The sequence below is a fragment of the Viridibacillus arenosi genome (genome assembly GCF_001955655.1).
Taxonomy (GTDB): domain Bacteria; phylum Bacillota; class Bacilli; order Bacillales_A; family Planococcaceae; genus Viridibacillus; species Viridibacillus arenosi.
In genome coordinates, this window is record NZ_MSPW01000001.1 from 749728 (window position 1) to 797644 (window position 47917).

A 47917-nucleotide genomic window follows, 5' to 3' on the forward strand; every position below is an offset into this window, starting at 1 on the left:
CTTCGAAACATCATTTTCTTTGTCTGCTAAAGCCAATAAATAATCTAAGGCGTCTTTCCCATTCTCGAAGAATTCTATATTCATATAACCTGCTTCATGCATAGTATCGTGCAATAATTTGCGTAGTAAAGGTGAATCCTCCGCTATAACAATTTTCTTCTCTGAACGATTACGATCACCTAGTTTTTTTACAGACTCTACACTAATACCCGAATCAGGGTTAATATCTACCATAATTTTCTCAAAGTCCAATAGTAGCAGCATTAAATCATCTTGTTTAATCACTCCGATGACTTGCGAACCACCACCCTGGTACATATCAGTAGGCTTTTCTATTTGATTCCATGAAATACGATGAATCATAGTTACATTATCAACATGGAAGACAACGCGTTGTCGATTAAATTCTGCAACAATATATTTTTGTTGCTCATTAAAAACACCAGATAATCCTAAAACTTTTTTCATATCTACAACTGGTAATACTTCTCCACGTAATTGAATTATTCCTTCAACATGTGGATGAGCATGAGGTATAAATGTAACTGGAATTGGTTGTATAATTTCTTTTACTTTAATAACATTAATACCAAATTTATTGGAACCTACTTCAAACTCAACAATTTCAAGTTCATTTGTTCCACTTTCTAGTAAAATACCCTGACTTTCTGCCATTAGGTAAGCCTCCTTGAGTCACACTTTTCTTTATTTCAATTGTAACATACAAGGGCCATTACTCCTATACGGATTTAGTGACATTCGGGCGAACTCTTATGTGAATGATCAGGCCAATTATAGTTAACACAATCAAAGTTGACAAAGCTATACGGCTAGCAAGAGTTCCATAGTCCTTTAGTAACAACGTCACCGTTCCATAAATAGCAGGACCTATAATTGATGATACCTTCCCAGAAAAAGCGAATAATCCAAAGAACTGCCCTTGTTTTTCTTTTGGGCTAAGTTCGATAATATATGTTCGAGATGTTACCCACATGGACCCTAGAGAAACGCCAAACATACTTCCCGCAATCCAGAACATCCATTGCTTTAATGCAAATACCGCGATCACAAGGGATACAATCATTAACAATGCTACATAAGTTATCGCTCTCTTAGCACCAACATTTTTAGTAATGTATCCAAATACTAGTGAACCAACAATAGTGGATACAGTAGATACTAAGTAGAGAATGATAAATTGCCCGGAGGAAAAACCTACAATTGCAGTTGCATAGACAGCCATCATCGCAATGGTGGTTGCAATTGCATCATTTAAAAAGAAATAAGCAATCATAAAAGTGAAAATAGCTTTATAAGCACGCATCTCTTTAAATGTTTTTATTATTTCTTTATAGCCAGATAAGAAAGAATTAACTTTCCGTTGTTCCTTAGGAATTGGTTTATCTTTGTTAATAAAAAATAATGGTAATGAAAAAATCAAATATAATACCGCTGTAGGAATGAATGCACGATGGAAATCTCCATCACTTACAAATGGATAAACTAGCAAGCCAACAATCGTACCAAAATAACCAACCGCTACTCCATACCCAGATATAAGAGGCATCTCTTCTTTCGTTCCTAAATCTGGCATCATTGCATCATAAAATACTAAGCTAGAATTAAAGAAGAACTTTGCTATAACAAAACTTACAACAACTAAAAATAGACTCATAGGTACTCCACCAAATGTAATTTCTGTCTGCCAGTAACTAAATATCCCCATCATAAAAGTGAAGATTATGGAAATCGATGAAAACCATACGATAAACCTTTTTTTGAGCCCAGTATTATCAATCCATACTCCAAAAAGCGGTGAGAATATTACTAAGAAAAGGCTCGCTATAGCATTTGCATAGGAGATAAAAGTACTGGCAACTTGTTGCTTTACTTCATTTGTTCCAAGTATTTCATCCATATAAAACGGGAAAAATACCGTATTAATATTGGATGAAAAAATAGTATTCGCAAAATCATAAAATGCCCAAGACAATATAGGTAACGATAAATATATTCCCCATGGACCTCTTAATATGGATTTCTGAGACCCTACATTCATCATATCAACCCCCATCTTTATAACTATTCCATATTGAAAGAAGAATGTCCTGTATTTCAAAATAAATTTACAAAAACCTTACATTCAATTGTCGAGTTTCCTACCCAAATAATCGAACAATGTCATATTTTAATTATTTCTTCATATATATGTTGATAGAATTATTGATATTAATAATTAAAAACCGCTACTGTGAAAAATTCACAGAGCGGTTTTTGGACCAGTGTTATTTATAATAGTGAATCAATGCTTGTGTACCATTATCCTCATAACCTTTACTAGCTATTTCATCATACATTTTCTTTGCAAGTGAGAGACCAGGTAAATCTAATTGCATTAGCTCTGCCTCTTGTAAAGCAATCTTCATATCTTTTATAAAATGCTTTATATAAAATCCAGGAGCTAAATCCTCCTTCACTATACGAGGTGCTAAATTACTTAATGACCACGAACCAGCTGCTCCTGAAGAAATAGAAACCAAGACATCTTCAATATCAAGACCTGCCTTTTTACCATAAGTAATTGCTTCACATACACCAATCATATTTGTTGCAATCGCTATTTGATTGCACATTTTTGTATGTTGACCTGCACCGGCCTTTCCTTGATAAATAATATTCGTTCCAATCAGATTAAATAGCGGTGTAATTTTATTAAATACTTCGCGTTCTCCACCCACCATAATCGAAAGCGTTCCATTTTGTGCACCGATATCACCGCCTGAAACAGGAGCGTCTAAAGCCTCCATATGTAGTGATTTCGCATGATCAGCAATTTTTTTCGCTAAAGTTGGCTGGGAAGTCGTCATATCAACGACGATTAAACCTGCTTGTCCATTTCTAAATATTCCACTTTCATCGAAATATACTTCTTCAACATCTTGCGGGTAACCAACCATCGTGAAAACAATATTTGATTGACTAGCTACTTCCCCAGCCGTCTGAAACCAATTTGCTCCTAATTCAACAAGTGGTAAAGCTTTTTCCTTTGTTCTTGTATAAACATTTACAATATGTCCTGCATGCAAAAAGCGCTTAATAATGCTAGAACCCATTACCCCTGTACCTACAAATCCAATATTCCATTGTTCAGCCATCAAAATTTCCTCCATTATTTATATATATACTTTTTATTGTATCAGATAATTTTCCGAATTGTATGTCTTCTATTATATACTCACAAAAAAAAGACAGATGCATTAGCACCTGCCAAAGAAAGGGGGAAATGAGATTGTTGCTGTGTTCATAATTATTATTTCCTTTTAGCATAATTTTAAACCTATTCTTTTAAATAATTAGAAAATTCACTGAAAATAAAAAAGAGCACTAGGAATTTTCCCTAATGCTTAACATTTTCCATTGTAAAATTATAATCATTCATCTTGTCGACATTCTGAAGTTGATAAATATTTAATAAATGATCTAGCTTTTTACTCAAGCGGATGGTTTCGATATTTGAAAAACCATGTTCAATTCCAGAACGGATCATCATTTCTCTTGTAGATTCTAATTTTTTTAAGATGGAATCAGACATTTACCATCCTCCTCTCAAGCTAAATTCTGTTCATTATTATACTATTATTCCCACTTTTTCGGAGAAGAAACTTTCGACATTTTTCGACAAGCTAGCTCCTCGCGACTTCCATGTATTGATAAATAACTTGACCGCCTTGTTTTGCCACACCACGGAAATGTTTGAAGTCTTCTCTCTTCACTAGAACTTCTCTAAAGGCATAAAATTCATTTTTATCAACCGTGATATCTTTTCTAGTACCATTTTTTAATTCGTCCAACATATCATTATATGAATTCACTACATAATCTTCCTTTTTCTTTGAAATTTTCTTTTTTTTAAAAATAATAATAGAAAATACTTTACCTCAGACGTATTTTCGTGCAAACTGTAAAGTATTAGTAGGTGAAGGAGCTGAATTTCTATGAAAATCGCTGAAATCGGAAATATCATTGAATTTAACGACGGTCTACAAGGCATTGTTGAGAAAGTAAATGAAAACTCTGTTATCGTCAACCTTACTTATATGGAAAATTTCAACAGCCTAGAAGTTGAAGAAAAAACAGTGGTCAATCACAAACGTTATAAAATATTATACAGTAACGAAGTTTAAAAAATTGTTCAATGCCCCCTATGAATACATATGTAACATATACGACATACTTATAGCAATTACTATTCGTTAACAGTATACTTTACTAGACATTGGGCATCTAAAACAATACAATGGTTGTATTTGAGTCTGCGCCGTCCCTCAGAATCTGAAGGACGGCGTCTCTTTTGTACAAATGCTAAAAATATGTTAAAAAAGAGTAAAGACCTTCTTATATATCAAGTTGGAGGTGATTATTAATATGAAGAAGCACACGAATATTTTAGTGCTTATTCTTTCATTGGTATTCATATACGTTCTGCTATACTTTAGTTTCGATCAAAAAGCTGTATTTTGGTATCTATATACTTTTACAATGCTAATTGGTATGGCTTTTGCATTTGCATTTGGAAAAATTGAAGACAAAATCAAAACGTGGGAATACTTACTATTTGGAATAGGTTTTGGAACGATTATATATGGCCTATTTGCATTAGGTTACCGTTTACTACCTTTCCTATCAGAAGAACTTCTGACAACTGTACATCAATTTATCAAAACATTCGGTCCTAGTACTTTATGGCACTATATACTACTCATTTTGATTATTGCTACCGCGGAAGAATTATTCTGGCGTGGTTATGTACAACAACAACTAAAACAGTATATGAAGATGCCTTATGCTGTTATTCTAGCAGCAAGTTTATTTGCGATGTCGCTTGCAGTAAGTGGCTTCTGGTTAGGTGTATTAGCTGCTTTCATAACTGGCATTATTTTTGGTTTCTTATATGAATGGAAAAAAAGCATGCCGATTATCATTGTCGCTCATCTTGTCATGATAACACTATTATTCCTATTATTTCCACTATATTGATTTTTAAACTATCAAAAAACCAATCGATCCAAAATCGATTGGTTTTTTTCTAATTTCTTTTAATAAGATAAATCTTTTATAGATAGACCCATTTTTTTTAATAATGCAATTGCTTGATCTTTTTCTTCAGGCGAAAGGGCATTTGTAAGCTCGTATAATTGTTCCTCATGTCTTGGGAACAATTCATCCATAAAAGCTTCTCCTTCAGGCGTAATTTCAGCATAGGTGATACGACGATCTGATGGACAAGATATACGATTTAAGAAACCTCTTTTTTCCAATTTATCAATTACATATGTAATTGAACCACTTGCTAAAAGAATTTTATTTCCTATTTTCTGTAATGGTTGTCGTCCCTTGTGGAAAAGTAGCTCCAAAACCGCAAATTCTGTTGGGTTAAGTCCATTATCTTGAAAAAATTGATTTGTGCATTCATTTATTGCTTTATTTGCTCTCGATAAAACAATAAATAGTTTTAACGATTGTTTTATTTCCTCTGATGTCATTTCAATTCATCCTTCATATCCATTATCTTGATTTAAAGCTATTATATCGATAATGTTGAAGCTTTGTCAAAATAGACTAATGAAAAACCCATACACCTTTAGCTTGTGTATAGGCTTTCTACTTTTGGTTCATACTGAGGAATTGAAGGGTCTACTCCTAAAGGTAATGTAATTTCAAAGCTTGTCCCTTTTCGTAATTCACTAAACACTTCAATATTACCACCGTGCTCTTCAATTGTTTTCAACACAAATGGCAGGCCTAGACCTGTCCCACTTCTTTTCGTAGAATAAAATGGCATGAAAATCTTTTGCATTTCCAAGTCGCTCATACCTGAACCACAGTCTTTAATCGTCAGCTTCATTTGTCCCATAAAGTCAAAAGTTTGAGTAATCGTTATATCGCCACCATCTGGCATTACTTCTATAGCATTTTTAATAAGATTTATAAGTACTTGTTTGATTTTAAAATCATCCGCATATATATATCCCGGCTCAAAATCTGGTTTATTATATACAATATTAACGTTTTTCATTAAAGCATTTGGTAACATTAACTCAAGAACTTTAGTTACAATTCCACTTAAAGATAGCATACTCTTTGTCCATTCTTTCGGTTTAGACAATACTAAAAACTCATTGAGAATCGCTTCCATTCTCTCAAGTTCACTATCAATAACTGATAAATAGCGTCGATTTTCTTCAGTCGCACTTATTTTCAATAATTCAGTAAAACCTTTTAAAGATGTCATCGGATTCCGTATTTCATGTGCGATACTTGCAGCAAGCTCCCCTAGAATGTTTAGGGAATCTTGATGTTCTACTTGTTGTTTTAAATGCATCATTTCTGTATCATCACGAATAATGGTCATGTGAAGTTCTGATGTAGTATCGTAGGTGCTTACAATATTAAGATACCTAGTATATTCATTTGCAAACTGAATATTAAAAGTATGTTCTGCTTTACCTGTCGTCAATAACTTCTTAAAGAAATGTTGAATTTCATTTGTTTTCCCATGGAATATCTCCATTAAAGCAGTTGTTTTATTGCCTAGAAGTGCCTTCCTTGACACTTGTAATAATTCTTCAGCCTGATTGTTAACTTCAACAATAGTACCATTTTTATCAGTTAATATAATGCCATTTGTAGAATAATTAAACACATGATTAAATTTCTTCTCACTATCATTTAATAGACTAAAAGTCGGCAATTCTACAGTAGATCGCTCAAATCGCACCATCATGACATTAAATTTAATATAATGGAAGCCTGTAATTTTAACTCCTTCAATTATATTTTGATTTATATTTAAATTAAGTACGCATGCTGCATGCTTTTCATTGATTAAATCATGAATAAAATGTTGCCAATCTGCTTTAAAAGACTCTTCTACAATAGTTTCTAAATCTACGCTCAGGTCAATTGCTAACATTTCCTTTGCAGGATTATTAATTCTAATCAATTTGCAATTAGTATCTAAAATTGTAAGCGGGTCTTTTATTTCCTTAAATAAATAGTCAAACGTTGGATTAGTACTACTCGTCATACGCTGTTTCACCGTACCTTTCGTTTACTTCTATAACCCTATGCATCCTATTAGAATAGTATGCAGATATAATCGAAAATAAAAAGGTCACAATAGAGACACAAACGTTTTTATATAATATTCAGATTATTCCACAAAAAATAATATATAGGAATAGGTATTTATACTTATATTGCGGAAATTTCACAATATTGTTACAATCAATAACAGTTACACATATGTTACTTTCTCATTAATAACAGCCTACAATAAGCCGTTTTCCAAAGGAGTTCACTAATATGAACATAGTACTAGCAACATTAAATGCAAAATATATCCATACAAATATTGCATTGCGCTATTTAAAATCATTTGCTACACCCGAATTCGACCCAATTATCTCTGAATACACTATTAAAGACCCTTCTTTTAATATTGTTTCTGATATTTATCAAAAAAAACCTGATATCGTGGGTTTTAGTTGCTACATATGGAATATCGAAGAAACTATTCGCGTCATTAGAATGTTAAAAAAAGTAAGTCCTAATACAAAAATCATTCTTGGTGGTCCTGAAGTATCTTATGATGTGCATGATTGGCTACGTCGACTTAATGACGTGGATTATATCATTATGGGTGAGGGCGAATATTCTTTTAAACAGCTCCTTTTCCACTTAAATGGAGAGCTACCGCTTGAAGAAGTCCCAGGAATTTGTTATTTAAAAGATAGTAAAGTTATCATTCACCCTCAGCCTAAAAAAGTCGATTTACGCGAAATGCCAAGTCCTTATCGCTTAGAAGAGGACATTCCTGATATCCCAAAACGAATTTCATATATTGAAACAAGCCGTGGATGTCCATTTAGCTGTCAATTCTGCCTATCATCCATTGAAGTTGGAGTCCGATACTTTAACCGTGAAAAGATAAAAGAAGATATTCGTTATTTAATGGAACATGGTGCTAAAACGGTTAAATTCGTCGACCGAACATTCAATATTAGCCGTAGCTATGCAATGGAAATGTTCCAATTTTTAATCGATGAGCATAAACCAGGTGTAGTTTTTCAATTTGAAATTACAGCTGACATTATGCGACCTGAAGTCATTCAATTTTTGAATGATAACGCACCTAAGGGGTTATTCCGCTTTGAGATAGGTGTCCAATCAACAAATGACTTAACGAATGAACTTGTTAAACGAAGACAAAATTTCGAAAAACTATCTCGTACAGTTACTATGGTTAAAGATGGTGGAAAGATTGATCAGCATTTGGACTTAATAGCTGGGTTACCTGAAGAAGATTATGCTAGTTTCCGTCAAACTTTTAATGATGTATTTGCAATGCGTCCCGAAGAGTTACAACTAGGTTTCTTAAAACTACTACGAGGTACAGGTTTACGATTGCAAGCGAAGGAATATGGTTATGAATATGTCGATATGGCACCTTATGAAATTTTCGCTAACAACTTATTAACATTTGATGATATTTTGCGTATTAAACAAGCAGAAGATGTATTAGAAAAATATTGGAATGATCATCGCATGGATCGTACCGTAGAATATCTAGTAACAGAAGTATTTGAATCGCCATTTGACTTCTTCCAAGAATTCGGTACATATTGGGAAGAACGTGCATGGTCTAGAATAGGTCATCAGCTTGAGGATTTATTTAACCGTTTACTTCAATTTTTACATGACCGTGGTGGCGTAAATTTAGAATTAGTAACAAACTTAATGCAACTTGATTACTTAACAGTCCAACAGTTCCAACCTCGTAAAATTTGGTGGGATAAACGCGTTTCAAGTGAAGAATCCAAAAAGCTTCTCCAACAGTTGCGTGAAAACCCTACAATCGCTGGCGAAGAATTTGCTTCATTCCAATTAAATGAAAAGGAATTATATAAACATACTTTACTCGTTCCTTTCTCGCTTGATTATGAAGCATTAGAAAAAGGGCAGCTTGCAGCACAAAGTGGATATTTATTAACCTATTTCAGAAAAGATAATAAACCTTACTTCACAACTATTTCAGATACTTTCATTTCTTAATAACAAAGCAGAGCAAATACCATTTAAATTGGCTTTGCTCTGCTTTGTTTGTCTTTCGATAAAAATGTTAACTTTATCAATCAGAAAAATCGTCTGCGTTTTAACTTAATGTTAGAGCGTAGACGACTTTCAGCTAATTATCCAATAATTACTCGTTCTTTTGGATAATGGTATTTCGTTTTCTTCGCCTTTCCTCCAAGAGAATATAAGAAGGATATAAGGCCAACTCGACCAATGAACATGAGTAACATCATGATTACTTTTCCAATTGATGATAAATGTTCTGTCAATCCAAGTGACATGCCACAAGTTCCGAATGCGGACGTAATTTCGAATACAATTTGAGTTAAGGTAGCTTCTGGCTCCGTGATTAATAAGATCATCGTTGCAACAAGTACCATTGCTACAGCTAAAATGATAACAACATATGAGCGGTACACATCAACAATATGGATTTCACGATTAAAAATCTGGATATCTTCCTTACCTCTTGCAAAATTAATTAAAAATAAAATTGCTATCGCAAATGTAGTTGTCCGTATCCCACCACCAACTGAACTTGGTGAAGCTCCAATGAACATTAAGAAGCTTAAAAAAACATCTGTCGCTTCACTGAATTTCGTGACGTCTATTGTCGTTAATCCACCTGAACGGGCTGAAATAGAATGGAACATCGCTGAGAAAAATGCTTCATGCCAGCTCATCCCTTTAAACGCATGAAACGACTCAATAACAAGTATTACGAAAGTACCGAATATAAATAAGATTGCATAAGTAACTGTCGTTATTTTAGTAAATAATGAGAAACGGAAATTTCTATTTTTATTTTCTAAAAACGCTTTAAGTTCAATCAATACAGGGAAACCAATTGCCCCTAAAGTAATTAATAACATATTAATTACTTGTACAAAATAATCACCGTGGAAAGGTACTAATGACATACCAGTTAAATCAAAACCACCATTTGTCGTTGCAGAAATAGCCCCGAAAACACCATGTAATAATGCTTCTTTGAAATTGTCGAAATATTGCACGAAATAAAGCGTTAATATGGTAGCACCTATCAGTTCAATCGTTATTAATATTTTCACGATTTCTTTTATTAAATACACGACACCTGATATTTTCGTTTGGTTATGATCGACCATTATTAGTTGACGTTCACGCATCCCAATCTTCTTCCCGACAAGTAACCAAATAAAGGTACCTAAAGACATAATCCCAATTGCACCTAATTGTAAAATAAGCAGTAACATAACAATACCAAAAACTGAATACGTTTCAGATATATTCGTTACTGTCAAACCGGTTACACTAACTGCACTAACTGCAGTAAATAACGAATCAAGTAACGAAACTTCTACACCTGGTTTATGTACACCCGGTAACCTTAAAAGTACAAAAGAAATAGCAATGGCTATAAAATAATATGAAACAATCGCTTGGAATGGTGTTGCACGCCGATTGATATCTTTAGTAAACCCCATATAAATCGAATCCTTTCAATCTTGAAAACAAGATACTCCCTATTGTATGAAAAAGTAAGAGAAAAGGAAAGTACCTAAAAATATTCTCTCTATAACTTTTCTATCTTCTCTATTCTGCCCTTTTTATCCAAAGAAAAAACCCTATTACCATAATATTGGCGAATAGGGTTACGGCTAAATTATTCTGTTGCATCTGCCTTTTTCTTATTGCGGACACCTACAAGGTAGCCACCTAATGCTAGTACAAGAAGTACAATCCAGAATGTCATTTTCCAAGGAGTTGAATGAGGGAAATGCTCATCTAAAATCGCTACTTTTGGATGTGCTAATGTTAATACTAATAATTTCACTCCGACCCATCCAACGATTAAAAACGCCGCTGTTTCTAAAGATGGATAAGATTGGAGTATCTTAACAAACCATTGTGCTGCAAAACGCATAATAACTAAGCCAATAATACCACCTAAGAACATTACAGCGAACTGACCACCATTAATACCACCAACGTGTAATTCACCTAGTTCAGGTAGTGTTACAGCTAAAGCTACTGCGGCAAGCATTGAATCAATAGCAAAAGCTAAATCTGCTAACTCTACTTTAAATACTGTCATCCAGAAGCCAGAACCTGGTTTTTCTTCGACCTCTTCATCCTGACTCTTTTTCTTCCAATGATCATATAAATGTTTGAAACAGATAAATAGTAAATACGCTGCTCCCAACGCCTGAATTTGCCAAAAGTTCACTAGGAATGTAATCATAAATAGCGCAGCAAATCGTAATACAAACGCACCAAGTAAGCCGTAAAATAACGCTTTTTTCTGTTGAACAGGTGGTAAGTGTTTGACCATAACAGCCATAACAACCGCATTATCTGCCGCTAATAAACCTTCTAATACTATTAGGACTAATAGTACCCATGCATATTCCAATAATATAGCATCCATCCAATTTCCTCCTTTTTCAAACAAAAATAAAAGACCCATGCCTAATAAAAGGCAAAGGTCTCGCTTAGCAATTTTAAAAATTCATTTGCTCTCATAACCGATGGCGGTTAAACCATGTAATGACGACTATGAGGTAGGTTTCCCTATAGCTACTCCCCTTTGACAAAATGTCAAAAGTAATTAAGTTTGTTTGTGACTCTATTATAACTGATTGAATTAAAGAAGTAAACTTTTTTTCGGCAAAAACTACTTTTTTACATTGAGATAGTTATTAGCTTTACTTAATTTGAATCTGAAAGACTTTGTTATTTTTATGTTCATTATAGAACTCTACCATCACAGGCATCGATTGAATGAAATCCTTACATTGAACAGCAGTACCCGCTAAAAGTTGCTCAGCTATCCTCGTATCAAATGATGCATTCCACGTTAAATAGTCTAGAGTCTCATACTCAACCCCCAGCGCCTTACGCACGGCTAGTATACTCATTGATTTTCTAGCGAGACTTAATGGAATACGACCTTTTGGCTTCTGACCAGTCATAGTAAGTACCATAGCACGATATATTTCTTGGACAGGATGCGGGTTTGGATCAGTCATATGCACCGTCTGTCCGATAGCTTCGTAAAGAGTACTCAAATAAACAACACCATTCGTTATATAATCTATAGGAACCACATTTAATCTGGCATTCGATTGACCAATATATGGAATAATCGGGAAACACTTTAATCGATCAATCATATTCAGAAAGAAATATGGACCGTCAAATTTAACTGTTTCTCCAGTTTGTGAATGTCCTCTCACGATACCAGGTCGAATAATTGTTACTGGTACAGTTGCCTTTAATTCTTCTACTAAAGTTTCTGCTTCGAATTTCGTTTCTTCATAGTAATTTTTAAAGCTAGTTGGGCGAATTAATTCTGTTTCTCTTAAAATTCCTTCACGGGTCCCCGCAACATATGCCGTACTAAAATACATATAACGTTGTATATTTTTAATTCGACTAACAAATTCATTTACCATTGAAGTGCCTTGAACATTTACTTTCCAAGCAACTTCTTTTGGTACCACTAAATCATAAATAGCAGCTAAATGCCAAACGACATCCACCTTATTCGTTAATTCTTCCAGTTGATCATTATTAATATCTAAATTTGGTAATGTAATGTCACCTATTATAATAGTTATTTGTTTATCCGGATACTCTTTTAATATGCACTCCGCTTCAGCTTCAGCACGGTGCTTCTCCGTTATTAATACCACCGCATACACTTTATCGTACAATTCTTGTTTAAAGGCTGTACGAACAATTTGACTAGCAATAAAACCAGGGAATCCTGTAAAAAAAACTGTAGCCATCCCATCCACCCCTTAATTATTATGCTTTTCTCTTTTTATGCAAAAAACGTGTTTCACGATCAAATAAACTGTAAACAATCGGGACAATATAAAGAGTTAAAAATGTAGAACTTACTAATCCACCGATTACGGCAATCCCCATTGGTTGATTCATTTCAGTTCCTTCACCTAAACCGATGGCTAAAGGTATTAATCCTAGAACAGTCGTTGAAGCAGTCATTAATATTGGTCTTAAACGATCTCTAGTAGAAGTAATAATGGCTTCATAAGATGGTACTCCAGCAGCTTTTCGCTGATTAATATAATCCACAAGTACAATACCATTATTCACTACAATTCCTACTAAAATAAGAATACCAATAATGGCAGTTACCCCGATCGGTGTATTCGTTAACACTAATGCAAGTGCCACACCAATAATCATTAATGGTACGGTGAACATAATGACAAAAGGATACTTAAACGATTCAAACTGAGCCGCCATTACGATGTAGACAAGTATCACTGCTAATACAATTGCTAACAGCATATCGTTAATTGATTCATCAAACAATTCACGATCTCCACTAAATTTAATCGATGTACTACCTGGAAGATGGAGCTCTTCAATTACTTTATCAATTTTTTCTCCTGCTCCAGTTAATGTTTGTGTTGACTTATACTTTAAAATAAATGCAACGGATGGCAGTTGGTCCGTACGTCTGATGGATACTGGCCCTTTTTTTACTTTCACTTCTGCTACATCCTGTAATTCAACAAAGTCGCCTGTAGCACTTCGCAATTGCAACTTTTTTAATTGCTCTATACTTTTTTTATATGCATCACCGTAGTTCACAACAACCGATTGTACATTATCTTCTTTTGTCAAAATTTGAGTTGCTGTGACGCCTTTTGTCATTTGTTGTACGGTTTGTGCAATTTGGGCGGGCACAAAACCTAATTGTGCGGCCTTCTGTTGTTTCACATTTACTTGTATTTCTTCAACTGTATTATTAAGATCATTTTCAACTTCGGTAATATCTGATATTCCCTCTATTTTCTTCTGAATATCCACCACTGCCTGATTAAGGCGCTTATGATTTGTGTCAGATACTCTAAATGTTAATGTATTAGGAGCAGAGCCAGATGCCGATTGCATATTAAAACTAACATCTGCCCTATTTCCTACTTCCTGTTGCACATCTTTTTGTAGATCATCTACAAATTCAAATACAGAGCGCTTCCGTTTATCAAGTGTTACTAATTTAACAGAAAGTTCCGCTTCATTCGATTTAGAATTCCCCCTCGATTGTGTTTGTTGATTCCCTCCGATGAGGCTAACGTAAACTGCAACGTCTTTTTCTTTTTTCAATCGCTCCTCTATTAATTGAACTACTTCTTCAGTTTTCGAAAGCGCGGAGCCATTTTGAAGTTTCACAGAAATTGAAAAGAACCCTTCATCAGTCGATGGCAAAAACTCCATGCCAGTACGGGTTAATCCAAAAATCGAAAGTACAAGTAAAAATAGAGTTACAGCAAGCACTAAGAATCTATGTCTTATCGCCCACTCAACAGAATTTTTAAATGCAGTATATCGTTTGGAATTGCTGCGCTTTTCTTCCGTATCTCCTGGCTTTATCTTCAACATATGGCCAGCGATCATCGGCACAACTGTGAGTGCAACGACTAAAGACGCAAATAAACTGAAAGAAATAGTCAAAGCAAATTCAGTGAAAATCTGACCAATTAATCCTGTTATAAAAATAACTGGTACAAACACGGCTACTGTCGTTAGGGTAGATGCAATAATTGCTATAGCTACTTCTTTCGTTCCTTCAGAAGCTGCTTGCTTTGATGATTTCCCCATCCCTAGATGGCGCTCAATATTCTCAATTACGACAATCGCGTTATCAACAAGCATGCCTATCCCTAAAGCAAGTGCTCCAAGTGTTAATATATTTAACGAAAAGTTGGCGAAATACATAAGAACGAATGTCACAATGACAGAATACGGAATTGCAACAGCTATGATAATAGGGCTACGAATGCCTCTTAAAAAGACAAATAGAACTAACATAGCAAAAATCCCCCCATAAATGAGCGATGAACCAATATTATCAATTGCTAACTTTACATAATCCCCCTGATCAAATAAAATATCAGCCTTAACTCCTTCATACTGCTTTTGGGTTAATAAAGTATTTAATGAAGTTTGGAAATTCTGTGAAACTTCCGCTGTATTAGCTCCCGATTCTTGTAAGACAGACATTAAGACAGCTGGATGCTCATTTGCCCTAGTAATCGTTGCAGTTGGTTGCTCAGCCACTTTTACACTTGCAATGTCTTGTAATTTTATTTCATCACCATTTAAAGGGTCCGTTTTTACAATAAGTGTTTTTATATCGTTTACTGAACTTAAAGTACTTAATACCCTCACTGTCAGTTGCTGTCCTTGACCCGTTTCAATCGGATCTCCAGGTAGTGAAACATTGTTACCTTGAATTATTTGTACAATATCTGCCTGGGTTAAACCATTGTTTGCAAGCCTGTCCTTATCTAATGTTATACGCATTTCTTCAATAAGAGTCCCTGAAATATTCACACTTGCAACGCCTTCAGTTCGTAGTATTTCTTTCTCTAGTTTTTCTGCTAAAATGCGGATATCTTGATTGTCACCAGTTGCTTGCAATGTCAGTTGAATAACTGGAAATTGAGCTGGATCAAACTTTAAAAATTGCGGACGATTAGCTTCAGACGGGATAGGCGTTTGATCTATACGCTGTAACACATCCGTTTGTATTTTATTAATATCTGCCGACCAATTGAATTCAAGCATCATAAAATTTGCACCCTCTTGAGAAGTCGATTGGATCGATTTAATTCCAGGCAGGGTTGATAATGTACTTTCTAAAGGTTTTGTTACCTTTTCATTTACTTCAGCTGGACTAGCTCCTGAATAATTTGTAACGACAACACCAATTGGCGGATTTAACTCAGGAATTAGAGTAACTGGGATTTTGAAAAAAGACACTGCGCCTAGAATAATCACGAGCAACATCGTAACTATCGTAAAAACTGGCCTCTTGATGGAAAAATCACTAATCTTCATTACGCTCCCTCCTTTTTACTCATTCTTTTAATCATATTGAATTATTACTTTAACTACAATTCTTTTCTGAAAATAATGATTTTTCTAAACTTTTATTAGCCTTGTATCATACATACTATTGACATGTTTAGTGTGAGTTAAATCTAATTGTGAAACTTTTAAAATTTATAGCGAAATAGACTATGAAGAAAAATCTATTTCATCATTACTATTTCTCAAACAAAACATAAAAAAAGCCGTCCTATCTAAGTAGGACGACTGCATGTAAAAATTATAATAAGCTATAAAGATCAATATTTTCGTTTTTATCTTGGAACCAGCGCATTGCGAATTCATTTTCGAATAGGAAGACAAGATTTTCATAACGATCGTGTACGAGCATGCTACGAGGACCTGTCATAGATTCTTTAACGTCAGCTTCATTTTGAATCCAGCGTGCTATTTTCGAGCCCATTGGTTCCATTCGAACATCTACGTTATATTCTGCTTTCATACGGTGTTCGAATACTTCAAATTGGAGTTGACCAACTGCTCCAAGTATTACTTCTTCTGTATGCAAAGTTTTGTAGTATTGGATAGCACCTTCTTGTACTAGTTGCAAGATACCCTTATGGAAGTGTTTTGATTTCATAACATTTTTCGCCGTTACTTTCATAAACAATTCAGGTGTAAATTGTGGTAGTCTTTCGAATTGGAATGTTTTTTTACCGCCAACAACGGTATCACCAATTTGATAGTTACCTGTATCATAAAGACCAATAATATCTCCAGCCACAGCTTTATCAACTGTTTCACGATCATCAGCTAAGAACTGAGTCGATTGTGTTACTTTAAATGATTTATTTGTACGTGATAAAGTCATGTTCATCCCACGTTCAAATTCTCCCGATACAATACGTACAAAGGCGATACGGTCACGGTGAGCAGGGTTCATATTTGCTTGAATTTTAAATACAAAACCTGAGAAATCTTTGTCTAAAGGATCGATGATTTGCTCATCTTCTGTTAGACGAGGTTGTGGTGTTGGAGCAAAATTCAAATATGTTTCTAAGAATGTTTGTACACCGAAGTTTGTTAAAGCTGAACCAAAGAATACAGGTGTTAACTCTCCTCTTGTTACACGTTCTGCTGAGAAGTCATTACCAGCTTCATTTAGAAGCATTATGTCTTCCATTGCCTGTGTGTAGTAAGATGTTTTCTTCATTTCATGTTCAACAGCTAACTCACCATCTTCATCAATTGGTAAGAATCGCTCATCTTCTTCTGTGCGGAATTGCTCAATTCGTTTGTTGTAGCGATCATAAATTCCTAAAAACTCTTTACCCATACCAATTGGCCAGTTCATAGCATAAGACTCAATACCAAGAACTTCTTCAAGTTCTTCCATCAATTCAAGTGGTTCTTTACCTTGGCGATCTAATTTATTGATAAATGTGAAGATAGGAATACCGCGCATACGACAAACTTTGAATAGTTTTAACGTTTGTGCCTCAATACCTTTTGCTGCATCCACAACCATTACAGCGCTATCTACTGCCATTAACGTACGGTACGTATCTTCCGAGAAATCCGAGTGCCCTGGTGTATCCAATATGTTGACACGGCGACCATCATAATCAAATTGCATAACTGAAGATGTTACTGAAATTCCACGTTGCTTTTCAATTTCCATCCAGTCAGAAGTTGCAAATTTACCTGTTTTTTTCGCTTTAACTGTACCTGCATCGCGAATTGCACCACCGAAGTACAAAAGCTTTTCTGTTATCGTTGTTTTACCAGCATCCGGGTGAGAGATGATGGCAAACGTACGACGAGATAATATATCTTGTTCAAGATTAGAACTCATTTTCCAGTCTCCTTCTATCCATTATGTTTCATCTTAAAACTAAAAATGTTAAGCCATACTGAACCGAATACAGTTGTCAATATAAGTTTTTCATTGACAAACTCTATTCGGTGAGCGTGACGTACAATTTATTTTTTTCTATTATTGTAGTCCATTCTCCATGCGCTTATCCTGTTATACATTCTTAACCCTACTATTATAACAAAAAAGAGCATACATAGTTAGCATGCTCTTATCTAGATTGTGTTATTTTTTGACGATTAGTGATTGTCCTACATAAATCAAATCCGATTTTAAATAGTTCCAGTTTTTTAAACTTGCTACTGATACACCGTATACTTTTCCAATTACAGATAATGAATCACCATATTGAACTATATATTTAGAGACTTTATTAGTAGACTGTGTATTTTCTTTTTCCTTTGTTACTTTTTGTTTAATAATTAGTTTTTGCCCGATTAATATTGTGTCAGATTTTAAATTATTCCAATTTTTTATATCCGAGATAGATACATTGTATACTTTGCTAATGGCAGATAAAGTATTACCCTTTTGCACTGTATAATACATGTTGGTGGAGGTCGCTTTGTTATTTGTTGACGTATTGTCACTATTAGTTGATTTGTCATTAGTAGCATTCGCCTTTTTGCTAACGATTATTTTCTGTCCTATATAAATCGTGTCGGATTTTAAATTATTCCAACTTTTCAACTTTGCTACTGTTGTATTGTATTTGATCGCGATGGCAGATAAAGTATTGCCTTTTTGTATTGTATAATATTTTGTTGTAGCTAGTTGATTACTTGAGTTTGTATTTCCCCCTTGAATTACATTTTCAACTTTTCCACTTTTGTTTACTATTAACTTTTGTCCTATATAAATTGTATCGGATTTTAAATTATTCCAACTTTTCAATTTCGCTACTGTTGTATTGTATTTGATCGCGATGGCAGATAAGGTATTACCTTTTTGTACTGTGTAATATTTATTTGTTGTTGTAGATTGATTATTTGAGTTTGTATTCTCTCCTAAACCTGCATTTTCTAATGTTTCACCTTTGCCAATTTTTAATTTTTGTCCTACATAAATCATATCGGATTTTAAATTATTCCACTTTTTTAGGTTTGCTACTGTTGTACTATATTTTTTTGCTATAGCAGATAGCGTGTTGCCTTTTTGTACTGTATAAAAGACCTCGTTTCCTAGTGAGCTATTAGAATCATTGTTATCTATTGGTTCATCTTTTGAAGAATCTTCTACAGATGTCGTAGTATCATAAGCTGTTAAATTATATGTTGAAATTAAGTTATTTAGTTTACTAGCATAAAGCGTGTCAGTAGCATATGTACCTGTTAAAGCACGAGTCGCATCTTGATAAGAATTCGTATTACTTTTCCATACTTTCATGTAACGAAAAGCATCCCAGGATACGCCGTTTCTAATTAAATTAACATAATCTTGCAACGACTGGGTGTGAGATGGATATTTTTTAAAGTTAGCCGAAATTTGATAGTAATTTCCTTTTCCATCATCTTCTAACGTTAGCATCTCTACAAAAGCTCCCTGATAATTACCTTTCATGCCAAATAAATTATAATTTGGCGCTGCACCTAAAGCACTTGTCCCATATGAGCTCTCAAGAACAGCTTGTGCAAGCATAACTGAAGCATATAAGTCATTTGTCTTTGCTAAAGTCCGAGCTATCGGTGCAATCGTTTGTATAAATGTTGATATATTACCACTACTATATGGTACAACTGTTTTTACAACAGTTTGTGGTGGTAAGATTCCTTCTACTTCATTTGTAACAGCATTTTGTTTTGTATTATTTGGTTCAGCATGTACTTTGTCAATTGTTTTATCTAAGGTATTTGATGTATCCATATCTTGTTCAGTTATGCCTATATCTTCTGAACTTTCAATTACAGGCGCTTCAGGTTCTTCAATAACAGGAGCTAATGGCTGATCATTTTTTGTAATTTTTTCGACTTTGGTATTTGTTTGCACTATTAGTCCTTTATCAGCATTTAAATCTGCCTTTGCAACTCCAGGCAAGGCTGATGTTCCAATCACTGCAGTCATTCCGACTACTAATAAACTTTTTGTTTTAATTTTTGTATCCATAATCAACGGTGCTATAAGATATTATCTTTTATACACCTTTCTCTCCCCCATCCCATCAATAATCATTTATACCCAAAATAAAATAAAAACATAAACCTTTTATATCCAACACCTACTATATTAATCGTTATAAAAAACTAGTTAACAACATATCATTATACCTACTTTTTGTTACGAGAAGATTAAAAAAACACTACAAATGTAATAAATAAATACATTTGTAGTGTTTTTATATTATAGTAAGCATTATTTAGTTGATGACTGGAATTTTTCACGCGCTGCTTCAAGCGCAATCTCTGCGTCACTATGGGGATATTTTGTATTCTCAATAATCTGATAATCTTCGTGACCTTTACCAGCGAAAATAATTATATCCCCTGCTTCAGCCACTTCTACAGCTTTTCTCACCGCTTCTGCACGATCACCGATACAAGCGTAGTGATTGTGTGCCATACCTTTTTCAAGGTCCGCTAAAATACTGTCATATTCTTCATATCGTGGATCATCTGTCGTTAAAATCACATAATCCGAAAGTGAAGCCATTTTCGCCATATCAGGTCGTTTAGATTTATCACGATTACCACCTGTACCAATGACAAAAATCATTTTATTTTTTTTATAAGGCATTGCTGCACTAATTGCTTTTTCAATAGCATCTGGAGTATGTGCGTAATCGACGAAAATTGAGATAGGTAAATCACCTGTTGGGATTCCTTGCATACGACCTTTTACAGATTCGATTGCTTCAACTTGTTCAATTATATCTTCAAGGACATAACCTCTAGCATATAAAGCGGCAGTAGCTGCTAGCACATTATAAATATTGAATTCTCCAAGTAAATGCATTTTAATAGGGAAAGTTCCTTCTGGGGTTTCCATATCAAAATAAGTCATGTGATTATGATATTGACAGTTAGCAGCTTTAAAAATGGCGTCATTTTTTATACCGTAAGTCCATATTGGATATGGTGTTAATTCTTGATATCTTTCTGACCATGGATCATCAGCATTTAAGACAGCATCCTTATCTTTTTCAAGGTCTTGTCCAAGTTGGGAGAAAAGCATACCTTTCGCATTTCCGTAGTTCTCCATCGTACCGTGGAAATCTAGGTGATCATGCGTTAGATTTGTGAAAATAGCGACATCAAAATCGACACCTGCTAAACGTCCCTCTACTAGTCCGTGTGAAGAAACTTCCATAATCATGCCTCGACAACCTTCAGCTGCTGCACGGAAAATCATTTGCTGTGTACTAAGGGCGTCACTTGTAGTGTTTGCAGATTCATACATGACACCATTCAGATTAAATCCGATTGTACCAGATAAAGCTGTTTTAATACCTAACCCATGAAGAATATCTCGAATTATAGATGTAACACTCGTTTTGCCATTTGTTCCCGTTACCCCAAACATTGTCATGTCTTTAGATGGATAATCGAAGAACTTCGCTGCAAGTAAACCCAGTGCACGACTAGTATTATTTACGATTACTTGTGCTACATCACCTTCAAGCTCTAACTTGTGGTCTGCCACAATAATAATAGCACCATTTTCAACAGCTTTTTGTGCATAGTCATGACCATCTACTGTGTAACCTTTAATGCAGACGAACACACTTTTCGGTTGTACACCACGAGAATCAATCGCAATATCTTTAATATTCTCTGGTAGTTGACCTATTACTTTTTTTATTGGTAAACATTGTAGTAATTCGGTGGCTTGCATTATTCTGCCTCCTGTTCATCAATCATTGGAGATTTGATGTATGCTAATAATAAATTTGTTGTATGTCTAAGTGAATCGATATGTGTACGTTCATAAGCATGAGATGCTTCAATTCCAGGTCCAAATAATGCATGTCGCACATCAGCACCTGCTCTAATCGCAGCTGAAGCATCTGAACCGTAGTATGGATAAATATCTAATTTATAATCTATGTGATTGTCTTTAGCAAGTGCTACAAGCTGTCTAGTTAATGCGTAATGATATGGACCACTTGAATCTTTTGCACAGATAGAAACAGTATATTCATCAGATGCTTGTCCATCACCGATAGCTCCCATATCTACAGCAATATATTCAACCGTTTGAAGAGGAATGTTAGAGTTTCCTCCATAACCTATTTCTTCATTATTAGAAATATAGAAATGCGTTGTATATGGTAATTCAATTTTTTCTGTAGTTATTTTTTCTAGTAATTTTAATAATAAAGTTGTGCTCGCTTTGTCATCTAAATGACGTGATTTTATAAACCCACTCTCAGTAAATTCAAAACGTGGATCAAAAGATACGAAATCCCCTACTTCAATGCCTTTAGTGCGAATCTCGCTAGAACTAAATACTTTTTCATCGAGGCGAACTTCGATGTGCTCTTCATTACGAGGTAGTTTCCCTGCTTCACGATAAACATGTACTGTCGTTTCATGCATTAGAATCGTACCTCTTATTTTATCACCTTTAGCTGTATGAATTGTACAATATTCACCTTCTACAGCATTCCAGTTGAATCCTCCTACCATAGACAATTTCAAACGTCCATTTTCTTTCACTTCTTTTACCATAGCACCTAAAGTATCTGTGTGAGCTGTTAAGAGGCGATGTCTAGAATCATCTTTACCTAATATAGTTGCAATTATTGCACCTTTATTTGTTTTTTTATAAGATATACCCAGCTTTTCTAGTAGGCTAGACATATATTTCATAATGTCCTCTGTAAAGCCAGATGGACTAGCAATATTCACTAATTCCTTCAGTAATTCAACCGTTTCTCGTTCTTTAAAATCGCTTGTCAAATTGAAAGCCTCCCTTATTCTTTTCATCATATCAAAATATGACATTTTACGACAACGCTAAATCATGTATGATGGTATTATAACCAAATTCGAGGTGTCTTTATGAAGCACTCTACTATTTTACGTAAAAGAAATCAATTTGTACTGTTTTTATTTACAACTGGGATCATTATTCATGCCATTATTAGTAGCATCCATTTGATAAATTATGATGTACCTTTCCCCCTTACGGCAAGCATTTATTGTGCCATTTTACTTATTTGTTCGGCACTGCAGATAAATGAATATGTAATGAAGATATTATTAATTATCGGATTGAATGGTTCCATCATATTATTAATAATGCAAACTAATTATATTTATTTCTTAGTATTTCTTATTCTACTACTTTTTCTACTAGCTATATATCAATCACTTTGGATTAATTTATCGATGTTTATCGTTACTATCATTCAGCTTGTTTTTCTAATAGAATATCGCTACACAATTTTCCGTAATTCTATAACTGATACAGATATTGCTCTTTTTACTATAATCTTATTTACTGTCGCTATTATCGGTTTTATGCAAACAGTTTATATCAATAATTCTTGGAAAAATATGGAGAATCATTCAGACTCCTTAGAGAAGGCATTCTTATCAAAGGAAGCTTATTTAAATTTATTTTTTGAAAATGCAAAAGACAGTATAGCTGTTTTTGATTTAGAGAATAAAATCATTACGGTTAATCCCGCATTCGAGAAACTCTATGGATGGAAAAAGAGAGAATGTATTGGAAAAGCTGTTCCTTTAGTAGCTCCAGAGTATATAAACTTAGCAAAAGAACGATGCAATCACTTATTGAGTGGTGGGAGCTTCGATATGCTTGAATCAAAAGATATGAGAAAAGACGGCACTTATTTCGATGCACAAATGACGTTATCTCCTATTTATGATTATAATGGCAAAATTATAGCTACATCAGTTATTACGCGTGATATTTCATATAAAAAAGAAGCTGAAAAACTAATCATTCAATCGGAAAAGTTAAAGGCGATAGGAGAAATAGCTGCAGGTGTCGCACACGAAGTACGAAATCCACTAACTGTTATTTCTGGTTTTGTCCAAATGATGAAAAACGATAAAAATTCACCATATGCATTTTATATAAATTTAATTGATGAAGAAATTGATCGCATTAACTTAATTATAAGTGAGTTTTTAGTTCTTTCAAAACCTCATGCTATGCAACCAAAAGTATTCCAAATCGATAAAATCATCTCAGATATTCTGACTTTACATTTGCCTGAATTACAATTAAAAAACATTGAACTCATTCAGAATTGGAACACCAATAATATGATGATCAAAGGTGACGCCAACCAAATTAAACAAGTTTTTATTAATATTATAAAAAATGCAGTAGAAGCGATTGAAAAAGAAGGTAACATTAGCGTTACTATTGAAAAAACAGCCAAACAATTTTGTAGTATCTGTTTTACTGACGATGGGGGTGGCATGGAAAAAGAAGTTGTTGAACATATTTTCAAACCCTTTTATACGACAAAAGCAGAGGGTACTGGTCTTGGAATGATGATTACAGAGAAAATTATTCAAGAACACGAAGGTCAAATTACAATTGATAGTGAATACGGTAAAGGTACTAGTATTACGATTAAGCTACCTTGCGTTGACGTTTAATTTACATAAAACAGCATTTCTATTGGTTATAAGCCTTTAGAAATGCTTTTTCTTTTATCAATTAATTCCACTAATAGAACAAACAGAATACAGTCACGCTGAGTTTTAATAATCTCAATCTTTACAGAAAAGATAAGAACACCTATCAGTCAGTAAAATCGACTAATAGACGCTCTTTGCCACTCTTATCTTAAAATGGTTTTTACTAATTTCACCTTCTGTTTATACGGTGGGAATAATAAATTATTTGCCAGCTTCGTTGACTTTTTCAAAATAGATTTTGGATGTGTAAAGCATTCAAAGCTTGCCTTACCATGATAAGCATTAACGCCTGAATTGCCTACTCCACCAAATGGTAAATAAACACTTGCTACATGAGTTACTGTATCATTCACACAACCACCACCAAACGGTAATTCATCGAGGAAATATTGAATCGCTTTCTCTGTTTCCGAGAAAAAGTATGCCGCTAATGGTTTTGGATATTGTCTAATTTGTTGAATAGCTACTCGCAAATCATCGTAAACGATAATCGGTAAAATCGGCCCAAATAATTCATCTTCCATAGAAGAGCTATTCCACGTAATATTTTGTAGAACAGTCGGCTCAATATATAAATCATCACGATCATAGTTACCACCAAATAATACTTGGCTCTGCTCACGCTCTATTATACTCTGCAAGCGATCAAATTGACGCTCATTAATAATACGGCCATAATCTGGACTGTCTTGCGCATCTTTGCCGTAAAATTTTTGAAGAGTCTTTTTCAGTATACGAATAAAAGGTACTTTTACTGACTCATGCACTAATACATAGTCCGGTGCGACACATGTTTGACCAGCATTTGTAAATTTCCCCCATGCAATACGCTTCACAGCCACTTCTAAATTCGCTGTTTGATCAACAATTGCAGGACTTTTCCCACCTAGTTCAAGCGTATGTGGCGTTAAGCGTTCTGCTGCTGCTTTCGCAATGATTTTCCCAACAGCTACACTTCCAGTAAAGAAAATATAATCAAACGAAGCATGTATCAAAGCAGTTGTTTCTTCCTTTTCTCCTTCCACAATACGCACATAATTTTCTTGGAACGTTTCTTGTATTATTTTTTTTATAATTTCAGCAGTATGTACAGATGCTTCAGAAGGTTTTACAATTGCTGTATTACCACCAATAATTGCCCCGATTAAAGGTTCCATTACTAACTGGAATGGATAATTAAATGGTCCAATAATAAGTACAGTCCCATATGGTTCTCGAACGATAAAACTTTTCCCTGGTTGGAAATGCAGTGGCGTTGGCACAGATACTGGCTGTAACCATTCTTCTAAATACTTTTGCATATAGCTTATACTATCTAGTACAATCCCTACTTCAGTGGAGTAAGCTTCGAATTCACTTTTTCTTAAATCTTTGTGCAGTGCTTGTAAAATTTCTTTTTCATGACTGACAATTGCAACTTTTAACTTTTTTAATTGTTCTTTACGGAATGCCAAGCTTTTTGTAGCACCTGAAAAGAAAAATTTCCGTTGTGCTGAAATCATCGTTTCTACATCTTGGGTATTAAAATTAGCCATTAATAAACCTCCAATTTATCGAAATATTTATCTAATTTTGTTCATAAGCTTGCATAAATACATTGTGATTTATCCATAATAAAAGTGTTACATAATTTCATAAGAAAAAGAGCCTTATCTGACTCAAATTGTACCATTTTCAAGAAGGTTGCTGTCAAATGTTGAAGACTTCTAAAAGGGGGAATGTTACATGTTGAAAACAGAAACATGGTGGGAATCAATTTTCACAGGGCCATTAGCACATGGCATACATCCGCAAAAACAAGAGGAATTAGAGGACGAATCTTTTTTATTTTTCCAGTATAATGATACAGCCTCGGAAGAAAATGATCAGCCATCTTGAATGAAGTGTAGCAAAGTGAGCTGTCTGAATTAAAAGGACAGCTCCTACTTTATAGATATATTTCTTAAACAACTATTTAAATAAAGGTCTTAATAACAATCTAGCTACTACAACAACGTATGTATAATAATAGCCTACCCAAACTGTAATTGGTATAGACATCTATTTGTCAAATTTTAATTCTTTTCATTAGATTCAATTAATATCCGTTTACTACCTCGCCATGTCCTTCACATAGTAGAAAATTATTTGCCACTACTTCACTAATTTCATCTCATATTCAACTATCCACCACCTACAATTACCATGAATCTCGCCTTAAAATATCGTTCTTTTACACTTCTCCTACTCTACTTATAAAATCACATGTCATTTTAATCTTATTACACTAAACTCCCAGCTCCTTATTTCCCTATTTTAAACCAAAAACCTATAGACATTTTCAAATTTATCGCTAGAACCTTTTCAAAAGGGGTATGCAATTATAAAGAGATATTATTCTCACTCTTTTTCTTTTTAACATAGGAGGACGGACATGAAAAATATATGGGAAATTTATAAGCGGGATATTAAAAGTATTTTCTCTAACTGGGTAGCCGCAGTAATATTAGGCGGGCTTATTATTTTGCCTTCATTATATGCATGGTTGAACATTGCAGCTTCATGGGATCCTTATGCGAAAACTTCTCAAATTCCCGTCGGCATTGTAAATGAAGATGGTGGTGCAAAGATACAAAGTCAACATATTGATGCTGGAGAAGAGCTCGTTGCTACGTTACATAAAAATAATGATATGGACTGGCAATTTACAAATCGTAAAACAGCAATGGAAAAAGTTCGAAACGGTGATTTTTTTGCGGTAATCATCATTCCAGAGAATTTCTCTAAAGAGCTCGCTACAGTTGTATCAGATAAGCCACGAAAAGCGGAAATAGAATATTATGTAAATGAAAAAATCAACTCAATTGCTCCAAAGATTACAAGTAAAGGTGCAAGTGTACTTGCTGAAGAAATGAGTAGTAAATTTATTGGCACAGTAAACGGTACAATCTTTGAGATGTTCAATCGAATTGGAATAGAAATGCAAAACAATTTGCCAGATATCGAAAAATTTAAAAATTATGTTTTTACATTAGAAAAAGATTTGCCGGGCATTCATACAGAATTGAAGAAAGCACAAAAAGATGCTAATTCTGCAAGTACTATGATTGGCGATGCTCAAAATGAATTTCCACAAGTAAAAAAACTAACAGAAGATGGACTAAATACAATTGAGAACACATTAACCTTCTTGACACAAGCTGAAGGTCGCCTTAATGATATGAATCCAAAAATTAAAGAAGATTTACAAACTGTCCAAAAAATTTCTACTGATGCAAATACATTGTTAAAACAACTACAAAATACTAAGATTGATTTTACTGAGGTAAATAATGCAAAAGAAACGTTAGACAATCAGGTTACGTCTGCCATTGATAAAGTATCTAAAGTTGAACAAGCATTGGCAGATCTAAAGCAATTCAACGATGAAAATAACATTCAAGACCAATCACAACTACTCACGTCGGCAATTGAACGTACAAAAAATTTAAAGGCTTTATTAGTAGAAGCACAAACAAATGCCCGCAATATTAACGACGTACTTGCTGGTAAAGAACAAGATGTTGCTGATGCAGTCAACTCAATACAAACTATTGCACAAAACACTTCTGTCGAGCTCGACAGCTTCATCAAAGAATATACTCAATCTATTGAACCAACTGTTTTTAAAGCTATTAATGATGCCCAAAACACGTTATCTACTGCAAAGAATAAGCTAACTATAATCCAAACTCAATTACCCGAAGTTGTGCGTATCATTAATAATACCGATGGCTATATCTCAGAGGCGAAATCTGGCCTCAATACAGCTCTCGGACAATATCCTTATGTGAATACCAAGGTTAAAGAACTTGCTAATAAAATCCGGGACTTCGAAAAAGAAACGGATTTAAATAGCGTCATTCAATTACTTATCAACGATCCAAATGCGGAGAAATCATTTTTTGAGCAGCCTATTAAGCTAAACGAAAATGCCCTCTTCCCAATCAAAAATTACGGAACAGGTATGACACCTTTCTACACTGTTTTATCCATTTGGGTTGGTTGCCTACTTTTAATTTCACTACTTTCAGTAGGAGCGAAAAATGAAGAAGATTTTACCACCCGCCAAATATACTTCGGAAAACTACTCACATTTTGGACCATTGGCATACTCCAAACACTTATCATTACTATGGGTGACCTTTTCATTCTTAAAGTGTCTGCACATAACCCTGTATGGTTCGTCCTATTTTGCCTATTCATCAGTCTCGTATTTATGAGCATTGTCTACACTTTAGTATCGGTTTTCGGAGATGTTGGAAAAGCACTCGCAATCGTTCTTCTTGTACTTCAGCTAGCAGGCTCAGGCGGTACTTATCCCGTTGTTTTACTACCGAAGTTCTTCCAGGTGATTAACCCATACTTACCTTTCACATACGCTATAGGAATGGCTCGAGAAGCTATAGGCGGAATCATTTGGAATAAAATATTAGTGGATGTCATAGTACTTGGCATAGTTCTCATAATAGTTCTGTTATTCGGCGCCATTCTCAAAAAACGTTTAAATGTCATTACATCGCGTATGCTACTTAAATCCAGAAAATCTGGGTTATTTCACTAAAAAGAGGCTAGTTAGGTTATGTTGACCAAACTAGCCTCTTCTATTTTATTGATGAAAACAATGATTGACTTTTACTGTTTGGCATCTTATGATATTAAGTAATTATTACATAAATTTACGAATTAGAATTTCTCCCGATTCCTTAGCTCAGCTGGGAGAGCGCCACCTTGACAGGGTGGAGGTCGCTGGTTCGAACCCAGTAGGAATCATCTTCTGAATAAGCCCTCAAACGTTGATATATCAATGTTTGAGGGCTTATTCTTTTCACAATAATTCCACAACACACCTCAACATTTCTAATTTGTCCGCAGTTTGTCCACAGGATTATTCCTCACCATTTATCGTTACTATCAATGGCATTGTGTAAAATATCTGCAATACCGTCATCGGAATTTGGTAATAAATGTGCATAAAAATCTAATGTAATTTTAGGATTTCCATGACCCAATCGACTAGAGATTATTACAATATCTACACCTTCAGAAATAAGAATAGATGCTTGTGTGTGCCTAATATCATGGAATCGAATATCTGATACGCCTGCTCTTTTTATAATTTGCTTCATTACACGAATAACATTTCGCGAATCTTAAAGGTTTCAGTATTTGTACAAATCATCAAGTCATAATCTTTGTACATTTCCCCCACTAGTTCTTTCCAGTCATCTTAAATTTTCTCTTGAATACTTAATTCATTTAGAACAAAGTCTGGAATAGGAATTTGCCGTATGGCATTCTTCGTTTTAGGAGCTGTATACATATAACCTTCTTCAGGAATAGAAACTAACGACCGATTAACGTGGATAGTTTTTTTATTGAAATCAATGTCGCTCCATGTTAAACCTAAAATTTCTCCTCGCCTCAAATCACTACAACATAAATGCTAAAAATACCATCTTGTTCAACTAACCTACCCCTTTAGTTGAATAAGAAAAAAGAGCGGTCTGAACAGCTCAACAATCTTCTACTAAAGCACCTGTTAGTTCATTAAGGGGTATATAGTATTATTCAACCTCTTTACACGCCCAAGCATCAATTTCAACTTTAAAAGCAGGTTCAGCTAAAGGAAATACATAAACCATTGTTGTACACGGAAGGTGTTCACCAAGAAAATCACTTATAATTTTCTTCTTTGAATAGCTTCTAAGTCACCAACTAAATAAAATACTAACTTCGTTAAATCATTAACTTTCATTTCATTACCTCACTGTCCATACAACTTTTTTAAAGCGACATATCATAAGTAATAGGTAAAATGAAAGGAGGTTGATAGACATGACATGTAAAAACTTCAATCACAGCTGCCCTGATAGACCACAAGAGGAAACATTAACTTTCTCAAATTGTACTCCAGTTTCAGGTTCAAATCCCCCTACTAGTCTGAACACAATTTTACACGTAGATGATGAGATTACAGCTGTAGTTGCTTTTTCCCTTGAAAATACTGGGGATAATGACATCCATTTAACAGTAACATTCAGTGATGGCGACCCTGCTTTCACTAATACAGTTGAAGTTGGTTCTTCGTTAGCAGGCGTTTTTGCTAATGTTAGAGAAATCACAATTCATAGTGATGGATCACCGATAACTGGCATTTTCAAATACCAAATCACTTATACTTTCGACGTATAAGTAAAGAAAAATGCCCGACTGTTGGACTACCGTCCTTCAGCCGGGTTTTCTTAATTAAAAGTCAACTTTTTTGCCGCTACTATATCTTTATATCTTTTTCATCGAAAAAAATGAACGTATTTTTTCAATATTAATTATTCTATACTTTCTTCGCCTAACTAGCCCCGTTAGTTGAAGAAGAAAAAAAGAGCGGTCTGAACAGCTCAACAATCTTCCACTGATAATTTAATATCAGCTTGAATGCTGTCTAATTCTATTTTACAAATTTCACACTCGACAAGGTGTTCTTCTACCATTCTTTTGCTATCATCACTGCATACGTTGTCATAATACAATGGAAGCAAATCTTTAACTATTTCACATGATACTTTACTCCATTCTAGTCCTCCTTCAGCAAGTCTTGAATTTTACGTTTTGCTCGGTGAAATGTGACTCTCGCCCAACTTTCTATTCTCTCGAAAAGTTCACTAATTTGTTTAAAGGAAAGTTCTCCAAATACTTTATACGTGCTTCCATATAAAAAAACACATCTACTCAATGGATAGATCAATAGCGTGGAAGTTATAAATAAAGTAAACTATTTATAAAGTAAAATTTATACAATTAGGGAGAGAGAAACTGATGGTGAACCTTGGAGAACGTGTCGAGCAAACGAAACGTGATTTACGAATGGAGACTCTAAAGAAAATATTAGTAGAATTTGATCAAAAAATTATGGGGCATACAGAAGAAAATCGCCAGTCAAAGTATGAGAAAATGAAACAAAGTCCGTTTGTTTTTTTCCGTGGCAGTGCATATTTATTTTATTATGATGTAACAAATCATTGGTTTCCATATCATACGTTAGAGAGCAGGCCTACATGGATTCAAGGGGATTTGCATTTTGAGAATTTTGGTGCATTTCACAATGAAGAAGGGAAGCTAGTATTTGATATTAATGATTTTGATGAAGGTTACTTAGGTTCTTATTTATATGATTTATTGCGCATGTCTGTTAGTGTCGTGCTTGTTTGTCGTCAATTAGGTTATGAAGTAAACAAGCAGATTGACGTGGTAGAAGCATACCTGCAAACGTATCATAAACAAATGTCGCGATTTCAGACCCGCAAAGATTTACCAAATACTTTTTTTGTGACAAAGAAAAAAGCAAACGGAGCGATTCACAAGTTATTAAAAAAGCTAGAAAAAAGAAGTGAGGCACATTTATTAGGTAAGGTTACTTCCAATTTTCAATCAGAGCGACAGTTTGTGGAATCAGATGAGATTCAACGATTAAGCGATGCGGCGAGAGCAGAGATTGAAAAAGTTTGGCCTCAATATTTAGAAACCGTAGAAAAGATGAATGATGAAACGAAGTACCGTATTAAAGATATTGCGATTAAGCATGGATCAGGAACAGCCTCCATCGGATTAGATCGTTTTTATATTTTAATAGAAGGTGGACAACAAAAAGAGGATTTAGATGATGTAATCTTAGAGATGAAAGAGGTTAGGGTACCAATTCCTGCTTATTTTATGCCGTATAATAAAGAGTTTTGGGAAACTTTTTCATATCAAGGGCAACGCGTGATTATGACACAACGAGCAATGCATCATCAAGCGGATCCTCATTTAGGAAATGTGACGATAGATAACCGTGATTTTTACATACGCGAACGTTCTCCGTACAAAAAGAAATTAAAACTAGAAATGATGAAAAGTCATGAGGACATGATAGAGACCGTTGAACAAATGGGACGAATAACAGCAAAAGTCCATGCTCGGGCAGATGCGGATATTAATGAAGGTATCCTACCTTATCATAGTGAAGACGAGATATTAAAAGCAATTGGTGATGATGTTGACGGATTTGTTCATTACCTTTCACACTGGGCCATTTCATACGCGAACCAAGTAGAGCAGGATTATAAATTCTTTATGGAGTATAAGAAATAATTGGGTTAATCACCAAAAGTAGTGGTGACAAAATTAAAAAGCTAATGGTTAAAAAATACCATAACAATTAAAGATTTAATTTCTTCTTCAACTAACCTGCCCCTTTAGTTGAAGAAGAAAAAAGAGCTGTCTGAACAGCTCAACTATCTTCTACCAAAGCACCCGTTAGTTCAATAAGACTCTTATTATAGTTTCGTAACTAATACCCTATGGAAGAAAAAATATGCTAACTCGCTCCTGTTGAAGTCTAATGCTATAGGTAACTGTAGGATACAGTAGAACAAAAGGAATTGCAGATATGAAAATCAATCATAAACACAAGCCCTATTCTTATTAAACTAAAGCACCCCGTTCGCATTTTAAGGAATTTTCAAATGAAATATCTGTTTTATAGGTCAATATCAATGTAAGTTATAATATTTTTTGCATAATAAAAAATGATGTTTTTCATGTATTCCTAGTATATCAATACATTGTATTAAATTTGGATAATGAGCTATTGGATCGGGGTAACGTATATGTCCAGCAATGTTATCACTAATATTAGAAAGTATTTTTTCTAAATGCCTAGTTTCGCTATCTAACTCGTTTACTATCCAATCAAATGGAATTTTCTCTTTAATACCTTTTGGTGGCACTAAAACAAAAGGTGCTTTCATAGGTTTATTGTGTTTTTCTTTATATTCAGTGAATATATCTTCACTATGAAATTTGTATGACTTTCCTCTACTTATTGTAGCAATGGGCTTTGAAATCGGTAAATACGGTTTGTTTAACTGTCTAAATAGTCTAACCATTAAGTATAAATGATAATATGTTTCTCCAAAAGACCACTTGTCTTCTTGAGGACGTTCCCATTCTTTATTTTTAAAATTTTTTAGCTCATTAGCAAATTCTTCTCGTTGCTCATAAATGACGGTGAAATAATTTTTCATGTACCTACTTTCCATAACGTCTCCTCTAAATATAATCTAAAGTTTATTTATCATACCTCATTTAGAGTATAGCACAATGAAATCCCATTATTTAACTATCTATCATACACATTATTAGCTAGTTAGTTGAATAAGTAAATTCCTCTTTTGGTTACAGAGTAGGTTCGTACTTTTAAGTTAGTCCTCGTCTATCATGTAGGCGTTATTCCAAAGCCAATCTCGGAAAAATTCCTCTACTGCTTTTTTCATTGCTTTATCGTTCATATTCTTATCAATACCTAATTCTTGTAAAGTGACCTCCTCTTTATCATATTTTATAGTAACTGAAGAAGTAACTGTTTTACTCATTTATTAATCATCATGTTCCCAACAAATTTTAGTTCTAATATTACTAAAAACCTCCTGGATTGCACCTCGTATTGAACTATACTGCTGTGTTAGATCAATAAAGAAAAAAGAGCTGCATATGCAACTCAATAATCTTTAATTAACGCACCCCGTAAGTTGAAGATGAAACTATTTTTCATTTATTAATCCCCCTTTTGACTGATAAATTTTCATGACTTTCCTTGTTCAGTTCCTGGATAATACTCCACTTCACAGTAGTAGTTACCTTCTGCTACTCCTTGATAATCCTTAAGAAACATAATGCTATTTTTTCCAAAGTTAGCTTCCGTATGTCCTCCTCTTGTAATATCGAATATGACGATTTTACAATCCCCTTTATATTGTTTTGCCTTTTCAGCTAAAACGTAAGGCAGATCGAACAAAAAATAAACAAGGACCCTGATAGGAACTCTGATTTTCTTTTTCAATTTATAAAAATACCAAAAATCACACACTTAAACAAAAGAAGCACATCATTTTTGATTACTCTTTTTCAAAATAGAGGTTTCTTTTGTTGAATTCAAGTGGACTTTGTTTTTAAAATCGTTTTAATTTTCTTTCTTTTCAAATGATAATAGTTGCGTGACGTTTCACGTATGTATATAATGTGAATATAGTATATATACATTATACAGGGATGAGGGTAATTATGTGTAAATCGTTCTTAAATGACCTTTAAAGAAGGAGTAACAACCGACACACTAACACTCTAAGAGAGGAGACGTGTTCAAATGATAGGCATAGAAAAAACTCATAATATTAATCTGGCAAAACGCTGGATGATCACCATTGGTATATTTTTAATTGTTCAATTGATCTTTATCGCCGTTGATGGTACTTTCCTGGAGCCAAACATAAACGATAGTGGTACCTTATTTGCCAGGTTAGCAAGATGGATTTTGGACTTGAAGCTCTTTACTAAATGGATTGCCCCTTATTCCTTTCCATTTTTTAATATGTTCATGACAATTCACGTTATTGCTATACTGATTCAAGCAGTATATGACATTATTTCAAGTATGTTTTCAAAAAAATAAAGAAGAGGGATTAACATGCAAATTATTATTTCCAACAGTTCAAAGGAGCCGATTTATGAACAAATTACGAATCAAATTAAGTCGTCTATTTTAGCAGGTGAACTACAGGAGGGTTCAGCAATACCTTCCATGCGTAACCTCGCAAAGGATTTACAAATTAGTGTTATAACGACGAAACGTGCCTATGAGGAATTGGAGAAGGCGGGCTTTATCTATTCCATTGTCGGGAAAGGTTCTTTTGTCGCAGAGCAAAATTTAGAGGTTATAAGAGAGAAGAAGCTAAAGGTCATTGAGGAGCAGTTGAGTGCGGTCATAACAAATAGTAGAGAAATTGGCCTGTCACTTGATGAGTTAAAGCAATTATTGAAGATTTTATACGAGGAGTGAAGTGAATGGAAAATGTGGTTGAATTAAAAAATGTAACGAAGCAATTTAAAGAATTTTCCGTTAATAATATTAATTTACAAGTGAAGCAAGGCTTTGTAACTGGATTCATTGGAGCAAATGGAGCTGGTAAGTCGACAACGATAAAGATGATGATGAATCTATTAAAGCCGGATACCGGAGAAATTAAGCTTTTCGGGTTGGACTACAAGACGCATGAGAAGGCTATCAAAGAAAGAATTGGATTTGTCTACGATGGCAATATTTTTTTTGAAGGGCTGAACTTAAAAGATATAAAACGTATAGTTGCACCAGCTTACAAACAATGGGATGATACTTTATTTTATCAATATGTTGAACAATTCAAATTACCGCTTTATAAAGCGATCAAAACTTTCTCAAAAGGGATGCAAATGAAAGCTTCATTGGCAATAGCACTATCACATCATGCAGAGCTGATTATCATGGACGAACCAACAGCAGGCTTAGACCCCATTTTTAGACGAGAGCTATTGGATCTTTTACAGGAATTAATGATTGAAAGTAATCGTACCATTTTCTTCTCTACGCATATTACAACAGATTTAGATCGTATCGCAGATTATATAGCTTTTATGCATAATGGGGAATTAGTATTTAATCAGTCCATTCACGACGTAGCTGAAAACTATGCACTCGTTAAAGGGGGAACGGATCTTCTAGATAGAGACACGGAAAAGGACTTTGTTCATATTCATCGTTCATCAACAGGATTTGAAGCATTAACGAATAATATTAAAGAAGTGAAAAATACTTTCGGAGACACAGTTGTCATTGAACGCCCCTCTCTGGAAGATATCATGTATTACTTGAAAGGCGGTATACACCATGTTTAATTTAATCAGACGTGATGTCATACTACAGAAAAGGCAACTATTATTATTTATTCCTTTTATCTTATTCTTTATCATTATGGACGCACATCCAGCTTTGACTTTTCTCATTGCCAGCATTTTTATTCCCTTTAATACTTATGCTTACGATGAAAAAGTAGAGACAAACATATTATTAAATTCCTTACCTTATACACGTACGGAAATAATCGCATCACGTTATATTGGTGCTATTGTTTATATGGTTTTAGCAATTGGGGTGACAAGTCTAGCATTATTTACTTTCAATAAACCGTTTACGATGATTGATATTGCAATTGGTAGTAGCTTATTTTTATTATTTGCCGCGATTACCTTTCCATTATTTTATATATTAAAACCAGGCTATATTTCAACGGTTGTAATGATTAGCTTTCTCCTTTTAGCAGCTATAGGACCGGCTATTGTATTGTTTTTAGCTGAACATTTAACAGCAATAACTGATTTTATTGTTAATTTATCCGTCCCGGTTTTATATACAGGAGCGACACTTGTTATTATATTAGTCTATTTTATTTCTTGGGGGACTACCACTGTTATATATCAACGAAAGGCGTTCTAAGTAGGTTCATTTGATTTATCTTTAATATATAGCCTTGTAAGATATATTTTTTATCAATTTTTATAATAAAGCTACAAATTGTAGAATGACAAAATAAGTCGGGAACTGACGGTAATTCTGTCATTTGATAAAACAATTATTTCCCTTAAGGCTTGGTCCGATTGATTGGATCGAGCTTTTTTGTTCTAGAATCAATGGCAACAAGGTCATGTAGTAGCCAATTGTAATCTTAACTAATTTTCCCTTCCCTTTCTTTTATCATTATCTTATTGAACTAACCTGCCCCGTTAGTTTTATAAAGAAAAAAAGAGCTATATGAACAGCTCAATAATCTTTTACTAATGCCCCCGCTAGTTCAAGAAAGGAAAAAAGTGCTGCCTATGCAACTTAATAATCTTTAACCACAGTACCCCTTGGCTTAATAAGAGAAAAACCTTATTTCACCATAAATATATTCAGTATTCCGAATTGTACTTCGCAAAAAAAGGAAGTAACAAAAACAAAAAAACACCATATATAATCATTATCGAAAAAGTATAAGAAATGGATAACGATAATTGAGTTGATATTATAAAGCCAAATATCCACAATGGTATAACTGACAAGAAAGACAATATAACCCTTGAAAAGAATATTATCCTATGCTCCGTGCCACATTGATTGCATTGAATAGGTCTGTGTGCTAAAAAAAGAGATTTAAAGATTATACTCCATTTAAATTGAGTATTACATTTATCACATTTCTGTAAACTCATATATCATCGCCTCCTATGTCCTATGTAAGAATCATTACAACAATCTTACCAGTTTTACCGTTTAAATTGGGTTTAATATACAATTCACTTTTTAACTAATCTGCCCCGTTAGTTTTATAAAGAAAAAAAGAGCTGCATTTGCAACTCAATGATCTTCAACTAAAGTACCCCGTTAGTTGAACAATTATGTCCAATCCTCCTTATTCCTTTTTCATATATTAAGAAAAAAGTAGGTGAGAAAATGAGTAATGATGGACATAACACTTCACGCAGAGAAAGAGATAAAGAAAAAATAGATTCAGCACATCAAGCGTGCATTGACCGCGCTTATCGTATTCCCATATTTTTAAGTACGACAACGCATTTAAATGACAACCAACAACGGTTTTTAAACCGTCTAATTTTGGAGATTGAGAACGCTTTGCTTTTTCCGCGTACATTGCCTCTAAGCGAAAGTTATCCCGAATCGATTTTAACGGATATTCGTCGGTTAGTTTCATCAAGTTATGGAATGTTGGCAGTCAACCTTCGTCGGTTTAAAGTTGAAACAGTCGAGGTCAATACCGGACCCCTCCCACCACCCACTCCGGTCTGGGAAGGTTCCGTTTATTCGCAAGTAGAACCCTCAATGGCATTTCAATTTGGACTTCCCTTATTATTAGTCAGGGAAGAGGATACAGACGCAAATAACGGAATTTGGGCAGGAGGAATTGCCCCGCTCAACCTATTTATCGTGTGGCATTCTGAAACACAAACTGTTGAACAATTCTTTAAAACGCCCGAATGGAGATCCGCCTTTGCAAATTGGTGTGCGCAAGTAAGAAATGCCTTTTACATTCAGACAGAACCTAAATTTAAATATAGATGTGATTGATCCTTTAGCTTGGCCAGCACTGTTAGTTTTCGCCTTCTGAAGAAACGTTAACTTTATACATCTTTTGAATCGGTATAGCCTCATGTTTCATGAGGCTACTTTTTATTTAAACTTGTTCACTTTCCAGATTCCTCTCTAGATAGAGGGTAAATGAGGAATATACAGATGACTACTTACTTAACTGACTACGCCTATTTCACAAACAAAGACTACATGGAAGAAGCGGTGAAGCTTCACATTTCAGCACACTGGAACAACATGAACAACTTAATGGAAAAAAAACCTCATTTACTTATGATTCGGTTCACTGAAATTAATGTTAATTTGTATTGATTATTTTCCCTCGTACGTCTATCTCTATAGGTAAATGATTAAACAAGGCTGTTTTCATATAGATTGTTGCTCTAAAAAAATAAAGTTAAAGTTGATCCTACACATTTTGTAGATTAACTTGGTCTTTATTTTTTGATCTTTAGTAAATCCTTATTAAACTAAAGCACCCGTTAGTTGAAGAAGAAAAGTGAAGCTTATTCAACAATCGCGCCCAATTGTTGAAGATATCTATTAGCTCACCAAACATATAGCTATTCACTTCAGTAAACCCTTAAACTTCAAGGGCTTCTCCTATAACTAAAATGGAAATAAGCGCTGACCCTTGCTAGGATCAACGCATCTCGTTAGTAATAATCGAAAAATATTTACCTTCTAAGGTAGAGTTACTGTAAAGCTTTTAAATTCAATGTCCGTTTCATTAAAAGGTTGAATATTTGTTTTTGTTTCATTGCCTTTAAGGTCAACTTCCACACTAGTTCCTCCTTGGTGGAAATTAATATATGGTATAACTGTCAATGTTTTTGCATTATCTGTGATTGGGTCTATTAGTAGGCTACCTGTTAATTCTTCCTTTCCATCGACATTTTGAATTTGACTACCACCCGAATGTGATATAAGTTCGTTTCCTTTATCATCAATCACTTTGAAATCTAGGTACCCATTAGTTAAATAATTTATTTTTTCTGTGTCTGCATTAAAGTTAAAACGTAAGCCGGCTGCGCTTATTTCTAAATCAGAAACTGTTAAATTAATGTCTTCTACAGTTTGACTATGGTTAATAGTTAGATATTCTACTTCTGTTTTCATGCTAACAGGAGTAGAAAAATCCCACTGCTTACCGTCAACACTTGTAAAGTTTACACCTAGAGTAAACGCTTCAGGCAAATCATCTAAAGAATCTATGTTAATTATTCCTGTTCTGTGTGTAGGTGATATTTTGGTTTCACTATAAGTACTGGCATTTGAAAAAGCTTGTCCATTTATTTTAATTTCAGGCCCGGATGATAAATAGGATTTTTCAATAATGTTCTCTGATATGATTGAAAATCCAATTGTAAAACGTGTCCCATCATAGAAAACTTCATCAAGTGTAATTGATGTTCCTCCAGTATTTTTCGTATCCCCTATTAAATTTGTTAATCCTTGCTCATGAACTTTCTCTAGACCAGGATCTCCAGACTCACTAAACACAGCACCTATTATTGGTATTTTCGAAACGATATTAGCCATAGCAGGAGAGACAGTTGCGGAACTAACAAACAGAATAGATGCTACTGCAACTGAACTTAAGCCATATACCATCTTCATTCTCAAAGACTTTTTTCCCCTTTGATGGTTCTCATGAATCGTTTTTGAAATAATTGCGTCCAATTTATCAAATGGAACGTGAATGTTATCAATTTCTTCTTTAAACGATGGAATTTTGTCTGTCATCGCAATAAACCCCCTTTAATTTTGTTCTTAATAGATCTAATCCACGACGAATATTTGTCTTCACAGTACCTTCGGGGCAATCAAGAAACGCTGCAATTTGCTTAACTGTATAATCTTGATAAAAACGCAGTAGCAAGACCGTTTTATACTTTTCCTCAATTTCTTCCATTGCTTGAAGAAGGTCAAGATGTTCCTCAGTTCGAAGATGCTCTGTATTCTCAATCTGATCAAAGATTTCATTATTAATTGAAACAAGCTTTTGTTTCTTCTTTAAAGTTGCAATAGCTGTGTTAATTAAAATTCTCATTAACCACGTTGAAAAATAATCGTTATTTTTCAATGTATTAATTGAATTTAAAGCTTTATATAGGCTTTCTTGAAACACTTCAAGCGCATCATCTTCATTTCGCATATACATATAAGCCATTCTGTACATTTTTTCTTTTTCTTCGTGTATTAGCATTTGAAATGCCTCGGAATCGCCTTTTTTAGCACGCTTTACTAACTTTGATTTTATCTCCAATTAACAAACCTCCTTTCCTCTTATACTTATTAGAGAAATTGGAGCACCAAAACGATTCAAATTTATTTGAAATATATACAAAAAAATCGGCCTCCATCTATTCTGGAAGCCGTAATCCGATTAAAAACTAATTATATATAAAATAAGTACATAATCATACAATACCTTTAAATTAAGGTAAAGACTGAATTTACTCAAAGGTATCTATTCCACAATCTGGCCCGATTGTTGAACACAAGTTAAACAACGCTATTGAACTAACCTGCCCCGTTAGTTCAAGTACATTTTTTCACAATCTTTATCGTGATTTACTTACATATCTAATTTTGCCAAGAGCAACACCCGAAAGTGTGATTGTAGTTTTGTTAATAACACGTTCAGTGTCATTACAAAAAAACAAAAAGCGTCTAAACCCTTGATATACATGAGTTTAGGCGCATTATCTTCAATTAAAAATATCAAGTTAATATCCTGCTTCGTGACCAACTTGGTCATAATGATATTAAAACGACTTCTCTTTACACAAATATGGCGAATACAGATAGTCAAAAAATATTGACTAATATGGAACAACGTCATAAAAACATTAATCATTAGTTATATTGCTAAAAAAAAGAACCATTTTGATGGCCTATCAAAATGGTTTAGTTTAAATCTCCTTATTACAAAGCACCCGTTAGTTTAAGAAGAACTGCGACGCTTATTAAACAATCGCACCCGATTGTTTAATATCGTTATTTAACTAATGGCCTTTGAAGTATTCTTATTGAAGCTATGTTTATATACCTTTGCATATAAAGCTGTATAAACAATATTAAAACGATGGTTTCACAGCAGTTCTTGACTTTTTGTGTATTTCCAAACTTTCATTTGGGAACGTTATTTAGGTTTGTTTTGTATGCTCTATAAATGCTTATTGAACATTCGTAGATTCATTTATTGCAATCTTAACTAACATTTTTCACAAAGAACACTGTTAGCTGTTCTTGCAATTGCATTATCTAATCTTGATACCAGCATATTTCTTTCAGAAGGCATCGTTATATTAGCTGTAAAACGTTCACCTTCTTCAATTTTTCTTCCGCAATTAGAACAAGCTAATTGCTTAGATGTAAATGAATCCTTTATCTTATCTAGCATATTCACCAACTCCTAACTCATATTTAAATAACCTCTTTAAATTCCATTATATACCTTGAATGTGTTTTTAACACTAGATTGAAAAAACACTCCCAAAGCGTCGTTTGGTCATATTTCTTAACTTAGCGTTGTAAATCCCCATAATTTTGAAGGTACTCCTTGTTGCACTAAACTGCCCCGTTAGTTGAAGAGTGAAACTTTGACAAATAATACAGATGGTATTATTCTTGTACCTTTTTAACCAATCCGATTGTATGTACTATTTTTTAAATCAAAAATTGCAAAAGAACCACATATGAAGACCCCTAAAATCATTATTGCTGTAAAAAACCAACCTTCTCCCCAAGTAACTATCAAAGAATATAAACATCCCAAAGCAACAGCTAATGAACCATATTTCGTTCTCCATTTTTCTAGTTTCGATTGTTTTTTTTCTTCCAAAGTTTTCTTCCCCAATCCTGGTTGTTAGCACAATAGCGGTTGCTCTTACTGAACAAACGCACCCCATTAGTTCAATAAGACGAAATATTCAAAGCATAATAAACGAAACTTAACCTCTGACCATTCATTTCGAATTCTTCACTACTAGTACCTATTCTCTCAAATCCATTTTTCTCTAAAATTCTTTGGGATGCTATGTTATTAGTTGTTGTTTTGGCTTTGATCTGTTTTACGTCTTCGTTAGTTACTGTTTCTACTAATATTTTCAATGCTTTATTAGCAATTCCTTTACCAGTATGTGCTTTCCCCACCCTATAACCGAGGTAACCGATTTTATCAGATTCATCAATATCCACTAAATTTATTCTTCCTAGAATTGAGCTATCTTTATCTTTAATTAAATAGAAATATGAACCTCCTTTAACTTGTTCTTCAAGTAAAGTTTCATGTCTTTTTTTAAAAGTCTCAGGGTTATAGTATTCATCTCCACGCGTCGGAACCATTTCCTCGAAATAAATTCTGTTTTCAAGTTCAAAATTAAACAAATCTTCTGCGTCTGTCATATGTAATTTTTCAATAAATATATTCATTTATACAAACCACCATTCAATTTTAATAGATTTCTTCTTCAACTAAACTGCCCCGTTAGTTGAAGAAACTGACTTGTTATTTTCCTCTACTTAGCTGTTTAGAGACTTTTTAGTAAACAAACCAATAATGATAATAATAATACCGTTAACAGCAAATAAGAAACTATATGATACCATTAAAATTCCAGTTCCAAATCCACCAGGGTCAAAGGGACTCACACTTATACCTGTAATAAAAAAGACTAAGGGCGTCAAAAGCAAGATAATTATTCCAGCCCAAATTCTTTTCTTTTTATTTTTTCCAGAAATTTTGAAAGCAATGAAGTTTGATAGACATAGTGCAATCACGATTATTAAAAGAAATATAACCTCTATTTAAACCACTCCTTTTCTGAATTTTAACAAAAGTAACCTGCCCCGTTAGTTTAAGTAAATTTCTACACAATCTTTATAGAGATTTTAATCGAACTTTACAAATTATCAATCTATATAATAAATAATCAATCTTTTTTACAAAGCTACAGCTATTTACCTTTCCTTTTTATTATTTTTAATACAGAGTTTCCTATTAAAATCGCTAATATAAAGCTCCATACATAAAAGCTTAATTTATCAGGTAAAAATTTTAATACCCATATAGACATCATAATCGTTGAAATCGTAAGGTAATTGATTCTTTCCTCATACTCAAATTTCTTTAAATTACTAACGAGAATTATATAACCGATTGGAGGAGTTATTACACAGAAAAAATATAACGATCCTTTTTTTAAATACCATGGTAATTTATTTCGCAAAATCTTCCTTCCTTCCAAACCGACTTTTTTTGGGGCCCTATTAATTCGATTTCTCTTTTATATTAACTGTAACACTATTCTATATAATTAATATTAAACTGTATTACTTCTTTTTCTTCGTCCATGTATCTCTATTGTTAAATGATAAAACAAACACCTTATTGAACTAACCTGCCCCGTTAGTTTAAGTACATTCTTTCACAATCTCAATATTGATAGTAACAAAAATCCCCAATATAAAATCAAGCTTTTTTACAAATCTACACTTTATTCAAACTCGGCCATAATGATATTAAAACGACTTCTCTATACACCAATATGGCTAATACAGATAGCCAAAAAGTTTTGGATAAGATGGAACTAAAACGTACAAATATTTAATGTGAATAGTAGGGGTTTCCACCACTAATTGTCCATGATGGTCCTGTCCCTCTTGCAGCTTTTTTTATAGTCCATTATTTAAAGTATATAAGAGACATGGGGAAAAATATGCAATTAGATTTGCTTAACTCAAACGTAACATAAATTATTGATTCTTGATTTAATCCTGGTATCCATCTATTTTCGAACAATTAGTTTCTCAAAACTATAATATGATTAGTATTAATAAAGACAAAAATAGTCCTGGTTCTTATAATTTACATAAGACCAGGACTTATTTTGTTAGAACATAAAACTACATGTTATATTTTTAAATTACTCATGAAAACTTGTTATTCTATTTATTTAGAATGAAAAAAGCGGTTCATAAGGGAAAAAGAAGACATATATGATGAATGTAGCAACACCACCGATAATTGTAGCTATTAATAATAGTACAAAAACAAATCTACTACTCTTCTTCGTCCCACCGTATATTAAAAGTACATTATATAACCCTATTAGTGATAGTGTTCCTAAAACAAGAAAAAGTAATCGTATTATCATTTTTTATTTATCCTCACCATAGTTTCATATATTCGTAGGATACTTTAGGTCCCCACCAACCGTATGCTTTAGCTTTCTTATCATATGTTTTAAAATACCTTCTCATAATACGTACTACCATGCCACCTACTGTAAAATCAATTGCAATGGTAAATGTATTGGCCATAGAGGCTATAATTGCTCTACGAGCTTTCTTATTAACTCCCATCCTAGATAAAGCTGTATCTGTTGTATCCGTAACTACTCTTATTGATGCCGTTCCCATTCTTCTTGTAATTTGACTGTGGTTTCTTGACTTTAATAGCAATTGGACTGCTCTTCCTGCAGGTATCAAGCTCATTGCACTAAGTTATGAACGTCAGATGTTCAAAGCTTGTGTTCTTTTTTGTTCTTACTCATTAATTGTCTTTTCTAACAGAATAAGTGCTTCAGTAATTTTGTCTTTTCTTTTCACTTCTATAAAAGATAACGCCATAAGAAGAACAACTTTCCGTGCGGTAATCGATGCTGCACTATATAATAAACTATACTCATATAAAATTGGATGTGATGAAATGGAAACAATTCATATTCCTATCGCCGCTGAACTTCTTATTAGTACTTACAGTAAAGGCGTGGTGAACAATTTGAGGGCTTTTATTCACTCGATTAGAGTCAAAAAAATTAACAAATATTGATCAACGTCGTAAAAACGTTGTGGTTATATAATGAAAATTAAAAAGATTATTTCCTTCTATATATCTAAAGCAATCATTATTTGTACTATTAATATAATTTGTCCGTACATGCTTTATTTATTCTATGAAGTTATTAATAAAACAACACTAATTAAGATCCATAAGGTTCCCCAAATGATTGCACGCTTCAAACTAACTAGTGAAGATATAAAATTCAGGAATAATATACATAGTATCAATACGAAGAAACCACGAAGTATATTCGATAATCCATCTTGTTTATCTATAAAAATACTAACCAACAACAGAATTCCAATAATTAAAACTAAACTTAAACTTAACTTCTGAAAAAGTCTATTTTTAAAGATTTTTTCAAATGAAAAAGCAATAGCAATGATTATCAATAAGGTAACGCTCGTATAAAATAAAAATTCACTCATTTTTTTCACCCTTAATAAAATGTTATATATTCATAATCTTTCTTTGTTCAAAAAAAGTAGAATTGCTTAATAAGTTTATTAAAAATGGTTAACCATTTTTAATAGTTAACCGTTTAGCTGCTCATTAGCATTTATTTTTCATCCCAAAGTAAATAGAACAATAAATACAGCAATTACAAGACAAATCACAAAAATTATCTTTTTATTCTTAATGTGGTTAAAATAGTCATTCAAATTACCAACAATCAGTAATAGACAAACAAATAAAAAAGCTAAGAGAACCTTTGTTGATAAATTAACAGAGATTATTATTGGTTCATCAGCTATCGCCAAAATCCCAACAAATATAATTAAAGTAGACACACCCAAATAAATTAGTATTGAATATAAAAGTTGTAATTGTTTATGCATTAAAATCCCTCTTTATTTTTTATTTCTATATTTCCAAGTGTATCCATAAGAAACTCCAAATCCGAAAACAGCTATATCACCCCAAGTAAGATTAGATTTAACAACCATCAATGCCATTCTCGCCCCACCAATTTTACGAGCAGTTTTTCATTGAATTCTTAAGTTGGTTTTTAAATGCGCACTCACTAAAGTCTGAAATGTTCTATCTCCATAAATTTCCATTAAAAATAGTTTCCTTCTGTATGTCTAAACCCAATCCAAATAGCATTTAACAAAAAATATTAAAATAAGATGACAGATAAAAAAGAGAATATATCAGGGTATTGGCACTATTGAAGCAAGAATAAGGGGTGAAGATAATTATTAAGAACACTATTAAATATTGAGCAACAAATAGAAATTAATTATCGTTATATAACATTAAATTAACATATATTATTATAAAAAACCTATTATTTTATCAATAATTCCTTTTATATACTATTTATTTAAGATTTGATAATTCAGATAGTCTAAAAGTTTTAAGTTGTTCACGAAAATCCTGTAGGAATTTATGGTGTAGTTTGAATTTCACAAATAATTTCTACATTACAAGTCATTCTCTATGAACAACTTTTAGTGCGGTAAGCAATAATTCACTATATAATTGAGTAAACTCATATAAAATGGATGTGATGAAATGGAAACAATTCATATTCCTATCGACGCTGAACGTATTATTAGTACTTCTAGTAAGGGCGATCAATCGAAATGGCGTATCGGCAACAAGTGGGTCAAACAAAATGCGCGAGGTTATGAGGGACAGGCAGAAGTTTTGGCTTCACTCGTTCTTGAATGCTCAACTCTTGACCGCTCTAAATATGTCGTCTATCAGCCATGTATCATTCAATTAGCTGACGGTGAACAATTTGACGGCTGCTATTCACTCGATTTTCGTGGTACAAAACAGGAAGTTACACTTGAACGCTTATTTGAAGCGAATTTCAACTCAACTGATTCGATTACAAGTAACAAAACACTTTCTACAATAGAAAAGTTCGAGCTATTGATGAAGCAGGTGGAGCAGTATACAGGGCTCGTTGTAAATCATCAAATCGCACAGTTATTCGCTTTCGATGCACTTATTCTAAATGAAGATCGGCACACGAATAACATTTTATTTTTATATGACCCAAAGGAAAAAACATGGGAGCTTGCTCCGATTTTTGATAACGGACTTAGCCTACTATCTGATGAAAAAGACTATGCACCTAGCAAACCATTAACGATTTTAAAGCGAAGAGTAAAGGCAAAACCACTGAATTCATCCTTCACAAAACAACTTAGCCTTTACGAAGGACCAGCATTCATTAATAAAGAGAAATTAGTAACTGCAATCGAAAAGTCTCAGTACGATTTTGGGCGTGCTAAGGACGTATTACTTTCACAATTGCGGGATCCAGGATTGAAACACTTATTCATTGAAGGAAGTGAATCCATTGATTGATTACATGACTTTTGACGTAATGTGGATGGATGACATTATTGCCCATGTTGATTTAAAACCAGCAAATGGTGGCACCCCATATGTAATTAACTATATTGATGATTTTAACAAACAATTTTCACCGAATATGGAAGGGCATATTAGCTTAGAAGAAATAGAACGTTGGCTAAAATGGCGTACCTTCCCTCCTACTCGGGTCAACGCAAAAGAATTACTGGCTTCACTGGATATGCAATCTTATAATC

46 protein-coding genes, 1 tRNA gene and 2 pseudogenes (1 of these 49 cut by a window edge) are annotated in these 47917 nt (G+C 33.7%); 17 read left to right on the forward strand and 32 right to left on the reverse strand.

The features are described from left to right. The 5 genes from BK137_RS03660 to BK137_RS03680 all read right to left on the reverse strand — a co-directional run. A protein-coding gene (locus BK137_RS03660) for a chemotaxis protein (protein ID WP_038183517.1) crosses the window boundary here: on the reverse strand, positions 1-675 show its 5' portion. It extends 228 nt beyond the left edge of the window; only the first 675 of its 903 coding nucleotides appear in the window; it begins with the start codon at positions 673-675; its stop codon lies off the left edge, out of view. A 64-nt stretch (positions 676-739) separates the two neighbouring features. After that, entirely contained in the window at positions 740-2059 is a 1320-nt protein-coding gene (locus tag BK137_RS03665; protein WP_235175715.1) for an MFS transporter, read from the reverse strand. 226 nt (positions 2060-2285) lie between these two features. Continuing rightward, complete coding sequence (locus tag BK137_RS03670; RefSeq protein ID WP_038183514.1) at positions 2286-3155, reverse strand: NAD(P)-dependent oxidoreductase; 870 nt, start codon at positions 3153-3155, stop codon at positions 2286-2288. A 242-nt stretch (positions 3156-3397) separates the two neighbouring features. After that, on the reverse strand, positions 3398-3592 hold the full coding sequence (locus BK137_RS03675) for an aspartyl-phosphate phosphatase Spo0E family protein (protein ID WP_038183512.1): 195 nt from the start codon (positions 3590-3592) through the stop codon (positions 3398-3400). A 91-nt stretch (positions 3593-3683) separates the two neighbouring features. Further along, positions 3684-3872, reverse strand: a complete 189-nt coding sequence (locus BK137_RS03680) for a hypothetical protein (RefSeq protein ID WP_038183509.1) — start codon at positions 3870-3872, stop codon at positions 3684-3686. Positions 3873-3995: 123 nt separating this feature from the next. On the opposite strand from BK137_RS03680, the gene BK137_RS03685 reads away from it, so the two are divergent. Together BK137_RS03685 and BK137_RS03690 are read left to right on the forward strand one after the other, a co-directional pair. Continuing rightward, complete coding sequence (locus tag BK137_RS03685) at positions 3996-4184, forward strand: YkvS family protein (RefSeq protein WP_038183507.1); 189 nt, start codon at positions 3996-3998, stop codon at positions 4182-4184. A gap of 241 nt (positions 4185-4425) precedes the next feature. Continuing rightward, on the forward strand, positions 4426-5037 hold the full coding sequence (locus BK137_RS03690; RefSeq protein WP_038183504.1) for a CPBP family intramembrane glutamic endopeptidase: 612 nt from the start codon (positions 4426-4428) through the stop codon (positions 5035-5037). Between the two features lie 59 nt (positions 5038-5096). Here the strand turns inward: BK137_RS03690 and BK137_RS03695 are convergent, their stop codons facing one another. After that, positions 5097-5543 (reverse strand): MarR family winged helix-turn-helix transcriptional regulator, encoded by a 447-nt coding sequence (locus BK137_RS03695; RefSeq protein ID WP_038183501.1) that lies wholly within the window; start codon positions 5541-5543, stop codon positions 5097-5099. Between the two features lie 98 nt (positions 5544-5641). Beyond that, positions 5642-7087, reverse strand: a complete 1446-nt coding sequence (locus tag BK137_RS03700) for a PAS domain-containing sensor histidine kinase (protein WP_051448678.1) — start codon at positions 7085-7087, stop codon at positions 5642-5644. A 278-nt stretch (positions 7088-7365) separates the two neighbouring features. On the opposite strand from BK137_RS03700, the gene BK137_RS03705 reads away from it, so the two are divergent. Beyond that, positions 7366-9114 (forward strand): B12-binding domain-containing radical SAM protein, encoded by a 1749-nt coding sequence (locus BK137_RS03705; protein ID WP_038183498.1) that lies wholly within the window; start codon positions 7366-7368, stop codon positions 9112-9114. 137 nt (positions 9115-9251) lie between these two features. On the opposite strand, the gene BK137_RS03710 is transcribed toward BK137_RS03705, so the two are convergent. From BK137_RS03710 to BK137_RS03745, 8 genes are all read right to left on the reverse strand, one after another. Then, positions 9252-10601, reverse strand: a complete 1350-nt coding sequence (locus BK137_RS03710) for a TrkH family potassium uptake protein (protein WP_038183497.1) — start codon at positions 10599-10601, stop codon at positions 9252-9254. A gap of 179 nt (positions 10602-10780) precedes the next feature. Further along, positions 10781-11545 (reverse strand): TerC family protein, encoded by a 765-nt coding sequence (locus BK137_RS03715; RefSeq protein WP_038183494.1) that lies wholly within the window; start codon positions 11543-11545, stop codon positions 10781-10783. 277 nt (positions 11546-11822) lie between these two features. After that, positions 11823-12908 carry an SDR family oxidoreductase gene (locus tag BK137_RS03720; protein ID WP_038183490.1) on the reverse strand — a complete coding sequence of 362 codons (1086 nt, stop codon included), beginning with the start codon at positions 12906-12908 and terminating at the stop codon, positions 11823-11825. A gap of 19 nt (positions 12909-12927) precedes the next feature. Continuing rightward, a complete protein-coding gene (locus BK137_RS03725) occupies positions 12928-15996 on the reverse strand; it encodes an efflux RND transporter permease subunit (RefSeq protein ID WP_038183475.1) in 3069 nt (1022 codons plus the stop codon). Positions 15997-16267: 271 nt separating this feature from the next. After that, positions 16268-17842, reverse strand: coding sequence for a peptide chain release factor 3 (locus BK137_RS03730; RefSeq protein ID WP_038183472.1), 1575 nt, complete (start codon positions 17840-17842; stop codon positions 16268-16270). Positions 17843-18088: 246 nt separating this feature from the next. Further along, complete coding sequence (locus tag BK137_RS03735; protein ID WP_051448677.1) at positions 18089-19966, reverse strand: muramidase family protein; 1878 nt, start codon at positions 19964-19966, stop codon at positions 18089-18091. Between the two features lie 246 nt (positions 19967-20212). After that, positions 20213-21691 carry a UDP-N-acetylmuramoyl-L-alanyl-D-glutamate--2,6-diaminopimelate ligase gene (locus BK137_RS03740; RefSeq protein WP_038183469.1) on the reverse strand — a complete coding sequence of 493 codons (1479 nt, stop codon included), beginning with the start codon at positions 21689-21691 and terminating at the stop codon, positions 20213-20215. Further along, positions 21691-22758, reverse strand: coding sequence for a M42 family metallopeptidase (locus BK137_RS03745; protein WP_038183467.1), 1068 nt, complete (start codon positions 22756-22758; stop codon positions 21691-21693). The genes BK137_RS03740 and BK137_RS03745 overlap by 1 nt, the downstream gene beginning before the upstream one ends. A 102-nt stretch (positions 22759-22860) precedes the next feature. Here BK137_RS03745 and BK137_RS03750 point away from each other — a divergent pair, with 102 nt between their 5' ends. Beyond that, on the forward strand, positions 22861-24438 hold the full coding sequence (locus BK137_RS03750) for a two-component system sensor histidine kinase NtrB (protein ID WP_038183464.1): 1578 nt from the start codon (positions 22861-22863) through the stop codon (positions 24436-24438). 185 nt (positions 24439-24623) lie between these two features. Here the strand turns inward: BK137_RS03750 and BK137_RS03755 are convergent, their stop codons facing one another. Then, complete coding sequence (locus tag BK137_RS03755; RefSeq protein ID WP_038183461.1) at positions 24624-26015, reverse strand: aldehyde dehydrogenase; 1392 nt, start codon at positions 26013-26015, stop codon at positions 24624-24626. Between the two features lie 190 nt (positions 26016-26205). Between BK137_RS03755 and BK137_RS22190 the strand changes: the two genes are divergently transcribed. From BK137_RS22190 to BK137_RS03765, 3 genes are all read left to right on the forward strand, one after another. After that, positions 26206-26358 (forward strand): hypothetical protein, encoded by a 153-nt coding sequence (locus tag BK137_RS22190; protein ID WP_164491924.1) that lies wholly within the window; start codon positions 26206-26208, stop codon positions 26356-26358. A gap of 535 nt (positions 26359-26893) precedes the next feature. Beyond that, positions 26894-29062, forward strand: a complete 2169-nt coding sequence (locus BK137_RS03760; protein ID WP_179078233.1) for a YhgE/Pip domain-containing protein — start codon at positions 26894-26896, stop codon at positions 29060-29062. Positions 29063-29198: 136 nt separating this feature from the next. Then, positions 29199-29271, forward strand: a tRNA-Val gene (locus BK137_RS03765). 122 nt (positions 29272-29393) lie between these two features. On the opposite strand, the gene BK137_RS03770 is transcribed toward BK137_RS03765, so the two are convergent. The 3 genes and pseudogenes from BK137_RS03770 to BK137_RS22580 form a co-directional block, all read right to left on the reverse strand. Beyond that, positions 29394-29636, reverse strand: a complete 243-nt coding sequence (locus BK137_RS03770) for a tyrosine-type recombinase/integrase (RefSeq protein WP_412104687.1) — start codon at positions 29634-29636, stop codon at positions 29394-29396. A 92-nt stretch (positions 29637-29728) separates the two neighbouring features. Then, on the reverse strand, positions 29729-29926 hold the full coding sequence (locus tag BK137_RS03775) for a site-specific integrase (protein WP_076034060.1): 198 nt from the start codon (positions 29924-29926) through the stop codon (positions 29729-29731). 139 nt (positions 29927-30065) lie between these two features. Then, positions 30066-30256, reverse strand: a pseudogene (locus tag BK137_RS22580) (RidA family protein); the annotation flags it as partial. A gap of 80 nt (positions 30257-30336) precedes the next feature. Between BK137_RS22580 and BK137_RS03785 the strand changes: the two are divergent. Continuing rightward, on the forward strand, positions 30337-30693 hold the full coding sequence (locus tag BK137_RS03785; protein ID WP_038183458.1) for a hypothetical protein: 357 nt from the start codon (positions 30337-30339) through the stop codon (positions 30691-30693). 203 nt (positions 30694-30896) lie between these two features. On the opposite strand, the gene BK137_RS21705 is transcribed toward BK137_RS03785, so the two are convergent. After that, a complete protein-coding gene (locus BK137_RS21705) occupies positions 30897-31037 on the reverse strand; it encodes a zf-HC2 domain-containing protein (protein WP_425318989.1) in 141 nt (46 codons plus the stop codon). A gap of 277 nt (positions 31038-31314) precedes the next feature. Between BK137_RS21705 and BK137_RS03800 the strand changes: the two genes are divergently transcribed. After that, positions 31315-32628, forward strand: coding sequence for a DUF2252 domain-containing protein (locus tag BK137_RS03800; RefSeq protein WP_038183455.1), 1314 nt, complete (start codon positions 31315-31317; stop codon positions 32626-32628). A 401-nt stretch (positions 32629-33029) separates the two neighbouring features. Here BK137_RS03800 and BK137_RS03805 read toward each other — a convergent pair whose 3' ends face one another. The 3 genes from BK137_RS03805 to BK137_RS03810 all read right to left on the reverse strand — a co-directional run bounded on the left by BK137_RS03805 (position 33030) and on the right by BK137_RS03810 (position 34333). After that, positions 33030-33578, reverse strand: coding sequence for a DinB family protein (locus tag BK137_RS03805; protein ID WP_038183452.1), 549 nt, complete (start codon positions 33576-33578; stop codon positions 33030-33032). A gap of 162 nt (positions 33579-33740) precedes the next feature. Next, positions 33741-33911 (reverse strand): hypothetical protein, encoded by a 171-nt coding sequence (locus tag BK137_RS22195; RefSeq protein ID WP_155981178.1) that lies wholly within the window; start codon positions 33909-33911, stop codon positions 33741-33743. A 209-nt stretch (positions 33912-34120) separates the two neighbouring features. After that, positions 34121-34333 carry a hypothetical protein gene (locus tag BK137_RS03810; RefSeq protein WP_143690978.1) on the reverse strand — a complete coding sequence of 71 codons (213 nt, stop codon included), beginning with the start codon at positions 34331-34333 and terminating at the stop codon, positions 34121-34123. Between the two features lie 348 nt (positions 34334-34681). On the opposite strand from BK137_RS03810, the gene BK137_RS03815 reads away from it, so the two are divergent. From BK137_RS03815 to BK137_RS03830, 4 genes are read left to right on the forward strand one after another with little or no spacing between them, the layout of a single operon-like run. Continuing rightward, the gene (locus BK137_RS03815; RefSeq protein WP_038183448.1) at positions 34682-34987 is read left to right on the forward strand and encodes a YfzA family protein; all 306 of its coding nucleotides are present in this window, start codon (positions 34682-34684) and stop codon (positions 34985-34987) included. 15 nt (positions 34988-35002) lie between these two features. Further along, on the forward strand, positions 35003-35374 hold the full coding sequence (locus BK137_RS03820; protein ID WP_038183445.1) for a GntR family transcriptional regulator: 372 nt from the start codon (positions 35003-35005) through the stop codon (positions 35372-35374). A gap of 5 nt (positions 35375-35379) precedes the next feature. Continuing rightward, positions 35380-36246: an ABC transporter ATP-binding protein gene (locus BK137_RS03825; protein WP_038183442.1), complete on the forward strand. Its 867-nt coding sequence runs from the start codon at positions 35380-35382 to the stop codon at positions 36244-36246. Further along, complete coding sequence (locus tag BK137_RS03830) at positions 36239-36844, forward strand: ABC-2 transporter permease (RefSeq protein ID WP_038183439.1); 606 nt, start codon at positions 36239-36241, stop codon at positions 36842-36844. Before BK137_RS03825 ends, BK137_RS03830 begins: the two co-directional genes overlap by 8 nt. A 455-nt stretch (positions 36845-37299) precedes the next feature. On the opposite strand, the gene BK137_RS22950 is transcribed toward BK137_RS03830, so the two are convergent. Beyond that, entirely contained in the window at positions 37300-37599 is a 300-nt protein-coding gene (locus BK137_RS22950; RefSeq protein WP_076066796.1) for a TIGR04104 family putative zinc finger protein, read from the reverse strand. A 241-nt stretch (positions 37600-37840) separates the two neighbouring features. Here BK137_RS22950 and BK137_RS03840 point away from each other — a divergent pair, with 241 nt between their 5' ends. Together BK137_RS03840 and BK137_RS22200 are read left to right on the forward strand one after the other, a co-directional pair. Next, positions 37841-38473 carry a hypothetical protein gene (locus tag BK137_RS03840; RefSeq protein ID WP_038183435.1) on the forward strand — a complete coding sequence of 211 codons (633 nt, stop codon included), beginning with the start codon at positions 37841-37843 and terminating at the stop codon, positions 38471-38473. A gap of 165 nt (positions 38474-38638) precedes the next feature. After that, positions 38639-38806, forward strand: coding sequence for a hypothetical protein (locus BK137_RS22200; protein ID WP_155981177.1), 168 nt, complete (start codon positions 38639-38641; stop codon positions 38804-38806). Positions 38807-39178: 372 nt separating this feature from the next. Here BK137_RS22200 and BK137_RS03845 read toward each other — a convergent pair whose 3' ends face one another. From BK137_RS03845 to BK137_RS03890, 8 genes are all read right to left on the reverse strand, one after another. Beyond that, positions 39179-40240 carry a DUF4179 domain-containing protein gene (locus BK137_RS03845; protein WP_038183432.1) on the reverse strand — a complete coding sequence of 354 codons (1062 nt, stop codon included), beginning with the start codon at positions 40238-40240 and terminating at the stop codon, positions 39179-39181. Beyond that, on the reverse strand, positions 40215-40763 hold the full coding sequence (locus BK137_RS03850; RefSeq protein WP_038183429.1) for a sigma-70 family RNA polymerase sigma factor: 549 nt from the start codon (positions 40761-40763) through the stop codon (positions 40215-40217). Before BK137_RS03850 ends, BK137_RS03845 begins: the two co-directional genes overlap by 26 nt. A 951-nt stretch (positions 40764-41714) precedes the next feature. Then, positions 41715-41903 carry a hypothetical protein gene (locus BK137_RS03855; protein ID WP_038183414.1) on the reverse strand — a complete coding sequence of 63 codons (189 nt, stop codon included), beginning with the start codon at positions 41901-41903 and terminating at the stop codon, positions 41715-41717. 237 nt (positions 41904-42140) lie between these two features. Then, complete coding sequence (locus BK137_RS03860) at positions 42141-42344, reverse strand: hypothetical protein (RefSeq protein ID WP_038183411.1); 204 nt, start codon at positions 42342-42344, stop codon at positions 42141-42143. A gap of 71 nt (positions 42345-42415) precedes the next feature. Beyond that, positions 42416-42934, reverse strand: a complete 519-nt coding sequence (locus BK137_RS03865; protein ID WP_038183409.1) for a GNAT family N-acetyltransferase — start codon at positions 42932-42934, stop codon at positions 42416-42418. 1523 nt (positions 42935-44457) lie between these two features. Next, on the reverse strand, positions 44458-44658 hold the full coding sequence (locus BK137_RS22205) for a hypothetical protein (RefSeq protein WP_143691501.1): 201 nt from the start codon (positions 44656-44658) through the stop codon (positions 44458-44460). A 13-nt stretch (positions 44659-44671) separates the two neighbouring features. Further along, the gene (locus tag BK137_RS03880) at positions 44672-44965 is read right to left on the reverse strand and encodes a hypothetical protein (RefSeq protein ID WP_038183382.1); all 294 of its coding nucleotides are present in this window, start codon (positions 44963-44965) and stop codon (positions 44672-44674) included. Positions 44966-45913: 948 nt separating this feature from the next. Further along, the gene (locus BK137_RS03890; RefSeq protein ID WP_038183377.1) at positions 45914-46186 is read right to left on the reverse strand and encodes a hypothetical protein; all 273 of its coding nucleotides are present in this window, start codon (positions 46184-46186) and stop codon (positions 45914-45916) included. A 679-nt stretch (positions 46187-46865) separates the two neighbouring features. Between BK137_RS03890 and BK137_RS03895 the strand changes: the two genes are divergently transcribed. Together BK137_RS03895 and BK137_RS03900 are read left to right on the forward strand one after the other, a co-directional pair. Then, entirely contained in the window at positions 46866-47672 is an 807-nt protein-coding gene (locus tag BK137_RS03895; protein WP_038183369.1) for a hypothetical protein, read from the forward strand. Then, positions 47665-47917, forward strand: a pseudogene (locus BK137_RS03900) (hypothetical protein); the annotation flags it as partial. The gene BK137_RS03895 and the pseudogene BK137_RS03900, both read left to right, overlap by 8 nt.

Excerpts from the sequence above, each read along its gene's own strand:
- BK137_RS03665 (WP_235175715.1), bottom strand. The coding sequence starts at position 2,059 with ATGAATGTAGGGTCTCAGAAATCCATATTAAGAGGTCCATGGGGAATA.
- BK137_RS03670 (WP_038183514.1), bottom strand. The coding sequence starts at position 3,155 with ATGGCTGAACAATGGAATATTGGATTTGTAGGTACAGGGGTAATGGGT.
- BK137_RS03675 (WP_038183512.1), bottom strand. The coding sequence starts at position 3,592 with ATGTCTGATTCCATCTTAAAAAAATTAGAATCTACAAGAGAAATGATG.
- BK137_RS03685 (WP_038183507.1), top strand. The coding sequence starts at position 3,996 with ATGAAAATCGCTGAAATCGGAAATATCATTGAATTTAACGACGGTCTA.
- BK137_RS03690 (WP_038183504.1), top strand. The coding sequence starts at position 4,426 with ATGAAGAAGCACACGAATATTTTAGTGCTTATTCTTTCATTGGTATTC.
- BK137_RS03695 (WP_038183501.1), bottom strand. The coding sequence starts at position 5,543 with ATGACATCAGAGGAAATAAAACAATCGTTAAAACTATTTATTGTTTTA.
- BK137_RS03700 (WP_051448678.1), bottom strand. The coding sequence starts at position 7,087 with ATGACGAGTAGTACTAATCCAACGTTTGACTATTTATTTAAGGAAATA.
- BK137_RS03705 (WP_038183498.1), top strand. The coding sequence starts at position 7,366 with ATGAACATAGTACTAGCAACATTAAATGCAAAATATATCCATACAAAT.
- BK137_RS03710 (WP_038183497.1), bottom strand. The coding sequence starts at position 10,601 with ATGGGGTTTACTAAAGATATCAATCGGCGTGCAACACCATTCCAAGCG.
- BK137_RS03715 (WP_038183494.1), bottom strand. The coding sequence starts at position 11,545 with ATGGATGCTATATTATTGGAATATGCATGGGTACTATTAGTCCTAATA.
- BK137_RS03720 (WP_038183490.1), bottom strand. The coding sequence starts at position 12,908 with ATGGCTACAGTTTTTTTTACAGGATTCCCTGGTTTTATTGCTAGTCAA.
- BK137_RS03725 (WP_038183475.1), bottom strand. The coding sequence starts at position 15,996 with ATGAAGATTAGTGATTTTTCCATCAAGAGGCCAGTTTTTACGATAGTT.
- BK137_RS03730 (WP_038183472.1), bottom strand. The coding sequence starts at position 17,842 with ATGAGTTCTAATCTTGAACAAGATATATTATCTCGTCGTACGTTTGCC.
- BK137_RS03735 (WP_051448677.1), bottom strand. The coding sequence starts at position 19,966 with ATGGATACAAAAATTAAAACAAAAAGTTTATTAGTAGTCGGAATGACT.
- BK137_RS03740 (WP_038183469.1), bottom strand. The coding sequence starts at position 21,691 with ATGCAAGCCACCGAATTACTACAATGTTTACCAATAAAAAAAGTAATA.
- BK137_RS03750 (WP_038183464.1), top strand. The coding sequence starts at position 22,861 with ATGAAGCACTCTACTATTTTACGTAAAAGAAATCAATTTGTACTGTTT.
- BK137_RS03755 (WP_038183461.1), bottom strand. The coding sequence starts at position 26,015 with ATGGCTAATTTTAATACCCAAGATGTAGAAACGATGATTTCAGCACAA.
- BK137_RS22190 (WP_164491924.1), top strand. The coding sequence starts at position 26,206 with ATGTTGAAAACAGAAACATGGTGGGAATCAATTTTCACAGGGCCATTA.
- BK137_RS03760 (WP_179078233.1), top strand. The coding sequence starts at position 26,894 with ATGAAAAATATATGGGAAATTTATAAGCGGGATATTAAAAGTATTTTC.
- BK137_RS03785 (WP_038183458.1), top strand. The coding sequence starts at position 30,337 with ATGACATGTAAAAACTTCAATCACAGCTGCCCTGATAGACCACAAGAG.
- BK137_RS03800 (WP_038183455.1), top strand. The coding sequence starts at position 31,315 with ATGGTGAACCTTGGAGAACGTGTCGAGCAAACGAAACGTGATTTACGA.
- BK137_RS03805 (WP_038183452.1), bottom strand. The coding sequence starts at position 33,578 with ATGGAAAGTAGGTACATGAAAAATTATTTCACCGTCATTTATGAGCAA.
- BK137_RS22195 (WP_155981178.1), bottom strand. The coding sequence starts at position 33,911 with ATGAGTAAAACAGTTACTTCTTCAGTTACTATAAAATATGATAAAGAG.
- BK137_RS03815 (WP_038183448.1), top strand. The coding sequence starts at position 34,682 with ATGATAGGCATAGAAAAAACTCATAATATTAATCTGGCAAAACGCTGG.
- BK137_RS03820 (WP_038183445.1), top strand. The coding sequence starts at position 35,003 with ATGCAAATTATTATTTCCAACAGTTCAAAGGAGCCGATTTATGAACAA.
- BK137_RS03825 (WP_038183442.1), top strand. The coding sequence starts at position 35,380 with ATGGAAAATGTGGTTGAATTAAAAAATGTAACGAAGCAATTTAAAGAA.
- BK137_RS03830 (WP_038183439.1), top strand. The coding sequence starts at position 36,239 with ATGTTTAATTTAATCAGACGTGATGTCATACTACAGAAAAGGCAACTA.
- BK137_RS22950 (WP_076066796.1), bottom strand. The coding sequence starts at position 37,599 with ATGAGTTTACAGAAATGTGATAAATGTAATACTCAATTTAAATGGAGT.
- BK137_RS03840 (WP_038183435.1), top strand. The coding sequence starts at position 37,841 with ATGAGTAATGATGGACATAACACTTCACGCAGAGAAAGAGATAAAGAA.
- BK137_RS22200 (WP_155981177.1), top strand. The coding sequence starts at position 38,639 with ATGACTACTTACTTAACTGACTACGCCTATTTCACAAACAAAGACTAC.
- BK137_RS03845 (WP_038183432.1), bottom strand. The coding sequence starts at position 40,240 with ATGACAGACAAAATTCCATCGTTTAAAGAAGAAATTGATAACATTCAC.
- BK137_RS03855 (WP_038183414.1), bottom strand. The coding sequence starts at position 41,903 with ATGCTAGATAAGATAAAGGATTCATTTACATCTAAGCAATTAGCTTGT.
- BK137_RS03865 (WP_038183409.1), bottom strand. The coding sequence starts at position 42,934 with ATGAATATATTTATTGAAAAATTACATATGACAGACGCAGAAGATTTG.
- BK137_RS22205 (WP_143691501.1), bottom strand. The coding sequence starts at position 44,658 with ATGATAATACGATTACTTTTTCTTGTTTTAGGAACACTATCACTAATA.
- BK137_RS03890 (WP_038183377.1), bottom strand. The coding sequence starts at position 46,186 with ATGCATAAACAATTACAACTTTTATATTCAATACTAATTTATTTGGGT.
- BK137_RS03895 (WP_038183369.1), top strand. The coding sequence starts at position 46,866 with ATGGAAACAATTCATATTCCTATCGACGCTGAACGTATTATTAGTACT.